Below are 57,671 nucleotides of genomic sequence, written 5' to 3'. Positions count from 1 at the left end.
TTATAGTGGAACGCGAGAAAGAAATAAAAGATTTCATACCGCAGGACTATTGGCTCATAACAGTGATTTTTAAAAAAGAAGACGGGCAGAAAGAAGAATTTGAGGGATTTTTGGTGAAGATAGACGAGAAAGCCGTTCCCAAGCCGGGATTTTTGGACGGAGACGAAGTTGACGGAATAATAGACGCGCTTAAAAATCGCGAATTCAAAATAACGGACATAGAAAAAAAATCCGTTGAAAGAACTCCTCGGCCTCCTTTTACCACAAGCACCTTGCAGCAAGCGGCATGGCAACGGCTGAAATTTTCCGCCAAAAGGACAATGATGCTCGCCCAACAGCTTTATGAAGGAATAGACTTAAAAAAAGAAGGAGGGCATGTCGGCCTCATAACCTACATGAGAACGGATTCTTTAAATATCGCCGAAAGCGCGCTGGTTCAGGCAAGCGACTTCATCAAAAATAGTTTCGGAGAAAAATACGGAGTGGAAAAATATCGCCGGTTCAAAACAAAATCAAAAGGCGCGCAGGAAGCTCACGAAGCTATAAGGCCGACTCACCCGCACCTTTCCCCCGATTCCATAAAAAACGACCTTAATCCGTCTCAGCACAAACTTTACAGTTTAATATGGCAGAGGTTTATCGCCTGCCAAATGGCAAACGCCGTTTTTGAAGACACAAACATAAAGATAGAAGCAAACGGCGAAGACGGGAAAAATTATCTTTTTCAATCAAAAGGTTCAATACTCAAATTTGACGGATTCTTGAAAGTTTATCCGGTAAAAGCAGAAGAAAAAATTCTTCCCGAAATTTCAAAAACTGACAAAATCTCGGCAAAAGAAATAATTCCGGACAAGCACCAAACTCAGCCGCCGGCGCGATTTAACGACGCTTCTATCGTCAAAGAGCTTGAAAAAAACGGCATCGGCCGGCCTTCAACTTACGCCCAAATAATTTCAACGATTGAAACAAGAAACTACGTGGAACGCGACGAGCAAAAAAGGTTCGTGCCCACGGAAATAGGAGAAAAAGTAAACGGAATTTTGGTTGAACATTTTCCTAAAATTGTTGACATAAATTTTACCGCCAAGATGGAAAGCGATTTGGACGATATTGCCGAAGGCAAAACGGAATATCCGCCGATTGTAAAAGAATTTTACGAACCTTTCGAAAAAAATCTTTTGGAAAAATACGAAAGCGTGGAAAAAGAAGATCTTACTGAACCGACAGATGAAGTCTGCAAAGAATGCGGAAAGCCAATGGTCATAAAACACGGCCGTTTCGGACGCTTCCTTGCCTGCTCCGGTTTTCCTGACTGCAAGAACACAAAACCCCTGCCGCCGAAATCCCTTAATATGAAATGCCCCTTGTGCAAAGAAGGCGATGTCGTGGAAAGAAAAACAAGGCGCGGAAAAATATTTTACGGATGTTCACTCTGGCCAAATTGCAAATTCGCCACCTGGCAAAAACCGACGGGAGAACTCTGCCCCGAATGCAAGTCGCCCCTTGTCGAGCTCAAGAGCGGAATCAAGTGCTCGAATAAAGAATGCGGATATAAAAAATAATAAAAGGCCGGTCATAGAGACCGGCCTTTTATAAAAAGGATCAGATCGTGTATTCTCTGAGAAGGTGCGGGGGAAAAAGACCGCAATGCCCGGCAACTCTCGAGCAAACTTGCCGTTTTGATATTTCTTTGCCGCTTTTTTGTTTTATCGTTTTCACGAAAGAAGACAGCACTTCATCGGCAACTTCGATGATTTTTTTGTGTTCTTCTCCCTCCAAAGGCAATCCTTCCGACACCTTGCTCGCCAATTTTTCAGGGAAAAAGAGAATACCTAAAAGTCGCAGCCCGCGGATAAATTTAGCAACAGAGACCATCGGCATATTTTTCTCCAAAAAACCGCCGTATTTCCACCGCTCCAAAGTTCTCTCGATTTCTTTACCGCTTATCAAAAAACCGTTCATCCCCTTTTCTCCTTTCTCAAAAGATATTTTTCAAACACCAAATTTTCTATCACTTTACCCGCAGGCGTATATTATGTCAATATTAAAAAATAATGGATTTTGAAGAATACAAACAAAAACTTCCGGTAAACTATTCCGAAGAAGACCTAAAAATCATAAAAAAAGCTTTTGAAATCGCGAGCGAAATACATAAATCGGAAAAACGCATTACCGGCGAACCGTATATAATCCATCCGATAGAAGTCTCTCTAAAAGCGGCGGAATTGAAAATGGATGCCGGCGCCATAAGCGCCGCGCTTCTTCACGATACGGAAGAAACAAAAAACGGCACGCTAAAAAAAATTCGCAGAGAATTGGGAGAAGAAATAGCTTTTTTGGTAAAAAGCGTAACAAAAGCCAGCGAAGTAAGATATCACGGAGCCGAACGGAGCGCGGAATCAGCCAGAAAAATGTTCATGGCGATGGCGCAGGATATCAGAGTTATCATAGTAAAACTCCTTGACCGTTTGCATAATCTTGAAACGCTAAGCGTTCATCCTTCCGAAAAGCAGAAGCGAATTGCCAACGAAACTCTTGAATTATACGCGGCGGTCGCCGACAGGCTCGGTATGGGAGACCTAAAAGTAAAATTAGAAGATGCGGCGTTCAAATATGCTTTTCCGAAAGAATATTTGAAAATAACAAAAGAAGTAAGCGAAAAAATTTCCGAACGGGAACGTTTTCTTTCAAGAAAAATAACCCCCCGCCTTAAACAGGTTCTCGCCGAAGAAAAAATTTCCGTTAAAGAAATTTCCCATCGGGCAAAACATTATTACAGTTTATGGAAAAAACTCGAAAGATTTAACAATGACTGGCAGATGATATACGATCTCTCCGCGGTAAGAATAATAGTCGATTCTCTTGAAAAATGTTACCTGGTATTGGGAATAATACACAAACTCTGGAAACCGATTCCCGGAAAGATAAAAGATTACATCGCCCTCCCTAAGCAAAACGGGTATCAAAGTTTGCATACAACAGTCTTTTGCGAAGGAGGCAAAGTGACGGAATTCCAGATAAGAACCCAAGAAATGCACGATGAAGCCGAACAAGGAATCGCCGCTCATTGGGCGTATAAAATATCGCAAAAACCCGATCACTCCAAAGAAAAACCCCGCAAAAAATTCAACTGGATAAAGCAGCTGCGCGAGTGGCACGATAAATTTTACAATGGAGAGAACGGAGAAGATTTCTTGGAGGCGCTTAAAATAGATTTTTTCAAAGACCGGGTATTTATATTGACCCCGAAAGGCGACATCATAGACCTTCCCGATGGCGCCACTCCGGTTGATTTTGCTTACAAAATCCACACGGATCTTGGAAATTCAATGGTATCGGTAAAAATAAACGGACGAATAGTTCCTTTTTCATATCGTCTTGCTTCGGGCGACATGGTTGAAATAATCACGCAAAAAAACAAAAAAGCCAGCGAGAAAATGCTGGGCTTCGCGAAAACAACGCAGGCGAAAGAGCATATAAGGGAAGCTATAAGGAAAAAAGAATAATCAGATTGTAAACCTCTTAAACCAACCGCCGGCATCGGGCGTTTTTTCTTCATGAACGATCTCAGTGTCGTCAAAAACAGGCCTGACATTTTCTTCAAGCGGAATTTCACCGATTATATTAACAAGATCGTCTCCCGTAATCCCCCTTTCGGAAAATATCTCTTCTGTTTCAGGGAGAAAAATTCTTGTCTCTTCGGCGGGCGAATCAACAGGAAAATTCTGCGGTTCCGCATCATTCACAATTTCCATCGCATCCGCGGAAAAATTTTCACCGGATATTTCTCTTTCCTGACCTTCCAAAACCGACGCACCGACGGCGCCGACTCCCATTTTTGAAAGAAAATTGCCAAATTCTTCTTCGGAGAAAAATTCTATGGAAATTCTTTTGCCGGGACCGCGAGGTTCAACGAAAACTCTTGTGCCAAAAGCGTCCGAAAGACGATTCTCCCAAAGAACTATCTCCGTGTCGCGCGAAATCGCTTTTCCCTTTCTGAGCCCTCTGGCTTTCACTATCTGCCGCGACGCGGCCTCCGCTTCCCTTACATTCATTTTTCTGTAAATAATTTCTTTGTAAAGGCTTGTTTGTTCTTCGTCAAAACCGGACAAGCTCAAAAGCGGCCTGGTATGCCCTTCATTGATTAATCCTCGTTTCAAACCTTCCTGTATTTCCTCAGGCAAGCTTAGAAGCCGTATGGAATTTGAGACAAATTCCCTGCTTTTGCCAACTTTTGTGCCGACTTCGTGATGTCTCATTTTAAAATCATCAACAAGCTGCTTGAAAGCTATCGCGCGTTCCAGGGGATTTAAATCTTCTCTTTGTATGTTTTCTATAAGCGCGATTTCCAGTTTAACTTTTTCTGACGGCTCTTCGCGGATAATGACCGGCACTTGAGTAAGCCCGGCAAGCTGCGACGCGCGCCATCTTCTCTCTCCGGCGATTATTTCATATTCAACGGAGGTGCCATGAGGAAGCTCCGTTTCCTGCCTGATAACCACAAGCGGCTGAAGAACGCCGTATTGCCTTATGGATTCCGCAAGTTCATGAAGTTTTTCTTCGTCAAAAAAACGGCGGGGCTGCATTGAGTTGGGTTTTATCTTATGGACTTCAACCAAAAAAACTCCGCTTTCTTTTCTTATTCGAGGTGGAAAAAATGGATTCGGCATGATGATAAAATTATGATTAATAAAATTATACAAAAATAAAATCGGCTAATCAAGAAAAAAGGTTGAAAAAGCGGCAAAAAAATACTATATTTGTGCACAGAGGGCATGTGGCGGAATTGGCATACGCGTACGACTCAAAATCGTATGGTCTTACGGCCGTGTGGGTTCAACTCCCACCATGCCCACCATCAAAAAAACTTTTATGGGCATTTTTTGCCTGACAAGCTTCTGCTACCATATTTTAAATGAAATATTTTATCGCAACCTACGGATGCCAAGCGAATATAGCCGATTCGGAAAGAATAGAAACTCGTTTAAAAAACAGGGGCTATAAAAAAACTTTAGACGAAAAAGAAGCGAATATCCTGGTGGTAAACGCATGCTCCGTGCGGCAATCGGCAATGGACCGCGTTTACGGAAAAATAAATAAATTCTCTAAAAAAGGCGGAAAGATAATTCTTACGGGCTGCGTTCTTGAAGCGGATAAAAAAAAGCTCAAGAATAAAGTTTCGGAAATATGGAATCCGGAAGAATATTTTGACGAGGTTCCGGTTCACAACAACGGAATAACCGCTCAAATTCCGATAATGTCCGGCTGCGATAATTTTTGCACATACTGCGCGGTGCCTTTCACTCGCGGACGGGAAAAATCGCGCCCGGATAAAGAAATAATCTCCGAAGTCCGGGGTCTTGTTCAAAAAAGACATAAAGAGATCTGGCTTCTCGGACAGGCGGTCAACAAATATAAATTCAGAAAAACAGATTTTCCAAAACTTCTTAGGAAACTGGATAAAATTCCGGGCAAATTTTGGCTGCGGTTCACTTCCCCGCATCCCCACGATTTTTCAGACGAACTTATAAAAACTCTTGCCTCATTAAAACATTTTCCGCGCTACATAAACCTGCCCCTACAGTCCGGAGATAATGAAATCCTAAAAAAGATGAACAGAAACTACACGGCCGAAGAATATTTTCTCCTTGACTCTAAAATCAAAAAAACAATGCCGGATATCGCTATCTCAACAGACGCCATTGTCGGATTCCCGGGCGAGACGCGAAAACAATTCAAAAATACTCTAGACCTTTTTAAAAGACTGAAGTTTGACATGGCTTTTCTTTCGGAATACTCCAGCCGATCGGGCACGGCGGCTGCAATGACAATGAAAGACGATATTTCAAAAAAAGAAAAGGGACGGCGGAAAAACGAGCTTAACAAAATTCTTATAAAAACGGCATCGTTAAACAATAAAAAATTTCTCGGAAAAACCATTGAAGTTTTAACGGAAAAAACAAAAGACGGCAGAATTTTTGGCCGCTCGGAAGGAAATAAAGTCGTTGAAATAAAAAACACGGCTGGTGCAAAAATCGGCGAATTCGCCAAGGTAAAAATCGCAAAGACCGGCCCGTGGAAACTTGAAGGAGAAATTGCCAAGCCAAAAATAATCTGCGTTATCGGACCGACAGCGTCAGGCAAAAGCAGTTTGGCTGTTGAGCTAGCCTGTAAATTCAATGGCGAAGTTATTTCGGCGGATTCACGGCAGATTTATATAGGAATGGATATTGGAAGCGGAAAAATCACGAAAAAGGAGATGAAAGGAATTCCCCACCATCTTCTTGATGTTTGTGTTCCAAAAAAAGAATTCAACGCTTCCGATTTCAAACGGCTTGCGGAAAAAACGATTAAAGAAATTGTATCGCGCGGAAAAATTCCGATAATCTGCGGAGGGACAGGTTTTTACATTCAAACGCTTTTGGGACCGGAGATTCCGGAAATTGTGCCTGATAAAAACCTGCGTAAAAAACTTGAGAAAAAATCCGTGGCTGAACTTTTTGAAATTCTTAAAAAACTGGACCCGGAACGGGCTGAAAAAGTAGACAAAAACAATCCGCGCCGGCTTGTGCGCGCAATTGAAATAGCCGAAAAACTCGGCAAAGTGCCCGCGCTTGAAACGAACAGCAAAAAATACGATATTTTATGGCTGGGAATAAAGAAAGATAAAAAACAGCTTGAAAAAGCGGTATGCGACAGGGTAGATGCAATGATAAAAAAGGGTCTTGAAAAAGAAGTTGAAAAACTTGTCAAAAAATACGGCTGGACAAAAATTTTAAAAAACACGATTGGATATAAAGAATGGTTAGACAAAAACCCAATAGAAAAAATTAAAACACACACTTTGCAATATGCTAAACGCCAGATAACGTGGTTTAAGAAATTCGCTCCGGAAACGAAGTGGCTTGCCCTGAGCGAAGTCGAAGGGAATAAAAATAGAAACGAAGCAATAAAATTGGTAGAAGGGTTTCTCTGAATTCACGGTAACGAATTAGCGCGATTGTTATACGGAATTAACAATATTATCAAACACTCAGTAATCAACAAAAGAATAATTAATCCCACTCCATTCCCCCGTAGGAATTGGCTGATGCCTTTCAAGCTTAAACTTTGGTATGTAGTATTCTTTTTCGTATTTTTTCAATCCCACTGCGACTACACGAAAAACATTCCTGATAATATCAAGTTTTTTATCAAAAGCGCCGAAATTAAAACCGAATTGCGCATGAAACATCACAATCACTGATCCTACCGATTTTATAGCATTTTCTAAAGTAGCATACTTAAGATTTTTCTCTCTATCGTGTTTTGTATAATTATATGCATCATACCAAGATAACGATTTTGTCGGTTGATCAGAATTCCAGTTTTCAAAAGGATTAAAGGAAGAAAAATTTAAATACGATTGCAACGATAACTCATAGCTATCTAAAAGCATCGGTCTGGCAAGAAAAACATAATCATTAGTTGTAAAATAACCTTTTTTTGATAAGTATTGGTTTTCTTTCAAAATCGCTGACCAAGATGATTCTACCTCCGTGCACGCAAGAAGAATAATTTCTCTTATTTTATATCCGTAAACTTTTTTATTTTCTTCTGTTGGTTCCACGGTTTCAAACAACTCTTCTAGCCTATCAAGTAATATTTTCAAAGACACAAAGGATTCATTTAGCCTTTCTTGGGAAATAGCTTTATAAAAATTCCCCCCAGAAACAACAGGCCTCCAAATTCTTTTATAAAAAGTACCAGGTACATAGTCTGATTCGACAGGACAAGTATCGCCAAAACATTTTTCAACCCAATCTTTAAGAGTTTTGCCGGTAGAATCATCACACATTATCAGATCTCTATCAAGTGCAGATGCTACAAAAATTCCTTCAACCTCAAAAGCTACCCCTTTTTCACTGTTGAAGCTTGAATCTTTAGGAAATTTTTTATTTTGGAAAAAATAAACAGACATATTATATCGACAAACACAAATAAGCGAAAATCATGGTGCGATATTGGAAATATAGCCGATCAAACCTTCATCTTTATGTTTAGTATAGATTTTTGCCTCTTTTTATCAATGCCTCTATAAAATCTCTTGTCTAAAACCCCGCCTCCCCCTCGACAAGCTCGGGGTCCGGCCTTCGATTCCCCCCATGCTCTTGTATTACGAAACAAAAGAGAGAGGCATTAAGCCGCTCTCTTTTGTTTCGTGCACGGGCTGAGGGAATCGAACCCCCGTTAACGGTTTTGGAGACCGTTGTAATACCATTATACCAAGCCCGCAGAAAGGAAAATTATTTCTTCCCTTCTTTGTGCGGTGTATGCACCTTGCACCATTTGCAATATTTTTTGAGCTCTATTTTACGCTCAACTTTTTTCTTGTTTTTTCGCGTCCAATAGTTGGTTCTTTTGCACTTGGAACAAACGAGTTTTATAAGTTTTTCTTGAGTCATATCAACTTAATATATCAAATTATTAGAAAATTTCAATGTGTTTTTATAACAGAGCAAAAGGGCCGCAAAACGGCCCTTTTTATTTTAGCCCACAAAAGTGAGCGTATTTTTCAGCAAGGGTTTGGTTTTACAGACAAAGGTCATCGCAATTTCGCTGAAGGCGCGGTCTCCATTAGTGGAAATATTACTCGTAGTCTCGCGCACAAAACCAAAAAAATATCGGCTACGGGAACATAAAAAGGAGAAGGAGACTAGCCTAACAGGAAAAGCCCGTTCGGACTTTCCTCACCCATTACTTGAGTAATGGATGTTTTTTAAACTTCAAGAAGCTGTACCTTGTCCGGTTGCCTCCAAACCCTGCCTTATGAAGACAATTTCATTTAACAACTTCTTCATGCTTTTTTCAACCTTGGTTATCCCTTTTTTCCTCCCTCTGTATTTTGAAGAAAAAACCAAAAAATTCTCTATTGTTTTTATTTCCAATTGATTCAACCATCGGCCATTAACGGGAATAGTGCTCCAAAAAGCCGACATCAGCCCTTTAACAAGAATCACAGGATCCGGCTCTCTGTGTTTTTTTGGTACAAAGCGGAAACAAAGCTGAATTTGGAGGCAACCCCCTTTTTCTATCAAATGTATCAGGCCATTGATTCTCTTCAAAAATCCTCTTCTTACAAAAAGCCTTCCTCCCTCTGCGATTCCGATTCCCGTGATTGTTATCGGAGTTTTTTTCGTGTCCGCAATCACTATCTTCCGATGATTTATTTTAAAACCAGATTTTTCAATCACTCTTCTTATGGCTTCCCTTTTTTGTTTTCCTAAGCGCCTTTTGGACGAAAAAATCAGATCGTCAAGATAACGAGAATATGTCATGCCGTATTTTAAGCAAAGTTTCCCCATTTCTTCATCGACTAAGCGCACCAAAACCAAATTTGCCAAATCAGGCGAAGCCGCTCCTCCAATACGGAGAGAGCCATCTTCGGAATAAAAACAATACTTCAGTAAAAATTCTCTTAATTTATTTTCTTCGGCAAAAGAAGGAACAACCTCACGCAGGATGCGAACGACTTGTTCCACATTGGTGTTAGGATAAAAATCCTTAATGTCCAGAAGATAAAAATATCTGTTTCTTTTCCTCGCGTGCCGTAAAACATTTTTTAAAGGATTGTTTCCAGGAAACACGGCTGCGGCAAAGGGAAATTTTATTTCTTCGTGCGCCAGCCGAAGTCTTAATAGCCCGTAAAAATTCCGGCCCAAAGTTAGCATTGTTTTGTTAGGCGCAGAGATTTTTCTGCGTTTTGCCGAACCCGCCAGCAGATTTTTGTCTTTTATGTAAAAAACATCATACCGTGGCTCAGGGTCGCCTCTGCCAACCGCTCTTTCTATTTTTCTTTCTAATGCTCCAAGAATGTCAAAGACCATGCCGCAACCTCCTTTCTTAATATATTGTTTATATTTCTGGCGCCAATTTAGCACAGACAGGCTGAAAAAAGCAACCGAAAAAGCTTTCCGGGTCGCATTGACAAAGTATTGCATTTTTAGCCCAAATATGCTTTACTTACCATATCCCCTATACGGGGCTTTTTTGTTGAAAATAACCTTAAATATATGCCCTATAATGCACGTTCTTCCAAACGTACAGATACGGGGCATAAAAAAGTCGGCTATTTTTAACAAATCTTTACCATTAAGTTAAAAGGTCAAAAAACGAAGAAAACGGAACAATGCAGAGGCAAAAACAGCCAAGCATTTCTGAAAAAGAATACAAACGACTTTTTAACGCGATAGCAGATACGGTGTATGATTAGATTCGGAAAGATAACCAACGTGGCAAAAGGCATGGCGCTCGCAGGATTTATATTTACTTCCGCGGCTCCGGCCCAGGCTTTCTCCATAAAAGATATAGTATCGCCCGAACACAGAGAACCGGTAATGATGGCTTTAGCCAGCATCAAAGCAATAATCTTTACGGCCAACGCCGAAGAGAACAAAACCAATGAGAAGACGCCAGAGGCGATACCGGAGCCTCCGGCTCCCAAAATAATAGAAACAAGAGAAATTGTCGTTACCGCTTATTCCAGCACTCCTGACCAGACCGATGACACGCCGTTTGAAACGGCGATGGGAACGGAAACAAGGGACGGAATAGTGGCGGCTAATTTTCTGGAATTCGGCACAAAAGTGCGTCTTCCGGAAGTATTCGGCGACAAGGTCTTCGTTGTTGAAGACAGAATGGCAAGAAAAAACAGTCATAAAGTCGATGTCTGGATGCCCACAAGGCAGGACGCGATGTGCTTCGGGGTGAAAAATCTGACCATGGAGATAGTGGAAGTTGCTGAGTAAAAACTAAAAAAGAAATTGTTTTATATCACCAAAAAGTTCCGCCTAAACAGCGGAACTTTTTGGTACCCGAAAATTCAATACAAAATGGCCGCCGAGCGAAGCAAGGCGAAGCCCTCTTGCTTGCAATTTCCTCAATGGTGCGGAGAGGAGGATTCGAACCTCCGTAGCCAGTTAAGGCGATGGTTTTACAGACCATTGCAATTGACCGCTCTGCCATCTCCGCTTGAACCGCCGTTTAATTTTAGACGACGGATTTTTGTTCTTTTCTGACCCGCCCCGAAGAAGAAACTTTTCTTTTGGGAGACACCGTGTCTATTTTCAGCTCTCCCTTTTCCGCACGGACGGAAACAATGCCTCCTGAAGAAATTCTAGCGGAAATTATGAATTCAGCAACCGGATTCAAAATTTTAGTCTGTATAAGACGTCTTAGAGGACGCGCTCCGTATTCGGGATTAAACCCTTCTTTCGCGAGAATATCCAGAGCCTCGGGAGAAATATCAAATCCTATTTCCTTGTCTTTAAGCCTCTTCACCACATCCTGAATCTGAATTTTCACAATCTCTCTTAAATGCTCCCTTGAAAGAGAATTGAAAATAATTATTTCATCCAGACGATTCAAAAACTCCGGCCTGAAACGCGACTCAAGCGCCTGGTTGATTTTATCTTTAAGATTTTCCTCTTCTCCGGCCCTTCCGTCGCCCGAACTGAAACCGATGCGCGCCATCTGCTTTACGAATTCGGAACCGACATTGGAAGTCATCACGAGAATCGTGTTTTTAAAATTCACATGTCTGCCTTTTGAATCAGTAAGCCTTCCGTTATCAAGCACTTGAAGCATTATGTTAAAAACTTCCGGGTGCGCTTTCTCAATTTCGTCAAAAAGAACGACGGCATAAGGTCTGTGCCTTACGAGTTCGGTTAATTGTCCTCCTTCTTCATAGCCCACGTATCCCGGAGGCGAACCTATTATCTTGGAAACCGTATGTTTTTCCATAAATTCCGACATGTCAACGCGAATAAGCGCCTTCTCGTCATTAAACATAAATTCAGCAAGCGCGCGCGCAAGTTCAGTTTTTCCCACTCCTGTCGGGCCCAAAAACATAAAAGAACCTATCGGCCGTTCCATGTCAGCGATTCCGGCGCGCGATCTTCTTATGGCGCTGGATATTTTTGAAACCGCCTCGTCCTGGCCCACCACGCGTTTTTTCAAATCATCTTCCATTTTGAGAAGTTTCTGTGCTTCGGTTTCAAGCATTTTAACAACGGGAATTCCCGTCCACCGGGAGACGACGTCGGCAATCTCCTCCTCCGTTATTTCTTCTTTGAGCACTTTGCGCGAAGTCTGAAGTTTTTTAAGGCGCGACTCTTCTTTTTTTAATTCTTTTTCCGACTGCGGGAGCAAGCCGTATCGAATTTCCGCAACCTTGTTTAAATTCCCTTTTCTCTCTTCCGAATCCGCTTCGAGCCGCAAAGATTCCAAGCGCGATTTTAATTTTCTTATCGAAGAAATTGTTTCTTTTTCGTTTTTCCACTTAAGCTCAAGAGAAGAAGTGCGCTCTTTTTGGTCGCTGATTTCTTTTTCTATATTTTTAATTTTCTGCTTTGCTTTCGCCGTCTCGGCTTTGGTCCTAATCCTGGATTCTCCTTCGGCTTCATTTTTCAGCGCTTCTCTTTCTATTTCAAGCCGCCTGATTTCTTTCTGAACTTTTTCCAAATCTTTAGGCATGCTATCCAATTCAAGGCGCAATGCCGAAGCCGATTCGTCCAAAAGGTCGATAGCTTTATCGGGCAAAAATCTATCGGTGATATATCTGCTTGAAAGATGAACCGCCGCCTGTATCGCCGCGTCGGTAATGCGGACTCCGTGATGAAGTTCGTATTTTTCTTTTATTCCGCGCAAAATAGATACGGTATCTTCTTGCGTCGGTTCATCAACATAGACCGGCTGAAACCTGCGAGTTAACGCCGCGTCTTTTTCTATGTATTTTTGATATTCCTTGAGAGTAGTCGCCCCAACGGCGCGAAGTTCGCCTTTCGCCAAAGCCGGCTTCATAAGGTTTGAAGCGTCGATGGCTCCTTCGGCGCCTCCGGCGCCGACAAGCGTGTGAAGTTCGTCCACAAAAAGGATGACCTTGCCCTTGGCGCGTTCTATTTCTTTCATCACCGCTTTCAGCCTGTCTTCAAATTCTCCGCGATATTTGGTTCCCGCGACAAGCGAACCCAGATCAAGAGAAATTACTTCTTTGTCTTTAAGAGATTCCGGAACGTCGCCTTGCGCGATTTTTTGGCTTAAACCTTCCACAACGGCGGTTTTGCCGACTCCGGCTTCTCCTATAAGCACCGGATTATTTTTCGTTCTGCGCGAAAGTATCTGCATTATGCGCCTTATTTCCTCCTCTCTGCCGATGACAGGATCTAATTTGTCCTGACGCGCCAGGTCGGTGAGATTTCTTGAATATTTTTCCAAAACTCTGAATTTTTTTCCTTCGTTCACGTCATGAACGCGGCTCTCGCCGCCTACGGTTTTTAAAACGTTTAGCGCCAGTTCTTTATCAACACGATTTTTATTCAATATTTCTTTGGCGCGGGAAGGAATATCCAAAAGACCGAGAAAAAGGTGCTCGGTTGAAACATAATTTTGACCAAGCGTCTGCGAAGCTTTATACGCCGATTCAAAAACCCGTCCCAAATCGGGAGTAAGATAAACCTGAAATGATTGCGTAAATGTTCCACCTCTATTGAGCTCTTCAAGCTCTTCAAGGATGGAATCCGTAAGATAACCGACATCCGCCTCAAGTTTTTCAAGAACGGAAAGAATAACTCCGTCGTCCTGGAGTATAAGCGCCGCCAAAAGATGCAGCGTGTCTATTTGGCTTTGCCCGCGCTCCATGGCCAGTTCGTGCGCTTTGCGTATCGCCTCCTGCGCTTTTTGAGTAAAATTTGAAAATGGAAGCATAAATCAATTTAAAATTATCGATTTTTCAATTAGATAAAAACCAATGACCGAATTACTTTACAAATTTTTAGGCCTTTCGTCAAGGGTTATCTCAACGTCAAGGGTATCTTTACCTCTTAATATCTTCAGCATAATTTTATCGCCGACTCTTAATCCGGAAAGCAGTTCGTTAAGCGTGATGTTTTTGTTGATTTTTGTTCCGTTAAATTCAAGAATAATATCTCCTTCTTTAAGACCCGCTTTATCCGCCGGACTGCCTTTCATAACAGCCTCGGAACCATCCGTTCCTCTCGCGATGAGAAGCCCGCTGTCAACGCTCAAATTTTTTTCTTTCTTTATGGCATCGCTTACCGGAACATATCTTATTCCCAAAAACGGATAGCGAATTTCGCCGAACTCTTTCGCGTCGGTAATTCCTTTCTTTGCAAAATTTATCGGAAGCGCGAACCCCACGCTTTGCGCGTCTTGCGCCAATGCCGTATTTATCCCTATTGCCCTTCCATTCAAATCAAGAAGAGGGCCTCCGGAATTTCCCGGATTAATTGCCGCGTCGGTCTGTATGACATTTTGAAGCGTTTCGGTTTGTCCGGAAGAATCATTCGCGCTGACTGTTCTGTTAAGCCCGGAAACCACGCCGACGGAAACTGTATTTTGAAACTCGCCCAAAGTATTGCCTATCGCCACAACCGTCTGCCCGACTTCAAGAGATGAAGAATTCCCGAGTTCCACAAACGGAAACCCTTCGCCTTCAACTTTCAAGATGGCAACATCCTGCAAAGGGTCTCTCGCTAAAATTTTCGCGTCGTATTTTTTACCGTCATTGGTAACCACGGTGTAAGAAGCGGCCGCGTCAGAAACAACATGTTTATTGGTCAAAATTGTTCCATCAGAAGACACAAAAAATCCTGAACCGGAGGAAACTTGTTTTTGCTCCGTTCCATTCTGCCTGTATTGGGGAACGCCATATCCTTCCGGAAAAATTTGTTGGAAAAACGGGTCGTTTCCGAACGGATTAACGAAATACTCTTCAATCACGGGAATATCCTTTGTGGCAATAACGCTCACAACCGCAGGAGAAACGTTCTTGACCAATTTAATAATCAGCTCTTCCTGAGTTATAACATTCACGACTTCTTTTTCCGGTATCGCTTCCCCCAAAGAAGGAGAAACGGTCTGAATTGTTTTTTCTATAACCCTTCCCACTGTCTGCGTTATGGGAGAAGGCGCCTGGTTTACCAATGTTGCGGTAACAATGCCCGTGGCAAGAGAAGTTACGAAGCTCACAAGGAGAACCAAAAGTATAAACTGAGAATGAGTTAAATTCTGCATATTTTAATTCTAATTGTTTTTTATTATTGATTAATTGGCTCTTTAAAACGCCTCAATCTTCCAGCCGAAACTGAAAGCTTGTTATTAATATATAATACGTAATTTTAGCAAAAAAAGTTGCGGTTTAGAAGTCCGACAGAAAAAACGCAAAAAGCGAAGACAACCAAAATGGCTATAGTCCGAGTGGATTAAAAAATCAGCCGATATTCTCCACTTTCTTTACCTCCGAAAATTTTTCCTTAAGAACTTTTTCCGCTATTTCTGTCAGGGTAGATGAAGCATAAGGACAAGAAGCGCACGCGCCGCCGAGTTTTACCTTTACTATTCCTTTTTCTTCGTCAAACCCGGCGAACTCTATAAATCCGCCGTGCTGTTCCAAAACAGGAGAAACTTCTTTTTTAATCGTCTCTTTTATTTTATTTTCCATGTTTTTCCTTGTAATTTTTTATCGCTTCTTTAAACGCCTGGTCTGCCAAAACCGAACAGTGTATTTTTCTGTCAGGCACTCCTCCCAATTTTTTTACAATATCGTCCGGTTTTATTTTAAGCGCTTCTTCTATTTTAAGCCCGCCATTTTCCGTAATCATTTCTGAAAAAACAGAAGTGGAAGCGATAGCCGTGGCGCATCCGAAAGTACGCCATTTCAATTTTTTGATTTTTTCGGTTTTTTTGTCAATTTTAACCCACATTCTCATCACATCTCCGCACACAGGAGCGCCGATAACAGCCTCTGCGTCGTATTCGCCGGGCTTCGGGTCTTTAAGCAAGACATTTTTAGGATGGAAAAAATGGTTTTTTACCGCTTCAGAATATTGCCAGCCAGTTTTCCCTTTTTTTGCCACGTCAATTTTTTTTGTTTTGACTTTTTTAATCATACTCTATCTTCTGATTTTATAAGCTCTCGTGTCCAAAGCTGAAATGCTTCTTAAACGTTCGACTATTTCCGGCAAAACTTTTAAAACGTAATCCATATCTTTTTTCTGTGTTGCTTTCCCCATACTGAAACGAAGCGAACCATGAGCGTATTCATCGGGTACGCCGAGCGCCTTAATGACATGCGACGGTTCAAGGCTGTCAGAACTGCACGCCGAACCGGTTGAACAGGAAACGCCCTTATCATCAAGATAAAGCACCGCGGATTCTCCTTCAACACCCATAACCGAGATATTCACGTTGTTGGGCAATCTTTTTTCCAAAGAACCGTTTATTATAATTTCTGGAATTTTTTCAGTTATTTTTTTGATAAAGTAATCGCGCAAAACAGAAAGCCGAACTGCTTCTTTTCCCCTGCCTTCAGCCGCCAGCTCTAAAGAACGGCTAAAACCGATTATTCCTGCCACGCTTTCAGTTCCCGGCCTTATTTTCATTTCCTGACCGCCACCGTAAATTATCGGCTCTATTTTTACTCCTCTTCTTACATATAGCGCCCCGCTCCCTTTCGGTCCGTATATCTTTGAGCCGTTTAATGTCATAAGATCCACCCCGAGCTTCTGGACATTTAAATCAAGGTAAAGCGGAACTTGCACCGCGTCCGTGTGAAAAAGCGGCAAAACCGCTCCCAAACTGCCCGGAACCAAAGACTGGCCGATAGTTTTTTTCTTTCTGAAATTGCCGATTATTCTCGCAATTTCCGGTATCGGCTGAATCGTTCCTATTTCATTATTCGCATACATGATTGAAACCAAAATCGTTTCCGGTTTTAAAGCCGCTTCAACGTCTTTAGGATTTATGACTCCGTCTTTTCCCGGTTTGATAAAAGTGATTTCAAAACCTTCTTTTTTTAACGCTTCACAAGAATTTAAAACAGCTTCGTGTTCAACTGCCGACACAACAACATGATTACCTGCCTGCCGGTAGGTATGGCCTTGTTTTTTATAATGTCTTGCAACACCCAAAACAGCCATGTTATCGCCTTCGGTTCCGCCTCCCGTAAAAATTATTTCATCGGGCCGGCAACCCAAAATTCTCGCGACCCTCTCTCGCGCCTGAGAAACCGCGGCTTTAGCCTCTCTCCCTTCGGTGTAAACAGAAGAAGGATTACCGAAAGTTATTGACCAAAACGGCTTCATCGCGGATTCAACACGTTTGTCCATATAAGTTGCCGCCGCATGGTCAAGATAAATTCTTTTTTGTATTTTCATAAAGTGATTACCGACAAAATCTAAAAATAATTCGCTTACCACATCAATACTAAAGTTTATTATACGCTTTGAGCCAGTCAATAGCGTAGAAAAACGACACCGTTTTCCAAAAATACAGAAAAAAACCCGCAAGATGGAAAAATTTTGACAAAAAACCTTTCAACACAAAAGGTCCTATCATAAAACTTGAAAATTTTCTGCCAAGGTCAACCACATATAAACTCTTTGCCGCCATGTAAAGTTTTACCGAATTTCCTTTTTCCAAAGATAAAATTTCTTCCGCTATGTGTTTTCCCTGCGCTATCGCGTCCTGCGCGCTTTTCGCTTCTATGGAAAAAACGTTTTTCGCGCCTTTTACAAGCAAGTCAGGCCCGATTTCATATTCTCCTAAACGCAAAGGGGTTCCGCCTCCGGCCCAGATAACGATATCCGGTTTTTCGTCTTTCAAAAATTCATCGTCCGCCTTGCGGTTCAAAATAAATTCAACTCCGTTTTTTTCCAAAAATTCCCGCGCCGAATTTTGTTGTCGCGAAGGCAAAAAACCCAGAATGCCGCCTGACGCTTCTACTATCAATATTCTGGCCATCTGTTTTGGATGCCCGTACATTTTTGACATTTTTTCGCAAAAATCTTTCAAAAAACCGGCTAATTCGCACCCAGTGAGTCCGGCCCCCAATATGGCTATTTTAACTTTCTCTCTTTTCGCTTTAGCTTTAAAAATCGCTTCTATTTCGCTTCTTATCCTCATCGCCGAATCAAAACTTAAAAGAGCCAGGCCAGAAACGCGAGGAGCGGAACCTGGCGCCACAACCAAATAATCATAGGTAATTTTTTTCCTCACGGAACCTTTTTCCTTGGCAAGAATATAATTTCCCTCGAAAGAAATAGAATCCGCTTCTTGCGGTATTATTTCCAAATTCTGATTTTTAAAAATGTCCGCCAGCTTCACGGCGCAGACGGAAAAAATCTTTGTGGGCGACTCGGAAGAAGACACCGCTTTAAAAAGCGACGGGAAAAACAGCTGGTAATCTTTTTTTTCCACAAGGATTACGTCAAAAATTCGTCGCGTCTTTTTTGAAGCAAAAATTTTCTTCGCCGCGGCTATTCCGCCAAAACCTCCGCCGATTATGACAATTCTTTTTTTGATCGGATTCATTTCAGCTTTTTTAAAAAACTCCTCCTGTGGAGAGGAGAGATTCCGTATTTTTTGAGCATTTTATAATGCAATTTCGTGCCGTATCCTTTATGGACATCAAAATGATATTGCGGATATTCTTTGTGAAGCCGGACCATTTTTCTGTCCCTTCGCACTTTCGCGATAATGGACGCGGCGGAAATAAGCGGGATTTTTTCGTCCCCTTTTATAATAGTTTTCTGATTGTAAATTTTGGGCGCAAAAAGTGAACCGTCAAGAAGAACAATGTCGGGTTTTTTATTGAAACGGTTCAATATCCTGCCGACGGCGAGCTTTGTCGCGCGGCTAATGCCGATTTTATCTATGGTCTTTTGGCCGACCATCGCGGCTTGATATTCAAAATTCTTTTTAATTTTTTTCAGCCATTCCTCGCGCTGTTTCTCGCTGAGTTTTTTGGAATCTTTGATTCCTTTCAATAATTTCGCATTTCTCGCTTTAAACTTTTCGTTTTGGTTCGCGGCTACCGCCGCGACACTGATCGGACCGGCCAATGGCCCTCTTCCCGCTTCATCTATGGCAATAACTATATGTTTTTTCACTAAAACCATTTATTTATTTTACCTTTCTTCGCGAAACGAAAAAAGCCCCCTTTAGGGGTTTTTATAGTCATAAAAACAGGCCCCGCGCATAAAACGCAGGGCCTTGCCCCCCTTCACAGACTGATGCGCCCTATAGGCAATTTCCCCTTGAAAAACGTTTAAATACATTCATAGCAACCCTCCATTTTTCATCCAAAGGTTTGTCATTGGGATAATAACCCCTTGTTTCGGAATCCCGAGGCGATAGGCAAAAAAGAACATTGCCTAATTAAAGGCTAACAAACCGGTAAAAAACTTCAATTCCAAGCCTGTGGACAATTTCAGCCTTTCCAAAATATATTTCGCATAAGACTTTCAAAAGGGTCAATAATGCGGGAAGAATGAAAATCGGATAAAATAAATTAATGCCGGAAAAATTCGTACACCTTCACACCCACAGCCACTATTCTCTTTTAGACGGCCTGGCTAAAATTGACGATCTTGTAAACGAAGCTGTCCAAAACGCCATGCCCGCCTTGGCTCTTACAGACCACGGCAACATGCACGGCGCGATTGAATTTTACAAAAAAGCCCAAAAGGCCGGGATAAAACCCGTGCTAGGAGTTGAAATGTATGTAGCCCCGCGTTCACTTTCACAAAAAGAAGCCAGCATAGACACAAAACCGTATCATCTTCTTCTTTTGGCAAAAAACGAAGAAGGATACAAAAATCTGCTGAAACTTGTAAGTATTTCCCATCTGGAGGGTTTTTATTACAAACCCAGAATAGACAAGGACACTCTTTCAAAACATTCAAAAGGGATAATCGGCGCGTCAGCGTGTCTGGCCGGAGAATTACCGCGCCTTATGTTAAGCGAAAATTACGGGAAAGCGAAAGAAGCGGCCGCCGGGTACGCCGATATTTTCGGTAAAGATTCTTTTTTTATAGAAATAAGCCATCACCCCGGAGTTCCAAACCACAATCTCGCAATGAGCCGGCTTGTGGAACTTTCAAAACAAACCGGAATTCCCCTTGTCGCCACTCAAGACATTCATTATCTAAAAAAAGAAGACGCTTTGGCACAAGACGCGCTGGTTGCCATACAAACAAACACAACACTCGGAGACAAAGACCGGCTAAGCATGAGCAATGACGATTATTCTTTCAGGAGCACAAGAGAGATGCTCGACCTTTTCAGAGATTTGCCCGAAGCGACAAAAAACACGGTTGAAATCGCGGAAATGACAGACACAAAATTAAAGCTCGGCGAATGGATTTTCCCTAAATTTGAAATTCCTTCCGGAAAAACCGCCGACGAACACCTGAGAGGAAAAGCCCTTGAAGGACTGAAAAAGAAATTTCCCGACGGAGCCGGCGATGAAATTACAAAACGGATGGATTACGAGCTGGAAGTAATATCCAAAAAGGGCTATTCTCCGTATTTTCTCATTGTTTCCGATTTCGTAAATCATGCCCGCGAAACAGAAATTATCACCAACACAAGAGGTTCGGCTGCCGGATCTTTTGTGTCATTTCTTGTCGGGATAAGCAACGTCAGTCCGATAAGATACGGGCTGCCCTTTGAAAGATTTTTAAATCCCTACAGACCTTCGCCTCCCGACATAGACATGGACTTTGCCGACGACAGGCGGGACGAAATAATAGAATACGCCAAACAAAGATACGGATACGACAAAGTAGCCCAGATCGGCACGTTCGGAACAATGATGGCGCGCGCCGCGGCGCGCGACATAACCAGAGCGTTGAATCACGACTACGCAACGGGTGATCGCATTGCCAAAATGATTCCCATGGGTTCCCAAGGATTTCCTATGAGTATCAGGAAAGCGATGACCATAAACACCGAATTAAAAAAGGCTTACGAGTCCGAAAAGGAAACGAAAGAAATTCTTGATTTGGCGCAAAAAATAGAAGGAGGGGCGCGGCACGTATCCGTGCATGCCGCCGGAGTTGTCATCAGTCCGGAACCTCTTCAGGAATATCTGCCGCTTCAATACGAACCGAAGGGAGAAAAAATCATCACGCAATACGACATGCACGCGGTTGAAGATATCGGTCTTCTCAAAATGGATTTTCTCGGAATAAGAAACCTGTCCATACTCGGACTCGCGAAAAAACTTATAGAAAAAATACGCGGCGGAAAATTGGACCTCGAAAAAATTCCGCTTGACGACGAAAAAACTTTTGAACTTTTAAGAAGAGGAGAAACCGGAGGCCTTTTCCAGCTCGGAGGTTCGGGCATGACCCGTTATCTGAAAGAACTCAAGCCGACAACAATAGAAGAGATAATGGCCATGATTGCGCTTTTCCGTCCCGGCCCCATGGCTAATATTCCGACATATATAAAAAGAAAACATGGCGAAGAACCGATAACATATCTTGACCCGCGCCTTGAGAAAATTCTCGGCGGCACTTATGGCGTTGTTACCTACCAGGAAGACGTGCTTTTTATAGCGATTGAGATGGCAGGATATAACTGGGACAGCGTAGATAAATTCAGAAAAGCAATCGGTAAAAAAATCCCCGAAGTTATGGCGGCGCAGGAAAAAATCTTTATTGAAGGCTGCCAAACGCACGGCGGGCTCTCCAAAAAGAAGGCGGAAGAATTATGGAAACTTTTTGATCCTTTCAAAGGATACGGCTTCAACAAAGCGCACGCGGCAAGTTACGGCATCGTGGCTTACCAGACAGCGTATTTGAAAGCGAATTATCCCGGCGAATATATGACCGCGGTTTTGACTTGTGAATCGGGAGATATGGATAAAATTTCCGAAATGATAGCGGAATGCAAAAAAATGGGCATAAAATTACTGCCGCCGGATATAAATGAAAGTTTCAGCGACTTTACCCTGGTAAAAGAAACAGACCCTTCCGCGCAGACAGAAGAAAAAAACTCCATACGCTTCGGACTCCACGCCATAAAAAACGTGGGCGAAAACGTGGTAAAAACACTGATTGAGGAAAGAAAGCGCGGCGGAATTTTTAAATCGGTTGAAGACCTTTTGGAAAGAATCCCTACCAAAGATATCAATAAAAAATCACTTGAATCGCTTATAAAGGCCGGAGCGCTTGACGGCTTCCGCGAAAGAAACACTCTGCTTTTGAATCTGGAAAAAATGCTCGAATACCACAAGGATGCGGTAAACGGAAATTCTCCAAACCAAGCTTCTCTTTTCGCAATGGCTGGAAACGAACTAAAAGCAAGCGTGCTGAAAATGTCGCCGGCGGAGCCGGCAAGCCTTGAAGAAAAGCTCGTGTGGGAAAAAGAATTTTTGGGAATTTATGTTTCCGGACATCCGATGGACAAATACAGAAACGCAATGAACCGAGCAAAACTGAGAATCGCGTCGGTAAAAAAATTCCGGGGCGAAACGCCGGTAATGATGATAGTCATGGTGTCAGAAATAAAAAAAATTATGACTAAAAAAGGAGAACCTATGGCGTTTTTAAAACTTATGGATTCCACTGGTGAAATTGAAGCCGTGGTTTTTCCCAGAACACTGAATAATTTTGGGAGTCTTCTAAAAACCGACGGATGCGTTATAATAAAGGGAAAGACGAGCTCGCGCAACAACGAGCCGAGTATTATTTTAGAAGAAATAAGAGAAGTGAAAATATAAAAAAGATGGCAAAAGAAAAAAATAAACCAACGGACATAGAAACAAAAAGGCATTCTTTATCGCATATTTTGGCGATGGCGGTTTTAGAAACACAGCCAGGAACCAAATTAGGCATCGGACCGAGTGTTGAAAACGGTTTTTATTACGATTTTCTTTTGCCAAAAAATATTTCATCAGATGATCTACCCGAAATAGAACAAAAGATGCGTAATCTAATATCTCAAAAACTAGACTTCAAAAAGGAATTATTTTCTTTAAAGAAAAGTAAAGATTATGAAAAATTAAGAGAAATTTTTCGAGAACAGAGATTCAAAATTGAACTAATCAAAGAAAAACAAAAAGAACAGCATATTTCCGTGTACCACACGGGAAATAAATTTACGGATCTTTGCGCAGGACCTCACATAAATTCAACGAAAGAAATAAATCCGAAAGCTTTTAAACTGACAAGGATTGCTGGCGCCTATTGGCGAGGGGACGAAAAAAACAAAATGCTCACCCGCATATATGGCGTCGCTTTTGAGACAAAAGAGGAACTAGACAATTATCTTAAACAGGTCAAGGAAGCAGAAGAAAGAAACCATCGCAAATTGGGTAAAGAACTAGACCTTTTTTGTTTTTCAGATTTGGTCGGTCCAGGTCTACCCTTGTATACCCCTAAAGGCGTGGCAATAATTGACGAATTAAAAAAACATATTGAAACCGTATGCCGCAATTACGGATTCAAAAAAGTTTCGGCTCCGTCATTATCAAAAATAGAACTTTTTGAAATATCTGGACACGCTAAAAAATTTGGCGACGAATTATTTCACGTTTCTTCCGAAAAAAAACATAACTTTGTTCTTAAACCGGTCCAATGCCCGCACCAAACACAAATTTACGCATCAAAAACCAGGTCTTACAGAGATTTACCAATCAGATACATGGAATCAGACAAGCAATACCGCGCTGAAAAAACCGGAGAAGTCGGCGGTTTATCAAGAGTATATGCCATAACTGTTGAAGACGGACATTCTTTCTGCAGAGTAGACCAAGTAAAACAAGAAATGATTAATATGGTAAATATTATAAAAGAATTCTATAGCGCGCTTGGTATGTGGGGCAAACATTGGGTATCTTTATCTGTGCGTGACTATGAACATCCAGAAAAATATATTGGTGAACCGAAAGATTGGGACAAATGCGAGAAAATGCTTCAAGAAATATCAGATGAAATGGGCCTAGACGCAAAAAAATGCGAAGGCGAAGCAGCGCTTTACGGCCCCAAACTTGATTTTATGTTTAAGGACGCGCTGGGCAAAGAAATTCAAATCCCGACTGTCCAGCTTGATTTTGCCACGCCAAAAAGATTTAACCTTACTTATATAAACGAAAAAGGAAAGGAAGAAAATCCTGTAATGGTGCATCGCGCCGTTTTAGGTTCTTACGAAAGATTTTTAGTTTTACTCATAGAACATTTTGCCGGCGCATTTCCCTTGTGGCTCGCGCCGGTGCAAGCGGAAATTATTCCTCTAAGCGAAAAATTCAACGAATATGGACGCGATATTTTGAAAGAACTTCTTGAGACTGGAATACGCGCAGAAATTGACGAAAACGACGAAACCTTAAGCAAAAAAATCAGGAACGCGGAACTGCAAAAAATTCCCTACCTTCTTGTTGTCGGAGAAAAAGAAGAAAAAGATAAAAGCGTGGCAGTAAGGCCGCGCAAAGGCGAAAAATCGGTTTTAAAGATTAACGAGTTTTTGGATAAAATAAAAAAGGAGATAGAAGAGAAAAGGTAAAAAACCAAACAAAAAAACACAGATTATGATTTCAGTAAATAAAACAATCAAAATTCTTATCGCGTCAGATTCTTTTTTTGAAATGGCGGCCGGGTTTGTCACGCCGATTTTCGCGATATTTCTTATTGATTCAATAGAAGGAGGAAATATACAGCTTGCCGGAACCGCAGTCGCGATATACTGGATTGTAAAATCCATTTTCCGCGTTCCTTTGGCATATTTTCTGGACAAAAAAAGGGGCGAAAAAGACGATTATTATTCAATGGTTCTCGGTTTTAGCCTTTATGCCATCTGCACATTTCTTTTTCTTTTTGCGAAAACAAACTGGCATATTTATGCCATTCAAACAATGATGGGCATCGGAGGAGCCTTCGCTTACACCCCGTGGTACGGATTTTTTTCAAGACACATAGACAAAAACCAGGAAAACATGGAATGGAGCATCTCGGTCTCGATAACAGGCGCGGTTATAGCGCTTTCCGGATTTTTGGCGGGAGTTCTTGCGGAAAAATTCGGATTCCAGCCGATTTTCGTGATAAGCGGATTTATATATTTAATCGGAATTTTTCTCTTGTTCCTTTTTGACAAAAAAATCCGGAAAGGCCGGGTGATAAAAGCGGCGGAGCTGGAATCATAAAATCCATAACTGAAAAATTAAATTAAAAGAACCGGACAATTCCGGTTCTTTTAATTTAAAATGGAGCGGGCATTGGAAGGAGTCAAACCTCCATTCGCTGATTGGTGTCAGCAAACCCTATCAAGGCGCCCGCCCTTTTGTTCCAAAAAATCAGGACAAAAGGGCGAGGCTCGCCAAGGTCGGCCCGCATAATTTAAATATCAAGATTTTCAACAGTCTTGGCATGCGTCTGAATAAAAAGTTTTCTCGGAGCCACCTCCTCTCCCATCAAGATATCAAAAGTCCTATTCGCATCTTCGGCTTCATCAATAAAAACTTTTTTGAGCACGCGATTTTTCGGGTCCATCGTCGTTTCCCATAGTTGAGGAGGATTCATTTCTCCAAGGCCTTTATAGCGCTGGATAACTATCCCCGAATATCTTTTGTCCATTTCGGTTTCTTCTTCCTCGGCTGTCTCTTCTTTTGATTCTTCTTCCTCTTTTTCTTCCGCCTCGGCCTTTACCTCCGCTTTTTCTTTTCTGGTTTTCGCGATTTCCGCGACGTATTTATCTTTCTCGGCATCATCGTAAGCATATTTTATATTCTTCCCAAATTGAATTTTATAAAGCGGAGGCTGGGCAATATACAAGAATCCGCCTTCAATGATAGGCTTGAAATACCTGAAAAAAAGAGTCAAAAGAAGCGTCCTTATATGACTGCCGTCAACATCGGCATCTGTGGCAATTATTATTTTGTTATAGCGCAATTTCGCGATATTAAAATCATCGGCAATGGCAGTGCCCAAAGCGATGACAAGCGCTTTGACTTCTTTTGACGAAAGCATTTTGTCAAAACGCGCTCGCTCCACATTCATAATTTTACCGCGGAGAGGAAGTATCGCCTGAAATCTTCTGTCTCTTCCCTGTTTACACGAACCTCCGGCGGAATCTCCTTCAACAATAAACAGTTCGCTGTCTTCCGGGTCTTTTGAGGAACAATCGGCCAGTTTTCCGGGAAGCGTCAGTCCTTCAAGAGCGCCTTTTCTTAAAACGCTTTCTTTTGCCGCTTTTGCCGCTTTGCGGGCGCGCAAAGCCAAAAGAACTTTTTCAATCATCTGCCTTGCATCCTGAGGATTTTCTTCCAAAAATTCGGCGAAGGTTTCTCCAAAAACGCTCTCCGTGGAAGTGCGGGCCTCGGGATTTCCAAGTTTGGCTTTTGTCTGGCCTTCAAACTGCGGTTCTCTGATTTTTACCGAAAGGACAACCGTAAGCCCTTCGCGGACGTCATCTCCCAAAAAATTTCCGTCGGCGTCTTTTATGAATCCGTTTTTCCTGCCGTAATCGTTAAGCGTACGGGTCAGCGCGGTGCGAAATCCCGTAAGGTGCATTCCTCCCTCAGCCGTGTATATATTGTTGGCAAAACTCATTTCTCTGGGCTGAAGGTCATCGGTATACTGAAGAGCCATCTCAACTACCATTTCGTTTTCGGGAACGTCCCTGTGCGCGTAAAAAACAGAAGAATGCACCGGCTTCAAATCCCTGTTCAAATAAGACACGTATGATTTTATTCCTCCGTCAAAATAAAAAGAATATTCCTTAAAAAGATGAGAATCTTTTTCGCGCTGATCTTTAACCGTTAGCTTGAGACCTTTGACAAGATACGCTTGCTGCCGAAGATGGCTTAAAATATGTTTCCAATCGTAATCCGGCATATCGCCGGCTTTGTCTCCGAAAATTTCCGGGTCAGGTTCAAAAGTGACTGATGTTCCGGAACCTTCGCATTTGCCGGTTTTTTTAACTTTGTAAGAAGGTTTGCCTTTTTTATATTCCTGAACCCACAAATATCCGTCGCGGCAAACTTCCACTCTCAAATTTTTCGATAAAGCGTTTACCACGGAAACGCCGACTCCGTGAAGCCCGCCGGAAATCTTATACGATTCTCCCCCGAATTTTCCGCCGGCATGCAAAGTAGTAAGAACTGTTTCCAGAGCCGAAGTTTTTGTTTGTTTATGAATGTCCACAGGAATGCCTCTGCCATCGTCAACCACTCTTACCTGATGCCCGGGAAGCAAAACTACTTCTATATTTTTTGCGTATCCGCCCATCGCTTCATCGATGGAATTATCGGCGACTTCCCATATCAAATGGTGCAAGCCGTCTATGCCAGTCGAACCGATATACATTCCCGGCCTCTTTCTTACCGGCTCAAGCCCTTCAAGAACATAAATATCTTTCGCGGTATAATTGTTATTGCTGTTATTGTTATTTGCCATATTTTATTCTGTAGTTCCGACTTGACGTCGGACTTCCCAATTTTCATTCGACTCTAGCGCTTTAATTATTTTTTCCATTATTGCGTTCACTTCCTCATCTTTTAAAGTTTTATCAAAACTTTGAAATACCAAGCGAAAAGCCAGGCTTTTTTTGTCTTCGCCCGGCGGCGCATATTCATCGAACAAATCGGTGTCCATCAATAGTTCTCCTCCGGTATTTTCTATTTTATCCGCCACTTCTTCAATGTGAGCGTCTGACGGAACAAAAAGAGAAACGTCCCTTACGATAGCCGGATATCTGGAAAACGGTTTGTATTCAAAACCTTCTGTTTCAAATCCGGGATGTTTTTCAGGATTAATTCCTCTTTCTTTAGCGGCATCAATAATTAGTTTCAAATCAATCTCAAAAACCTGCTTCGCTTGGCGCGAGTCAAAACGGACATTTTCTTCCATGTAAATCTCCGCGTTATCGATAAATAATTTTTCGGCAATGCCTTTTAATTCAGCCTTGATGTCTATTTTCCCTTTTTTATCCGCTATCGCGATTGCGACATGCGTATCTTCACGGGGAGAAAAAACTTTGCCGATTTCAAATAATCTTACCGTTTCAAAATTTTTGAAATTTTCTTCAATATTCATCACTAACCTTGGGCGCAAAAATGTTTTTAAGTATTTTGTATATGGCGATTTGGGATTTTCAACTTCTATTTTGCCCTCTTTCCAAAACGAATAATTATAAACTTCGGAAAAACCGGCATCAGCCAAAATTCCCCGTATCCAATTTGAATAAGCATACTCTTCGTTTATCTCCGGTTTGATTTTTATTTCTTCGGGCAATTTAGCGGTAATATTTTCATAACCGTAAATTCTTCCGATCTCTTCAATCAAATCTTCTTTTATATTCATATCGGTTCTTTCGTTTGGCGGATAAACCGCAAGCACTCCTTCACCGGCTTCTTCAACTTTAAAACCTAATTTTTCCAAAATCGCGGACATCTTTTTTATTTCTATCTCAATGCCTAAAATTTTTGAAGTGTCTTTTTCATTTAAAATAATCCTTGTCTTTTCTGGCTTAACAGGACAAAAATCAATTGTGTTTGCGGCAACTTCGCCGCCGGCTATTTCCTGCACCAACCGCGCTATTTTATCCATAATCATTTCCGGCAAAAACAAAGAAAGTCCGTGCTCAAACCTGAGAGACGCGTCTGTCTTTAAATTTATCCGACGTGAAGTTTTTCTTATCGCCACAGGATTAAAAGTGGCCGCTTCTATGATTATATCTTTAGTGTCTTCTGTTATCTCCGCTTTTTTACCGCCCTTTATCCCGGCTATGGCAAGCGCTTCACCATCGCCATCGGCAATAACCAAATCCGCAAGGCTAACTTCAACCAGTTTACCGTCCAAAGTCATAATTTTTTCTTTTTCTTTGGCAGCTCTTACGACAATTTTTCTTTTGCCGATTTTCGCAAGATCAAAAGCATGCAATGGCTGCCCCGTTTCAAGCATAATATAATTAGCCGCGTCAACTATATTGTTTATGGATTTCTGGCCGGCGGATGATAACCTTTCTTGAAGCCATTCCGGAGACTGGCCGACTTTTACTCCCTTAACAAGTAAAGCGATATAGCGTGGACACAAGTCCGGTTTTTCAACTTCAAGAGCAACATAATCATTCGTATTAAGCTGTGAATTTGTTTTTGGCTTGCTTCCGGCAGCGCTTAAAGCAGTCTCGGTAAAAACGGATATTTCCCGGGCAATACCCAAGTGTGAAGCGCAGTCAGCAACACGATTCGGCAAAATACTTATGTCTAAAATGCAATCGCTTCCTTTCGCGGTCTGACGAGTTTCCACCCCCTCAACTTCAAAACTATGAAAAGTCAAAAGCTCAACCAGTTTTTCCGGCTCGGGTAGCGGTTTGTCAAAATAAGATTGTAGCCAATTATAAGAAAACTCCATGATCTAAAATTGCTTAAGAAACCTCATATCGCTACCATAAAACAATCTGATATCGTCAATTTTATATTTTATCATCGCGACACGGTCTATGCCGACGCCAAAAGCAAAACCCTGCCATTCATTTGGGTCAATTCCTACATTTTTCAATACTTGCGGATGTACCATCCCAGCGCCGGCAATTTCCAGCCACTTATTATCCAATTTCATATCAACTTCAACACTGGGCTCGGTAAAAGGGAAATAACTGGGACGAAAGCGAATATCAATTTCTTTTTTGTTAAACAATTTTTTAAAAAACTCTTCCAAAACTCCCTTTAGATTTGCCAAATTTATATCCTTGCCGATCATTAATCCTTCTAGCTGATAAAATTGTATTTCGTGGGTAGCGTCGGTCGCTTCATAACGATAAACTCTGCCGGGTACAACAATCTGAAAAGGCGGCTGATGTTTTTCCATATACCGGATTTGCATTGGCGAAGTATGGGTTCTCAAAAGCTGGCCATTCTTTAGCCAAAAAGTATCCCACATATCGCGCGCAGGGTGATCTTTGGGCACGTTAAGCGCGTCAAAATTATAATGTTCAGTTTCCACATCCGGACCCAAAACAACTTCAAAACCCAATGACTGAAAAATATCAGTCATCTGTCTCATAATAATAGATAAAGGGTGCAAATGCCCCTTATTTATAGCCCTTTTTCCTTTATTCATATCCGACAAATCCAATCTAAAAGATATCTAAATTTTACCGCAAAAAACAGACGGAAACAAGTGGATTATTCGCTAATTTTTGGCATAATTTGATTGATTTCCGCAAAAAAAGGCGGTCATTTTCAGACCGCCCCCACTGTTCAATTTCAAAAAAGTTTCTATAGAATTTCACGCCAGCAAACGTCTAGAACCTTGGGACTTAAAAAGTCTCATTCTGTGCGGGTAGGGAGAATCGAACTCCCGCCTGCTGCTTGGGAAGCAGCCATCCTGCCACTAAACTATACCCGCATTAAAATATCTTGAAAAAATCCAAAAAAACACTCCAAAAACTTTTCTCTTCGCTAACCTCTCCGTTTTCCTCCATTTGAATTCCCTGCTGATTATTGCCGTCAATAATTACGACATATTCCTCTTCGGGCTTTTTTACTTGAAATTTTTCCCTTAGTTCTTCTTCTATGCCAACGCCGCTTTCCATCCTGTTTATCGCCGCACTCATATTTTCCTTCTTTTTTTGAAGTTCTTCTATCTCACGGGATATCTCATCATTTCTCAACGAGGCATTTTGGCTTCTTTTATACATTTGAAAAACGGAAAAAGACAAAAAACCCAAAAGGCAAAAAAACACCGCGAAAGACACCCGGGAGAAAACAATATTCCTAAAATGCCGTCTTTGCTGAAACTCTCTCATCGTGTTATTCTTCTTTTAACGGCACCCCGTCAAATTTTAGGTCTTGGATTTTTAACAGGGCACATATCTTCATCATACAATAAAATATACCATGTTATTTTCAAAGAAAAACCAAAAAATCAGCAGAGCGATTTGGATGGTCATAAGCGTCGTTGCGGTACTCGCCATGGTGGCTTATCTATTTGTGCCGTTTCTGGCATAAAGGGACAAAACCAAATTCAAATGTCTAGCCATAATCATTTTGGCTGACGCCGCGCGACTCCGGCGGCCGCTTGCTCGTCCTCAACGCCTTCCTTGTCAAGAGTTCTGCTCATTGACAAGCCCAAGCTCGGCGTCTCCGGACGCAGCCAAACTGACCATGGCTAGATTTTTAAAAAACTAATTCTCGTTTTTAATCATCTTCAAAAAAACTTCGTGAGGCACGGAAACTTTGCCGAATTCTTTAAGCCGCTTCTTTCCTTTTTTTTGTTTCTGCCACAATTTCATTTTTCTTGTCCTGTCTCCTCCGTACAGATGAGCCGTAACATTCTTTTTTAAGGCCGTAATCGATTCAGCCGCTAAAATTCTGCCAAGCGCCCTTGCCTGAATTTTTATGACAAAAAGCTGGCGCGGCAAAACTTCTTTCAATTTTTTGGCAATTTTTTGCGCTTCCGACTGAACCCGGCTCCGTTTTACTATTCTTGAAAAAGCCGGAATTATTTCATCGTTTAGCAAAACATCCATTCGCACAACGTCCGCTTCTTTTTCGGAAACTACTTCATAACCGAAAGAAGCGTAGCCCGATGTGGCGCTTTTCATTTCTTCAAAAAAATTATCCATCATCTCGCGAAGAGGCATCTCCGCTTTAACCAAAAGTCTGGAACTGCCGAAATCTTCGGTGTATCCGATTACAGCATCTCTTCTGTTTAAAATCTGCATTACTTCATTTAGAAATTCATTCGGAGTTATGATGCTTATCGCCGCCCACGGCTCAAAAATTTTTATTATTTCATGGTGTTCGGGAAAAAGAGCCGGAGAATAAATTTCAACTGTTCCTCCTTTTTTCGTTTCAACTCTATAAACAACGCTCGGAGACGCGGTGACAAGCTGCTGGCCAAAATCGCGCCTAAGGCGCTCAACGACAATCTCAAGATGAAGAAGCCCCAAGAAACCGCAGCGAAAACCCCTGCCCAAAAGTCCGCTTTCTTCTTCACTAAAAGCAAAAGCGCTGTCTGAAAGTTTCAGCCGGGAAAGAGCCTGTTTCAACGATTCAAAACTATCCTGCGATTCGGGAAAAACACTTGCCCACACAACGGGAAAAGGCTGTTTGTACCCTTCCAGTGCCGGAAGCGAACCGAATTTTGAAAGCAAGGTATCGCCAACCCTGCCGATATTCGCTTCTTTTATATTGGTAACCACATACCCTATTTCTCCGTTTTTTAAACGCTCAACCGGTTTTTTTTCGGGCATAAAAATTCCCGTTTCCGCAACCTGAAAATTCACTCCCGCCTGCCTTAAAAAAACGGAATCTCCTTTTTTTATTTCTCCGTCAGTGGCGCGGATATACAAAATAACACCGCGATGCAAAGAATAATCAAAATCAAAAACAAGAGCGCGAAATGATTCTTCGCTCGCTGGAGGCGATGGAATTCTTTTAATTATTTCTTCCAAAAGCGCACTGACGCCCTCTCCGGTTTTCGCGGATATCTCTAAAATTTCTTTTTCATCGCAGTGTAAAACTTCAATTATTTCTTTTCTTGTTTCGGAAACCCTGGCATTAATACTGTCTATTTTGTTTATCACTGGAATAATGACGAGCCCTAAAGCTTTGGCCATTTCCAAATTGGTGACTGTCTGCGCTTGAACGCCCTGCGTGGCGTCCACCAAAAGCACGGCGCCCTCAACCGCTTTAAGCGAGCGGGAAACTTCGTAAGAAAAATCGACATGCCCCGGAGTGTCAATCAAGTTCATCTGATAATTGACGGCGGATACTTGATAATTCATTCGCACCGGTTGCATTTTTATGGTAATTCCTCTCTCCCTTTCAAGATCCATCTGGTCTAAAAATTGCTCGCGCATCTTTCTTTTTTCAATAGTGGCGGTCAATTCCAAAAAACGATCGGCTAAAGTGGACTTGCCGTGGTCTATGTGAGCGATTATGCAAAAATTTCTGATATTTTTTTGGTTTTCAGCCATTCATCTATTAGAGCAGAAAAACCGCCTTTTTTAAAGGCGGTTTTTCAAAAATAACAAATTCTAATAAAAGGGTCCTACATAGCGCGGTTCAAAATTGCCGGCCGGACCTATGCAATAATAATTTAAACTTTTGTCGCAAGCCGTATCTCCTGTCGCGAAAAAAGGAAATAAGAAATAACCTTCCAAGCTGTTATCGAAATACGCGCTGTCTTGATTTTCCAATTTCGCCCTTAAACGATAGTTATCGCCGTCCGGAGAAACCATATAACCATAACTTTGGGAAGGATATAGCGGGTCTTGAATCTCGGTATTGTAGTCGCCAAAAGGATCGGCCGGAGGAGGCATAGCAGATTCCGCCTTTCTGACCAAAAAACTTATGCCTTTCGGCGCTTGGGCCGATGAAGGATTATCGTAAAAATCCGCCGAGGAAATAAAACCAGCCGCTGCCAAATCATCAAGCATTACTCCCCAATTTAATTCCAGTTCCTGAGAAAAACGATAAGGATAAGTACCGTTTACGTCGTAGAAAAAAGCAAGCGCTTTTGAAACTTCTTTTAAATCCGCCACCCTTTTTGTATCATGAGATGTCCGCCTGGCGCTGCTTATTGAAGACAGCACCAAAGAAGAAATAATCCCCAAGATGGCAATAACGACCATCAATTCAATAAGCGTAAACCCCGTCTTTTTTTTGTGATTAAAAAACATATGATAAAAATCTATTCATGTATTTCTTCGGGTTCCGGCTTGATGACAAATTTTCTAAATACTCTGTTTTTAAAAGAAATGGTCAAATCATTGAGCTCTTTGTTTTTTAAAAGCCTCAAGAGGAAAAACCCGAAGAGAAACGCCAAAAGCCCCGATAAAAATCCCTGAGTAAAAATACCGAAAAAAGTATCAAGGTCAAAAAAATCATCAAAAATATTAAGTCCCAAATAGGCGACGCATGCCATGAAAAAAGCGTTCAAGACGATCTGCCAAATTCCCTCAAGCGCTTCGGAAATAGAGCCTATCTCTTTTTCAAAAGCCCAAAAAAGCAGGAAAAAATTCAAGACGCTTCCCAAAGAATAAGCCAAGGGCAGAGCCAAAAAAGCGGCGCCGGAAACATCTTCGACTCTTAAAACACCCGTCAAAAAAGAACGGAAAAAAACGCAAGAATGAAGCATCCATATAAAAATCGCGGCGAAAAAAATCGTGGCAACCGAAGAAAAAAGGTTCACAAGCAAAGGCACTTTATTTCTTTCAGCGGCATAAAACGCGCGCGAAAAAAGCAAAATAAGCCCTTGGGCGAAAAGCGAAAAAGAAAAAAGCGCCAATGCCGCGGCAGTAAGCCTGGTATCCGTCCAGCTGAAAGCGCCGGCCCCTAAAACAGACCTGACCACCTGCGCTCTCAAAACAATAAGCAAGGCCGAAAAAGGCAAAAGCCAAAAAAGGATATGGCGAAAAGACGCGACAACGGAAGAAAGAAATTTTCCGTTCTGCTTTTCAATAAAATTTCTCGCAAGAGCCGGAAAAGCCGCGACGCTATAACTTAAAGCGATTACCGTAAGCGGAATAGCCTGAAGATTTGAAGCAAGATTGAACATGGAGATGCTTCCGCTCGCCAGAAAAGAAGCGATGGCGGTCAGAACCAAAAGAACAATCTGGTTTAACGTGAGGCTAAGAGTGCGCGGAAAAGAATTCCAGATGACTTTCCAGACTTCGATCCAGCGTATATTAAAAGAAATTTTTGGCACGTAACCCAAGTTCACAAGAGAAGGCACTTGTATCAAAAAATGGAGCGCGGCGCCTATCACTACCCCCCAAACGACGCCGGCCATGCCGAATTTCGGATAGAGAATAATCAAACCTAAAATACTACCCGCGTTATACAAAACACCGCTTAAAGAATAAATGAAAAATCTGTTGAACGATTGGATAACTCCCGAAACAAGATTGGATAATCCAAGAAAAAGCGGAGAGAGAAGAAGAATGCGCGTGAATTGGATAAGCAGACGTTTTGATTCTTCGGAAAATCCCGGAGCGATTAAATCCGTCAAAAACGGAGCGGCAAAAAAACAAACGCCGGCCGAAAAAACCATAAACGCAAGAAAAACGGTAAAAATTTCGTTTATGAAATTATGTCCGCCTTCGGCGGATTTTTTCTTCTTTTCAATAAAAAAAGGAATAAGCGAAGTAAGAGAAACAAAAAACAAAGAGCCTACGTAGATAAAATCGGGAAGACGGAAGGCTGCATAATAAATATCAAGTTCGTTCCCCGCGCCGAAATTAGCGGCCAAGAGCCTGTCGCGAAAAATAGCCAAAACCTTCGCGCCGATAGACGCGAAGGCCAGAAGAAAAGCCGCTTGATGCAAGCCGTTTACTTCTTTATTCAGAAAATTGAAAAGACGCTGCATCATTTGTGTTCATAAACGCAAAAATTCATAAAAAATCTTCCGATTTCAAAACAATAGTTATTCTTCTTTCAAAGGAGGCTTCTCTCTTTCTTCCGGCGCAGGAGCAGGAGGAGAAACTTCCGATAAAGCCGGTTTGCCGGAGCGCAAATTTGATAAAATTGTTTTAACTTCTTCGTTATCGGGATTCAGTTCGCTTATTTTTTTAAATTGGGTTATCGCATCCTGAATTCTATCTGTTTTTTCATAAGACAAGCCCAAAAAGTACATGGCGTTCGCGTAATTAGGGCTAAGAGAAACCACTCTTTCCAAAGAGATGACGGCATTTTCATAATCCTTTTTCTGATACTGCAAAAGCCCCAGCTGGAAAAGAATGCCAACATCGTTCGGAGACGTAAGTAAAGCTGTTTGCGTTTGAGTTATCGCTTCGTCAATATTCCCTTCCTGAGCCGCGACGCGCGCGAGCAGATATAACGCCGGAGTATAATTCGCTTTAAGCCTTAAAGAAGAAGCCAAATATCCCCTTGCGGAACCAAAAGAACCTCCGGAATCAATTTCAACCTGAGCCAAAGCCAGAAACGGCTGAGGATCTGTCGGCGCTTTTTGCGCGGCTTTTTTGTAAGAATCAATGGCAAAATCTTTGGACCCCGGTATTTGAAAAGGCAAAATACTTCCATAAACCCTCCCAAGAGACATCCAGTTGGACGGATTTTCCGAATCTATATCAATGGCGGTTTGCGCGTTTTGTATCGCGGAAGCCAGGTTATTCTGAAACTGAATTCGCCCTTCTTCCGGTGTAAGCGCCTGATTGATAATCACGCCAAGTCTCGCAAGATTTATCTCGCTTAACGTTCTGTAATATCTGTCTTGGCTGTCAAACCTAGTGGCAACGGCAATCAACCTCTGCGCTTCATCCAAATCTCCGCTGGAATTAAAAACATTAACTCCTTTCCCGTAAGAGTAGATTGACCAATATTTCTGGTACAGAAGATAAAAAGAAGCGACGCCGGCGATAAGAAAAAGAACGACAAGCATGGCCGAAACAAAAGCGATGCTGCCGCCGTCGGCAAAAACGAATTTTTTCAAAACATTCTCCGAATTTCTGGCGAACATCGCCAAAAATAATCCCGTCACCAAAAAAGTCATCATTAAAATAACGGGTCCGGGAATATAGGTCAAACAAAAAACCCACAGATAGGCGGCGGCAAGAAAACAAATAAAAACGATCCTGCTGCCGCTGTCACCCATGGAATAATTCACAGACTTCAAGCCGTAATAAATAAACAAAACAAGAAAAACCGCCCAAGACAATATGCCCAAAATTCCTCCGGCTGCGGCAAAAGTAGGAATAAAACCGGTTGAATTTTGAAAGTTCAAATTCCAAAACATGGTCTGGTTGACATCAAGCGGCTTGAATTTTAACCAGTCGTAAGAAAAAGTGTTCGGACCCGAACCTAATATCAAATTTTTAACGCCGGACGACATGACGTCTTCGGAGACTTTCAGTGTCGCCGACCACGAAGGCCTTATTTCAATGTAAGAAAGGCCTACTTTGCTGACCACATCGCTCACAAGAGTAGTTCTGGCCAAAATGAGGAACAAACAAACTAAAAACAAAATTATCGGCAATGCCGCGAATCCTTTTTTCTGACGGAAAGATATCGAAAAAAGATAAACAAAAAGCGTCAAAAGAAAAACCGCCAAAACCACCCATGTCTGCCCGAAATTGACAAAGAAAAGAGAGATAAAAGAAAAGCCCAAAATCGCGTAAAGAAAACAAAACCATACCTTGCCGCTATTCATCCGCGCCATTTTGTCTTTAAAAAATTCCAAAAAGAGAACGGCTAAGAGCGCGGCAAAACCGGAGAACACGGAAAATTCGTTCCATGAACCAACAAGAGAGCTTGTTTTATCCGGTAAAACACCGAAAAAATCCATACCGGAAAAAAAACGTACAACTTGCGAAGCAAATACGATTACCGATGAAAAGACGAAAAGAAAAAGAAAGATTAAAGCGTCTTTTTCGGTCTTAAAAATAGAAGAGACCAAGAAAAGCGCCACTGAAGCGGCAAGGAGAAAAGAAAAAGTATTTATCTCTCCGCCGTATCCGAAAAAAGAGACGGAAAAAATTCCGGAAAAAAAAGATGACACAAGCGTTGCCGCGAGGACCCCGCAAAGCGCCAAAAAAAGAATATTTTTAGGGTAAATTATGGATCCCTCCTGTAAAACATGAATAAGATAAAAAACCGCCGAAACCAAAACCAAAGAGAAAATCAGGAGCGATTTTGATACGGACAAAGTAAAAACACCTGCGGATGAAAACCAAAAAGGCAGAAGAAACGCCAACGCCATAAGGGCGTACTTTGACACCGACTCCCATTTTACGGAAGTGAAAGAAAAAAAACTTTTTTCTTCCACGGAAACCGACGGCTCTGTATTAATTTGAGAAACAGCCGTGTCTTCTTGAGAAAGCACGCTGGTTTCTTCTTCATTTATTATTTTCTTTCTCATTTTTGCAATTTTTAGATATTAAAAGTTAAAGAATCGCCTTTAATTCCCTATTATTTCTAATAATATGCGAAAAAAAGAGGAAATCAAAATTAAACCAGGGGATAAATACTTAATTATCCTGCATTTACATAATCAAATAATCATGATAGAATAATAATGGTTCCGTGGCCGGATGACTGCCCCGACGTTACGTTGGGGAGGAAAGTCCGAACACTATCGAGTCCTTTGGACAGATAAAAAGGTACAGGCTAACCGCCTGCCGTGGCAACACGAGAGGTGCGAACAGAAACGTCCCGATTCGAAAGAATCGCGGAAAGCCCAATCACAAGCTAGTCGGCTTAATTCCGCCATAGTGATAAAAAAGCGGAAATGAAACGGCTAAATCCTTACCAGAGTGCAAGGCCGTATCTTTCGATAAACTCAAGATTAATCCTGAGCATGGTCGAAGGAAGTGCCGCTTGAGCCGCATAGTAATATGCGCGCCAGATAAATAGTCATACATCGCCGCAAGGCGAGGACAGAATTCGGCTTATAGGCCGCGGAACCATCAAAAAATTCGAGGATATTTCCCCGAATTTTTTGTGTTTAAGAAAAACTATCAAATATATAACTGTACGCGGTCGCTTACATCAATATATTTGTATCTACACAGAAGATAAAATTTCAAAATTTTCATCTTTTACCCAAACCGCCTGATTATCGTTCAGCATCAAAATTGGATTTTTGTTATCCGGCAAATGCTTAATCATATTTTCCGTACTTGGCAAAAATTCATGATTTTGGCAGTGCGGGATAATATAAAAATTAACCAAATCCAAACCAGAATAGTCCGAGGTTTCGAAAACGAATTTTTGCTCCTCTTCATCGTATTTTGAAAGCGATAAGTCTGAAGCCGCAATCATTGAACCGGCGCTGGTGCCGGTATAAATCATCTTCCCGTTTCTTATAAAATCGCGGATAATTTCAACTAGTTCCCTTTGCCGAAGCAAATTCAAAAGATACAACACGCTGCCGCCGCAAACATGAAAAATATCGGCGTTATTTAAAAATTTTTTAAGCTCTTCCTTGTCTAACTTTCTCAAATCAATCGGCTCAACATGGAAACCGGCTTTTTCAAAGGCCTTTTTGTCTAATTCAACCCAAAATTTATCGTCGTAAGTGTCAGCGGCATTCGCAACAAAAAGCACTTTTAACCCTCCCGGGTTTTTCCCCAGCTTTTTAAGAAAAATCTCCACTGTCTTGTCAAACGATGACGCAAGAAATAATTTCATAAATTTATTTTGCTAATTTCTCATATCCGAAATCAAATCCCTCCTAATTCTTTTGACAACTTCTGGAACTCCTCCATTTTGGAAGACAGGTTCGCCGTGTCGCCGCAGTTTTCGTAGCTGCAAACTTCTTCGGCTAACGCCTCAAGCCGCGTTTTTACCGATTCTTTTTTAAAGTCTTTTACGAGCTCCGTTATTTCATCGTCCAATTTATCCGAACCGGAATAATAAAGTTCCGCTTCAATCGCGATTCTGTTTTTAGAATTTTTATCAAACGATTCAAGCATTTTTTCCGCTTCTTTCATTACCTCTTCCGGGAAAAGCGTTTTGTCCTTTTTCCATAAAATAATTCCGCCAACTCTTTCCGCCAAAAGTTCCAGGCGCTTTTTTATCGGCTGAACCGGAAAATTTAGAGAAGTATCCTGCGAAGAACCCAGCCTTTTTTCAAGCCGTATTTTTTTGAAATCCTCATAAACCGAATCTTCGCGCGCTCCGATTCTTTTCGCGATTTCCGTAATCCAATGACTTTTTTCAACTTCGCTTTGCATGGAAACAACATAGGGCAAAATATTTTTTGCGGCTTCTATTTTATACTCCCGCCCGTCTCCGTATTTTTCTTTTAAAACATCGAGATAAAAATTTATAATGTGCGTGGACTCGCCAACCGCTTTAACCCAATTTTCCGGGTTTTCCAAAACCATGTCAGCAGGGTCCTTGCCTCCCGTTATCGCCACTGCCCTTACCTCAAATCCAGCAGACAAAGCCATATCAACGCTTCTTTTTGACGCTTTTATTCCGGCCTCGTCGCTGTCAAAAGCCATTACAAGTTTTTTCGTAAGACGGCCTAATGTCAAAAGATGATTTTCAGTCAATGCCGTCCCCGAAACGGCAACGGTATTTAAAACTCCGGCTTGCTGGGACATAATCACGTCCATCTGGCCTTCCACAAGAACGCAAAAATCTTTTTTCCCTATTTCGAGTTTGGCGCTGTCAAATCCGTATAAAATTTTTGACTTGTCGTATAAAATCGTCTGCGGAGTATTTATGTATTTAGCTTTTTCCGTCCCCTCCTTCGCCAAGGATACGGAGGGCGAAGCAAAAATTCTGCCAGAAAATCCGACAACTCTGCCGGAAAAATCTTTTAACGGAAACATAATCCGACCGCGAAAACGGTCATAATAATCGCTTACCGTTTTCTTGACAGCCATTCCGGTTTTTTCCATTTCAGAAACCGAATACCCTTTTTCTTTTAGAAAATTTAAAAGATGCCTCCAGCCGGTTTCTTCCGCCGGAGCGAATCCGATATTGAAATTTTTTATCGTCTCTTCCGAGAGCCCGCGTTTTCTAAGATAATTAAAAACATCCGGGTTCTGCAGTAGGCACCTTTTATAAAAATCACCCGCGTCGGACATAAGTTCCAAAAGCCGAGTTCTTTCGTTTCTTGCTTCCGGATTTTCGCGCGCCAAAACCACTCCCGCCCTGTCCGCCAAAATTTTAAGCGCCTCCACAAATTCAACGCCTTCTATTTGTTTTACAAATTCAAAAATATCGCCGCCCTTGTTGCATCCGAAACAATGCCATGTATCGCGCGACGGCGATACGAAAAAAGACGGGCTTTTTTCCGAATGAAACGGGCAAACGGCTTTGTAATTGGCTCCGGCTTTTATGAGCTTTACGTACGATCCGACGACATCCACCACGTTAAGCCGCTGTTTTATTTGTTCAACTGACGAACTCATTGGCTTCAGTTTATCCCCGCAAGCCGTAAAAAGCAAAACCCCCCGTTCCGCTTTAGCGGAATGGGGGGGGTTATTTTTTTAATATTCTTCTTCTCTTGATTCTGCCGGCGGCATATTGTTAAAACGTTCCAAACATTTTAAATCTTTTCTGATACCGGTTCCGGCAGGAATAAGATGGCCTATGATGACGTTCTCCTTCAAACCGCGCAATTTATCGCGGCCTCCTTCGGTTGATGTTTTTATGAGCACACGAGCGGTGTCTTGGAAAGACGCGGCTGACAGAAAACTTGAAGTGGAAAGCGAAACTTTGCTAACGCCCATAAGTGTTATTGAAGCGCCCGCTTCTTCCCCTCCTTTTTCTCTCGCTTTTTTATTTTCCTCGAGGAGTATGGTTCTTTCGACAAGCTGTCCTTTGTTAAGGGGCGTGTCTCCCGAACTTTTTACTTTATATCTTGAAAACATCTGTCTTACGATAATTTCCAAATGCTTATCGTGTATGGAAACTCCCTGAATATCATAAACTTTGCCGACTTGCTTCAAAATATAATTTTCAGCGGCTTCCTTGCCCGCGATTTTGAAAAGGACCTTGATATCGATAGGACCGTCGGTAAGAGGGTCCCCGGCTTTAACCTTGGCTCCTTTCTTCACTATGATTCTTTTTCCAAAAGGAATAACATATTCTTCAACTTCGGTTTTTTCCGGCTTTTCTGATTTTGCCTTTTTCGCTTTTATCTCGGAAGCTTCCGGTAAAACAACGACAGTTTTTTCTCCGGAAGAGCTGTCCGCTTCTTTGATTTCCAAAACATCTCCGCTGTATTCGGTGATAACCGCAGGATTAGACGGAGTTCTGGCTTCAAAAAGTTCTTCAACACGGGGAAGACCCAAAGTGATATCTCCGCCTTTTTTGGCTACGCCTCCCTCATGGAAGGTCCTCATTGTAAGCTGGGTTCCAGGTTCGCCAACCGCCTGCGCCGCGATGATTCCGGCAGCTTCGCCGATTTTTATAAGTTCGTTTCTTCCAAGATCAAGCCCATAACATTTTCTGCAAATGCCCCATTGCGTTTCGCAAGAAAGAGGCGACCTCACGCGCACTTCGCTAACTCCGGCTTTATCAATCTGTTCGGCGTCTCTTGAAGAAAGCATGTCGCCGGCTTTAAAAATTTTCTTTCCTTTTCCTTCTTTATCTTCAATAGAAATATCTTTCAATAAAATTCTGCCTTTTATTCTTGACGCGATTTCTTCCTCAAAAGAACCGTCAGTGGCGATATCGCGTTTTATGGTCAATCCTTTTTTATCGCCGCAATCCTCTTCGGTGATAATAACGTCCTGCGCCACATCAACAAGACGGCGGGTAAGATAGCCTGCTTTCGCGGTTTTCAAAGCCGTGTCAGCGGTTCCTTTTCTCGCGCCGTGCGTTGAAATAAAATATTCCAAAACATTCAACCCCTTCTTGTAAGAAGAAATTATCGGAAAATCTATAATTTTTCCTGACGGGTTCGCTACAAGACCTTTCATTCCCGCCATCTGGTTTATCTGCCCCCAAGAACCTCTGGCGGCCGAAGAAACCATGCTATAGACAGGACCGAACTGGTCAAGGCCGGAAGGAACCAAATCGTCAACTTTATTTTTCGCCTCCTGCCAAATGCCGATAGATTTAATGTATCTCTCGTCTTCCGTCAAAAGCCCGTTATTGAAATGTTCATAAATTTCCTGGTGTTTGATTTCGGCTTCTTCTATAATTTCGTGTTTTTTCTCCGGCTCTTTCACATCATCCATGCCCCATGAAATTCCGGACTTGGTAGAATATGTATAGCCGAATTCTTTTATCTTGTCCAAAATAGGAGGCGTAGCGTCCACTCCGTAAAACCTGATAATTTCATCAACAATTTTAGCTAGGCGTTTTTTACCGAATTCATCATTTATAAAAGAAAGTTCACTCGGCAAAAAGCTGTTAAAAAGCAGCCTGCCTACCGTAGTGTCTATCATTTCTCCTTTGAAAATTTCGTATTTTTTTGTGGAGGTAGGCAAAACTTTTACAAGCGCCTGAAGCTCCACTTCTCCGAAATCGTAAGCCAAAATAGCCTCGTTCGGGCTTGAAAAATATTTTCCTTCACCCTTGGCGCCTTTTCTTATTCTTGTCATAAAAAAGCAGCCGAGCACTATGTCCTGGGAAGGATTAACGACAGGATCTCCCGTTCTCGGGATTAAAAGATTTTTTGTGGAAGCCATTATTTCCCTCGCTTCTTCCTGCGCTTCTTCGCTTAAAGGAACATGAACCGCCATCTGGTCGCCGTCGAAGTCCGCGTTAAAAGCCGAACATACCAGCGGATGTATTTGTATAGCTTCTCCATCTATCAGAATAGGTTTGAAAGCCTGGATTCCAAGACGATGCAAAGTCGGAGCGCGGTTAAGCAAGACATATTTGTCTTTAATCACATTTTCCAAAATCTCCCACACTTCATCGGTTTTTTCGTCTATGAGCCTGTTCGCGCCACGAATATTGTAGGCAAGCTCTCGTTTTATAAGCTGAGAAATGACGAAGGGTCTGAAAAGTTCAAGCGCCATCTGCTTCGGCATTCCGCACTGGTCCATCTTAAGATTAGGACCGACAACAATAACCGAGCGTCCCGAATAATCAACGCGCTTACCCAAAAGATTTTGTCTGAACCTGCCCTGCTTCCCGCGGAGCATGTCCGAAAGAGACCTAAGGGGCCTTTTTTGCGCCTGGCTCAAAGCGGCTGTTTGTTGACCTCTTCTTATGGAATTATCTATAAGAGAATCCACCGCTTCCTGCAGCATTCTTTTTTCGTTTTTTACGATAACGTCCGGAGCGTTTATTTCCAAAAGCCGTTTTAGACGATTGTTCCTGTTTAACACCCTTCTGTATAAATCATTTACATCGGAGGTCGCGTGTCTTCCTCCGTCGAGCTGGACCATCGGCCTTAAAGCCGGAGGTATCACCGGAAGAACAGTCATAAACATCCACTCGGGTCTTATCTTGGATGCTATCATTGAATTTATGAAACCGACTTGCCTTGCTACTTTTTTCTTGTTTTGAGGAGTGGCATTTTCATACGCGAGTTCGTATTTTTTCGCCAAATCTTCAAGATTCAAATTTTTGCAGACGGAATAAAAAGTTTCAGCACCCGAACCTGCTTCAAAAAGTTCTCCATATTTCAAGCTCAAGCGTCTGTAATCCAATTCGTCAATTACGCGAAGAGGAGCAATGCTTTCTATTTCTTTTTTCGCGGCCGAAAGGGCGTCTTTCAATTTTTTCTTTTCTTCGGGGGTCGCGATTTTTTTACTTTTTATCTTAAATTCTTTTTCTATCGCTTCAAAAACTTCTTTCTTTGCTTCTTCATTTACCTTAGTTATTATGTATCCGGCAAAATAAATGACTTTTTCAAGTTCGGAAACCGAAATATCCAGCATAAGGCCTATTCTTGAAGGGATTCCTCTTAAAAACCAAATGTGCGCGACAGGAGCGGCAAGCGCAATATGCCCCATTCTTTCCCTTCTCACTATAGAACGTGTCACTTCAACTCCGCATTTTTCACAAATAACTCCTTTGTATCTGACTCTCCTGTATTTTCCGCAATAACATTCATAATCTTTTTCCGGACCGAAAATGCGTTCGTCAAAAAGACCGTCGCGTTCCGGACGCTGGGTGCGATAATTTATAGTTTCTCCTTTCGTCACTTCGCCGAAAGACCATGACAAAATGTCCTCGGGAGAAGCGAGTTTCAAAAAGATGGATTTAAAATCGGTGGTTTTGGTATTCATATGTTTACTTTTATTCCACTCCGTCGTTCTTTTCCAGAATCACGTTAAGCCCCAGACCTTTAAGTTCGTTTACCAAAACGTGGAAAGAAGCCGGAATATTCGGATGCCTGAAACTCTCTCCTCTCACTATGGCGTCAAAAACTCCGGTGCGGCCAAGCACATCGTCGGATTTTATGGTTATCATTTCCTGCAAAGTATAAGCCGCCCCGTATCCTTCAAGGGCCCATACTTCCATTTCGCCAAACCTCTGGCCTCCTCCTTGCGCTTTGCCTCCAAGCGGCTGCTGAGTGATAAGAGAGTACGGTCCGACGGATCTCATGTGCATTTTATCTTCAACCATGTGGCTCAGCTTAAGCATGTATATCATCCCCACAGTGACTTTCTGTTCGAATGTTTCTCCCGTTCTTCCGTCAAAAAGCTCAACTTTGCCGTTTTCCGGAAGTCCGGCGGCTTTAAGTTCGGCTTTTATTTCTTCTTCGGTAACCCCGGCAAAAGGAGGGGTTATTGCCTGATAGCCAAGTTTTTCGGCAGCCCAGCCAAGATGAGTTTCCAAAATCTGTCCGATGTTCATACGAGAAGCAACACCGAGCGGATTTAATATAATATCAACCGGAGTTCCGTCTTCAAGATACGGCATGTCTTCAACGGGAAGAACTTTGGAAATGACTCCTTTGTTCCCGTGTCTGCCTGCCAGCTTATCACCAACAGATACTTTTCTAAGCTGCGCCACCTCAACTCTCACTTCTTTTATAACTCCTGTTTCCAATTTATCGCCTTTGTCGCGCGAGAAAACTTTTACGCCGATAATTCTGCCGCGTTTCCCGTGTTCAAGACGCAAAGAAGTATCTTTGACTTCCCTTGCTTTCTCTCCGAAAATCGCCCTCAAAAGCCGTTCTTCCGGAGTAAGTTCAACTTCGCCTTTTGGAGAAATTTTACCGACAAGTATGTCTCCGGCTCTCACTTCCGCTCCTATACGCACGATTCCTTCTTCGTCCAAATCTTTTAGCTTATCTTCACCAACGTTCGGAATATCGTAAGTGGTTATTTCCGGGCCAAGCTTGGTGTCGCGGACTTTTACGGAAAATTCTTCTATATGTATGGAAGAGAAAATATCTTCCATAACGAGTTTTTCGGAGATGATGATAGCATCTTCAAAGTTCGCTCCGCCCCATGAGAGAAAAGCGACCAAAAGATTTTTACCCAACGCCAGCTGTCCGTTTTGGGTTGAGCTCGTGTCAGCAAGAACCTGCCCTGCCTTAACCTCCTGCCCCACATCAACAATCGGCCTCTGGTCTATCGCCGTGAAATCGTTTGAACGCAAAAAATTTACCATCTTGTAAGTTTTTTCTCCTCCTGCTTTTTCTTTTATTACTATTTTTTCAGCGTCAACATTTTTAACGGTACCGGCTGAAGACGCGAAAATAAGCCGTCCGCTGTCATGCGCCGCGGTTTCCTCCCAACCTGTTCCAACAAGCGGAGCTTCGGGATTTATGCAAGGAACTCCCTGTCTTTGCATGTTCGAACCCATAAGCGCGCGGTTTGCATCGTCATGTTCAAGAAAAGGAATGAGCGAAGTCGCAACGCTAAAACCCTGCTGATGGGAAACGTCTATAAAATGTATATCCTCGCTCGGCACAAGCCCAGGCTCAAGCTTCGCTCTCGCTTCAACTTGTTTATCGGTAAGCCGTCCGTTTTCGTCATAAGAAACTCCGGCATGCGCTATGTTGTATTTGCTTTCTTCAAAGGCGTCCAGATAAACTATTTCTTCCGTTATCTTTCCGTTCTTTACGCGGCGGTAAGGAGATTCCAAAATTCCGTATTCATTTAAACGCGCGTAAGAAGCAAGATGAACGACAAGACCGATGTTCGGACCTTCGGGAGTTTCTATCGGGCAAATTTTTCCATAATGGGAAGCATGCACGTCGCGGACTTCAAAGCCGGCGCGTTCGCGAGTAAGACCGCCGGGGCCCAAAGCCGAAAGCCGGCGCAAATGTTCAAGTTCATCCAAAACATTTTTCTGACCCATGAACTGCGAAAGCTGGTTTGTGGCAAAAAATTCTTTTACAACGGCGGAAAAAGGCCTCGCGTTTACAATTTGAACAGGAGTAACGGTTTCCGCTTCGACTGTAGACATTCTATCCTGAATAGCTTTTTTCATTCTGGTCATTCCGACTCTTAATCTTTCAAGAAGCATTTCACCGACAGTTCTTATCCGCCTGTTACCTAAATGGTCAATATCGTCCGGTTCTGCCGAAGGATCTTCGTTCATTCTTATTATTTCGGTAATAATTCTTACCAAATCTTCTTTGGTTAAAACTTTTTTCTCGTTTTTGACGTTATCTAAAGGAAGACCGAGACGCTGGTTTAATTTAAACCGGCCCACAATGGAAAGGTCGTATCTGGCTTCGTTAAACATGGAATCTATAAGGTCTTTGGCATTTGAAGCGGTAGCCAATTCGCCGGGCCTGATACGTTTAAAAAGTTCCACATATGCTTCATCGGCGCTATGGGATTCGTCTTTTTCCAAAGTTGATTTTATATAATCAATCTCGGACGGCTTTATATGTTTAAAAGCATTTTTTATGTCCTGGTCCGTTTCAATGCCAAAGGCCCTTAAAAGCGCAGTGGCGGCAATTTTTCTTTTTCTGTCAATTCTGGCGTAAATGGCATTATCGGATTCGGTCTCCATTTCAATCCATCCGCCTCTGTTCGGGATAACCTTGGCGCCGAAAAGTTTTCTTCCGCGAAAAACATTCATAGTGAAATAAGCGCCGAAAGAACGCGCAAGCTGAGAGACTATAACGCGTTCCACCCCATTGATTACGAAAGTGCCGTGCCCGGTCATAATCGGCAAATCGGCGAGAAAAATTTCCTGTTCTTTCGTTTCTTTTATAACTTTATTCTTCAGGCGGAGTTGTACCTTAAGAGGAGCCTCGTAAGACATGTTATTCGCCTTGGCGTAATATTCATCGTAAACAGGTTCGCCGATTGAAAAATCGACAAACTCCAAATCAAATTCTTTTTCGGTATAATCTTTTATCGGAGAAAATTCTTTGAATAAATGTTTAAGCCCTTCTTTTACAAAAAGGTCGAAAGAATTCATCTGGAGCTCGGTGAGGTGCGGCGGTTCTGCAAATGGTTTCTTGTATTTAGAAAAATATTTTTTAGGTAAAGTTCTCTGCATACACAAATAAAAACGGCAACAAAAAACGCCCCTCGCGTCAATTCGTTTAAAGGGTTATTGTTTTTTGTGTTGCTTTGTTATGAAATCGGGTGCGAAAACACCTTAAGTCTTATTTTATATTTATTAAGGCATGCCTCGCAAGAACACAATCTGTGGATATCCCGAGGTCTGGATATTAATTACGATTAAATCAACTTAGCACGAAGAGCTTGCACGCGTCAAGGATAATGCCGAAATGAAAAAGCCGCGAAATTTGTCTTACAAATTCGCGGCTTTTCAAAAAGATCTGTTTTTAAAAATGCCCCTGAATCGGTAGCGGTCGGAATTTTTCCACCAATCGTTAAAATCTTTCCAGTTTCCGACAGAAGACGCTCCAAATTCTCTTATGAAATCGGCCGTGAAATCACGGAGAGAAAAATTGAAACCGGCGTCCACGAGTTTTTGTGGAAAAACTGAAAGCGTGCCCTGCGCTCCCGTATTGTCAACATCCAGTCCCAAGCCGATATTTTTTCCGCTTCTAACCAGTTCTTCAATAATAAACCTGTTATCAACTCCTATAACGGCAACAGTGCTTTCAATCCCCATTTCAATAAGAGTAAGAGCGCAAATAACCGCTTCAACCGCGACAACTTCTTTAAACCCGCTATTCAAAACCTGACTGTTGAACATTCCGTGAAAGACGGAACACCCGTTGACGCGCACCGACAATTTTCTGTGAGCGAAACTTTTGGAACCGTTTAATTCCGTGTTTCTGCCGTAAAAATTGTTGATTATGCCCGAAGCTGTCTTTAAAGGAAAAGTTAAATACCCTTTCATTGACAAGTAAGGACGCAGAATTCCCGTTTGACCTTTGCCGGCATCAAAACTTTGGAGTATTCTGTCGTTGCTCATACCCCTCTTTGCCAACAGATCAAAAAGATCGTTTCTTTTGTTTAATCTTATGGACTGACCGATAAATCCGGCATCCACAAGTTCCCGAAATGAGTAGCCCGAATCAAGAAGGCCTGTTATGACTTTTTCAGTACAAAAACCCGCTCCGCGAGAAAACGCCAAATCAGGATTAATATGCCGCTCTTTCCAGATGTACTTCTCTCCAAGACTCCCCCAGAAATCTTCCTGAAAAATTTCTTGGGCAAGATTCATCATTCTGCGTAATCCTTCAGGAATCTCCATTTTTGTGGTCGCCTTAAACTGATTTCTGAAAGCGCCCCAGGATTGGCTGTCGCCTTTAATGTAAGAAAGAGGCTCGGGAAGATTAGAAAAATCCAAAATTCCCCCTTTTTTACAACCAAAACAATAAAATCCTGATTTTCTGCCCGAACCAGGCAAAGCCACGTGCAAAGAAGGCTCATTCTCTTCATGTAGAACGCAGCAAATAGCTCCGCCACGAAACCAATTAAAGCTCTTCCCTGCCGCCACCGCGCCATTTTCAATCAACTCAAAAAGCGAACGCACACTCAGCGAAAGAAGCGGGCTGCCGTCTTTTCTTTTTTTCCCGGTATCGGCAATCAAGCCGAATCTGTCAACGACCATTCGTTTTTGAATAAACGGCAAAAATTGCTCCGCAACATCTTTCACCGTGGAGACTTTTTTCGGTCTCATTTGAAATTGTTTTCTTCCCTTTTTGGCGCCTAAAAAAAGACCATTGTCATTTCCGGAATTTTGGACTGCTGTTTTTATCCCCTGAACCAAGTGTTTGGCAAAGAAACGCTCCCGAGCGGAATTTTCCGCTTCATTCCAAGCGGCCGCTACTTTTTCCTTAAATATTTCTTCCTGCTTTTTCAAAGAAACAGAAATATTATAAACAACAGGAAAAACATTCGGAAAAAAATAAACAAGAACGCCCTTTCTCACACCCAGCCCGTTTCTCCAAACTTCGGAAATTTTTTTGCGGGAACCGCCAAAATTCATTGAACAAAGATGCCAATCAAGGGTTGCCATGGTGATATAAAATTCAACCTGTTCCCTGTGTTTCGACAAAGGCAGAGAATCCCGGTAATCTAAAACCGGAGACATCGGGTCAACACCGTCTCCAACCGCGAATTTGAAATCTTTAATAATGAATCTTTTGCAGGCATCCGAGCCATACACTCTTGAAAGCGCAAAAAGCAGCTTGCCGACGGAAACAGAGCCATTTTTTCTTTTTCTTTGAAAAAACTTCACAATTTCCGAAAACGCCGACGAACTAAAAACGCAACGCCCTTCACTGTCCAGAAAAGGTGAAAATTCCAAAGCGTCAATTCTTTGACGTAAAAATTTGTGCTCCGAATTAATGACTGGAATTTCCGAGAAAAACGGATTAAACGAATTGCCCTTGGATACATAGACTAAAACAGAAGCCCATGTCATAAGGGTTAGAATCGAGAAATAAAAAGAATACGCGCTGGAACGGTCAATAACGCCAAGAGTTTCTTTTCCAAAAAAAGGATAAAGAAACTCCGTCATTTTTTCGGCGTAAGGAAACAGCGCGATATACTGTTTAAGCCAAGACCCGTCGTAAAAATTGAAAATCACAACCATCTCTTCCCAAAGTTTTTCAACATCAGAAACAGACGGGTTTCGCCCTGTTTTTCGCGTTTTAAAAATTTCCAACTGGGAATGGCCGTTAAAAAGCGATAATTGTTTTCTCTTCCCGTTTGAAGCGAAACAAATTTCCGGCCAGAATTCTTCTCCCTTTAAAAAAGGAGGGATAATTCTATGCCCTATTGTTCCGAACTTCGCAAAGGAAATAGATCCCGGTTTCCACTCTTTTTTATCCGCTACCGTTTCAAAACCCAAAACTTCCGTAAGTGTCTTCTCTTTTGCCCTGCCGTTTTTGAAATCATCGGCATTCAAATCAACCGATTCTTTACGAAAATCTTCAAACATTTCCACAATGGCTTTAACGGCGCTTTCCGAATCAGAAGCAAGACCATGAGCCATGAACCAGGAAAGAACCCGCGGTAATTCGCCGCTATCGATTTTAGAGAAAATCCAATCCTTCGCAAAAGCAGAAATCTGCGCCCCCAAAAGCAGCTTTTTAAGCTTGGTGTTATCACCCGAGGGAAACAAAAACATGATCCTCACCTCCTTTCATTTAGGTGTTATTCTGATTTCAAAGAATAAATAGCTTTTTTAAAGATATACCGACGCGATATAAACGTCAAAACACCGGAATAAACCGATGGAAAAATGTCAAACGCGAAGTAAATTTTTATTCAAGAAGAGCTTTTCGGAAACATTCCGGAGTTCTAAAGAAAAAATCGGGTTTTGTTTCTTCTTTTTCAAAATCGCTTTCTTTGCCAAGCCCCCATTCCCAGACAACAGCCGCGGTTTTTATTCCAGCCGCTTTACCGGCCAAAATATCCGCGGGAGTATCACCGATTAAAAGCACCTGAGATTTTTCGGTTTGCTTTATCTTCAACTTTTCCAAAGCAAGATCAACCGCTTCAGGGTTCGGTTTAAGATTTTTAATATCTTCCGATCCTATCACTACGGAAAACAGAGAAAATATATCACCCAGCAAGTCGGGAAGTATTTGCCGCTGTCCGTTTGTAACGATTCCCAGTAAATATCTTTCGCGCGCAATTGATAAAAAATCATCAACCCACTGAAGTTTGTTTGCAGAGGGCCTGTAAATTTCATAAGATATTTTCCACGCACTTTTCATGTCCTTTAAACCCAGCCGCACTCTGTTTTTTTCTATATCAGAACTCCACCATATTTTAAATTCTTCGACATCTTTAAACAAATCTTCCCACTTCAAAGTCGTACATTCTCTTACTATGGCTTTATAAACATTGAAAAGCGCCTTCCACTCGGCGCTTACCAAAACCCCATCACAGTCAAAAAGGATGCATTTAAACATATCCTAAGAAAAATTTTATCAAAAAATATCGGAAATAAAAGGATTATTCTTTTTTTCTTCTCCGATAGTACTTTCCAGGCCGTGTCCCGGATAAATTTTAAAATCATCGGGGTATTCCGTAAGCCGTAAAAGCGATTTTTTCATTTCGTCAAAATTTCCTCCCTTAAAATCGGTACGGCCGATACTTCCGTTAAAAAGGGTGTCCCCCGTAACTATGAATCTGTCGCCGACAAAACAGACGCTGTCCGGAGTATGCCCCGGCGTCTCAATAACTTCAATTTCTTCATTTCCTATTTTAACTTTATCTCCCTCTTTCAAATCCAAAGCGCCGATTTTATACTTCTTTTTTGTTTCCTCAAGCGCGCCAATATGGTCGATATGACGATGCGTTAAAATTATCGCCTTTGGAATTAACGAATTTTTTTCAATAAAATCAAAAATCTTTTCGGCCTCGTCTCCCGGGTCAATGATAATTGTTTCATTCGTTTTTTCAGCCGTAAGAAAATAACAATTGGTTCCATACGAACTTACTATGATTTTTTTTATAAACATAAAAAACAAACAAAACCGCCGGCGTGCGGCGCGGCGGCTTTTTTATAAACTTCTATTTTTTGGGTCCGGCGGTTTTCGAAGACTAGCAATTATCTCCTCTCTCTCTTTTTCTTTCTTAGAAAGAAGGCTTTCCCATTCTTCTCTCTCTGACGGAATTTCCTTTATATTCTTCTTCATCCTTTCGATTGCCGAATCAATTGCGCTTAATTTTTGATGCAAGGATACCTTTTCTTGATTTTCCTTTCCAATAACACGCTGAGTTACAGAATCAAAAACTTTTTTTCCTCCTTTTTCTTCCCATTCGCTTGTTCTCTTCCCTCTAAGCAGGTCTTCTTTATTTTTTTGAACCTGCGCTGACTCAATGATTTGTTCAATCATTTTTTTATTTCCTCCCTCTTTAGAAATAGGCATCTTCTCGATGTTAGACATCAAAATAATATTAGCATTTGCGCAAAAAAACAAAAAGAACTTTTTATCTGCCTTTCTTCCGGCTAAGGCTGAAATTATGCCAGCTTACCAAGATAGGACTTGCCACAAAAATGGACGAATAGGCGCCGAAAAACATACCCATTATAAGGGTAAGAGCGAAATATTTTGTCGAATCGGCTCCGAATACAAAAAGAGAAAGAACTACCAAAAAAATCGCGAGAGAAGTCTTAAGAGAACGCACAACTACCTGCCTCAAGCTCAGTTCAGCCGTTTCTTCAAAAGAAGAACCCACGCCTTTTTTAAGATTTTCTCTTATTCTGTCAAAAACAACGATGGTATCATGGACGGAAAAACCGAGAATTGTAAGAAGCGCGGTGACAAAAAGTATGTCTATTTCAATTCCATAAAAATGTCCGAGGTAAGAAAAAACTCCCACCGGAATTATCACGTCATGAGCCAATGCGATTATTGCCGCAACTCCATATTTCCAAGAAGCCACGGGCCTGGAAACTTTTCTGAAAGACCAGGCGATGAAAATAACTATCATCAAAAGGACCAGTATTATTGAAGTTATGGCTTTTTCCGTAAGCTCTTTTCCTATGACAGGACCGATAGAATCAAATCTTTTTTGCTCGGCCCCGCTTAAATTAACCGCTTCAAGAATCGCCTGATGTTCGTTTTCGTTTAGGTCTTTTGTCCTTAGAATAACTCCCCTGTCTCCCGTCGGCTGGACGGAAACATTGTTAAAACCGAAATTATCAAGCGCTTGTTTTATTTCTAAAACTTCGGGTCTTGCGTCTTTGTACTCTATCTCAAGAATAGAGCCGCCGGTAAAATCAATCGCCGGCTTTAATCCCCAAATAAAAAATGAAGTTAAACTTAAGACAACAAGCGTTATTGAAATCGAAAACCAAATTTTTCTGCGTTTTATCATAAAAATATTTATCTTTATTTCCCCGCGCTCGGAATTCCCAAAAAGATTTTTGCCAGTTTGTTTTCTCCCCTAAAATTAATCGCCGACAAAAAGATTCTCACGACCGTAAAAGACGTAAACAAACCTGAGAACACTCCAATTCCCAATGTTAAGGCAAAACCTTTTACAACGCTCGTTCCGAACCAGAAAAGTATTATCGCGGTGATAAGAGTGGAAGTATTTGAATCCCGTATGGAAGTCCACGCGAATTTGAATCCTTCGGGAACAGCCGAGGAAAAATTTTTTCCCTTCTTTAGCTCTTCCCTTATTCTTTCAAAAATCAAAATGTTTCCGTCAACGGCCATGCCTATAGAAAGGATAAAACCGGCAATGCCCGCCGCTGTCATGGTAACCGGAAAAAGTTTGTATATGCTCAAAACAACCGCGATATAAATTCCCAAAGCGAAAACCGCGGCAAAACCCAAAAATCGATAAGATAAAAGCAAAAGCAAAGCCACAGCCAAAACGCCGACAAGACCGGCAATAACACTGTCTTTAAGAACTTCTCCTCCCAGCGTCGCTCCTACCTGTTGCTGAGAAATAAGCTTTATGGCGACAGGCAAAGCTCCGGAATTAAGCCTTCTTACCAAAGTTTTTGCCTCGTCTGAAGTAAATTGTCCCGTTATCTGCGCCTTACCCCCTGTAATTTCTTCGTTTACGTTCGGAATACTTATGGCGGCGCCGTCAAGATAAATAGCAAGAGGCTTGCCGACATTTTCTCTCGTTATCTGAGCGAAAAGATCAGCTCCTTCCGGAGTAAACTCAAGCGAAACTTGAGGCTCGTAAGTTGTCTGGTTAAAATCCAAATTGGCTCTTTTCAAAAATCTGCCGTTCAGTTCGGTAGGAATAAAATACGGGTCTTCGGTCAATTGCTGCCCGTTTTTTTGCGTTTCCAAAATCGCGTCGGTTTCCGCCTGCGGACGCTGAGTTTTAAATTCAAGAAAAGGAGTTTCGCCGATAAGCGCTATAGCATCGTTAATATTCGTAATTCCGGGAAGTTCCACTATAAGCCTGCTGCCCGCCTGGGACTGTTCAACCTGGACAATCGGTTCCGCCACTCCGAAAAAATTCACGCGCCGCTCAATGACGTCGCGAAGACCGGACATGGCCTCGGACACTTCGCCGCCCGCGAGAGAAGAAGTATCGGCTTGATAAACGAGATGCACTCCGCCCTGTAAATCAAGCCCCAAACGGAAAGGAACCTCGGGAATATATCCCTTGTATTTCTCGGGCAAAAAAGTAGCGGACGCGAAATACGCCGCAACAATCCCGAAAAGCAATATAAAAATGGCGATTAATCTCGTTTTTGCCATTGATTATAGTTTAATCAAAAAAAACAGAATGTCCATATTAATAAAAAAGGACGCCGTTTCAAGGGCGCCCCGGCTTTTTTTATTAAATTTTCTCAAGTTGTTTCTTCCGGCTGGAAGACGCAAGATAATGCACGCGCCAAAAAATAAAAACAACGACAACGCCATTAAGCACGGCAACCAGCAAGAAAGTCAGCCAAAAAATAATGCCGCTTTCGGATTTAATCAAAGCAAAAACAGCGGCTATCCAAGTTCCAAATTGAAAAGAAATCAAATTTGCTATTATTTCATCTTTTGGCAAAATCTTTCCCTCCTTTCCCTGAAATCTGATACTCAAAAAACAATATCACAAAAAGGCGAAAAAAACAAGCCCTATTTAATCTATCCCAAAAACTCCACGCCAGCGTCTTCCTGAGGAAGACGCTGGGAGTATTTCCGCATTCCCATCAAAATTCCAAGTCCGGCAAAAACGGTTACCATTTGAGACCCTCCATAGCTTATAAACGGCATGCCAAGACCGGTTATGGGCAAGACGCCTATGTTCATCCCCACGTGAAAAACAAAATGAATAAACAGAAAAATTGAAAGTCCCGCGCCAAAGAGACGTTCAAAATTTGTCGGGCCAAAAGAAGCATTTCTCAAAATTCTCCATATCAAAATCCCAAAACACAAAAAAATTATAAACACGCCGACAAAACCCCATTCCTCGGAAAAAGCCGCGAAAATAAAGTCAGTGCGATATTCCGGCAAAAATTCCAAACGGCTCTGAGTGCCGAATCCAAGCCCCTTGCCCAAAATCTGTCCCGAACCAACCGCTATCATAGATTGCAACGCGTTATATCCCGAGCCTTGCGGGTCGCGCAAAGGGTCTAAAAAAGTAGATATTCTTTCTTTTTGATACGGTTTCAGTACAAAAATCCAGCTCACAAGAAAAACCAAGACGACCGCCGAAAAAACCAGAAGAAGGTGTTTCTTGCTTAAGCCCGAAACAACGGACATGCCGAACCAGATGAAAAAAAATACGGCGGCGGAACCGAAATCAGGCTGGAGAAAAACCAAAAACGCCAAAATTCCGGCATACAAACCGGATACGGCGATATGTTTGAAATTGGCTATTTCAATATGCCGCCGGCTGAAATATTTTGCGAGAAGAAGAATTAAAAATAATTTTATTGGCTCTGCCGGCTCAACGGAGAAAAAAAACAAATCAAACCAGCTTGAAGCGCCTCTTACCAGCTTGCCAACGGCAAGCAAAAACAGAAGCACGGCGGCGGAAATTCCGAAAAGCAAAAGCAGGACTCCGCTTGTTTTCAAAAATCTCCAATCGACACGGCTGAACGCGAAAAATAAAACAACGCCTATAAAAATCCAGATGACTTGCCTCGTAAAAAAATAAGAACCTTCGCCTCCGGTAAAAGGCCTCATAGTAACAAGCCCCGCCAGAAGGAGCGGGACTATCGCCGAAAAAAGAATCCAATCCACATTAAATTTAATCAGCCGTCCCGGCATGGCAGTCGCTTATTTTTATTTTTTAGAAAAATTAACGCGCGTAAATATTTCGCTGGAAGAAGGGTCTTTGGCAAAAAGAGCGGGCCATGTAAAAACCGCATTGCGATATTCTTCTCCCGGGATAGAATCAACTTTCGTGTAGCTTACGGCCATTACATTTCCTCTTTCATCATAAAGAACGGCGGCCGCATCCACGTCTTTTACGGAAAAAACCGATTCATTGAAAAGTTTTACGGAAAGCGAAGGAAAAGGAATTCCAGAAAAATTTTTTGAAGAAACAACAAGGGAATTTTTTTCCGCGCCGGCATATTTCCATTCCGAAATATACTCAGTTTCCATAAAAGCCCGAACGGGTTTCCTGTTGCCTACTTCTATATCGGCGGAAAATATAACGAATTTTTCTCCCGGATTGACGTAAGTTTCGCCTTCTTTCACCGCCACCAGAATATTATTGTCATCATACAGTCTAAAAGCGTATTTCAGGCGGTAAAGACCGTAAAATAAATTCGTATTTTCAACAAGCGACGCGGCCTCGTAAATTCCCGGCTGGCCCGTCTCCAAAGCGCGAGTCCATAAGATGGTCAGGTCTTTGGGATTCTCAACACACGGATTACAACCGCCGCCGCAATCAATTTTTTCCTCGTCCTGATTTTGTCTTCCGTCAGAGCAAGTAGGTTCGTTTTTTATAAAATAAAAAATCAGAAAACCGAAAACGGCGATCACCGCGCTGGCTATCAAAAAAAGTGTTATTTTTTTACGGGTGCGCCATTCAAAAATAGCCATATAACATTAATCATAATATGTTTATCGGCATAAAAAAAGAGCCGCAATTTTGCGGTTCTTTTTTTATCAATCGAAAGCATTATCCTGGCGACTAGCTACTCTCCCCTTGCGAGTACCATCGCCCCTAGAGAGCTTAACTTCTGTGTTCGAAATGGGAACAGGTGTTGCCTCTCCGGCAAATCACCAGGATAATGCTTTCGATTTTTTCTCCGGTATTTCAACCAAAGAATTGCGCATAAGTGAGAGGATAACGTGGGTCTATTAGTATTCCTCGGCTAAACACATTGCTGTGCTTACACCTAGAACCTATCAACGTGGTAATCTTCCACGGACCCATGATTCCTAATCTCGAAGCGGGCTTCCCGCTTAGATGCTTTCAGCGGTTATCCTTACCCGACATAGCTACCCAACGATGCTCCTGGCGGAACAGCTGGTACACCAGAGGTCGAGTCTTTCCGGTCCTCTCGTACTAGGAAAGAATCTTCTCAAGAATCAACGCCTGTAGTAGATAGGAGACCAACCTGTCTCACGACGGTTTGAACCCAGCTCGCGTGCCCTTTTAATTGGCGAACAGCCAAACCCTTGGGACCTTCTTCAGCCCCAGGATAGGACGAGCCGACATCGAGGTGC

Annotated in this window: 41 protein-coding genes, 4 tRNA genes, 2 rRNA genes and 1 other RNA gene (1 of these 48 running past the window's edge); 10 read left to right on the top strand and 38 right to left on the bottom strand. The window is 42.0% G+C overall.

What is annotated here, in order from left to right; genetic code table 11:
* A protein-coding gene (topA, locus tag PHC85_00240; GenBank protein ID MDD5032537.1) for a type I DNA topoisomerase crosses the window boundary here: on the top strand, positions 1-1,562 show its 3' portion. It extends 562 nt beyond the left edge of the window; only the last 1,562 of its 2,124 coding nucleotides appear in the window; the start codon falls outside the window, past its left edge; the stop codon is at positions 1,560-1,562.
* A 40-nt stretch (positions 1,563-1,602) separates the two neighbouring features.
* Here topA and PHC85_00235 read toward each other — a convergent pair whose 3' ends face one another.
* Positions 1,603-1,962 carry a hypothetical protein gene (locus tag PHC85_00235; GenBank protein ID MDD5032536.1) on the bottom strand — a complete coding sequence of 120 codons (360 nt, stop codon included), beginning with the start codon at positions 1,960-1,962 and terminating at the stop codon, positions 1,603-1,605.
* A 92-nt stretch (positions 1,963-2,054) separates the two neighbouring features.
* On the opposite strand from PHC85_00235, the gene PHC85_00230 reads away from it, so the two are divergent.
* Positions 2,055-3,506: a RelA/SpoT family protein gene (locus tag PHC85_00230; GenBank protein ID MDD5032535.1), complete on the top strand. Its 1,452-nt coding sequence runs from the start codon at positions 2,055-2,057 to the stop codon at positions 3,504-3,506.
* Here PHC85_00230 and PHC85_00225 read toward each other — a convergent pair whose 3' ends face one another.
* Entirely contained in the window at positions 3,507-4,670 is a 1,164-nt protein-coding gene (locus tag PHC85_00225) for a ParB/RepB/Spo0J family partition protein (protein ID MDD5032534.1), read from the bottom strand.
* A gap of 101 nt (positions 4,671-4,771) precedes the next feature.
* Between PHC85_00225 and PHC85_00220 the strand changes: the two genes are divergently transcribed.
* Positions 4,772-4,858, top strand: a tRNA-Leu gene (locus tag PHC85_00220).
* Between the two features lie 57 nt (positions 4,859-4,915).
* On the top strand, positions 4,916-6,976 hold the full coding sequence (gene miaA, locus PHC85_00215; GenBank protein ID MDD5032533.1) for a tRNA (adenosine(37)-N6)-dimethylallyltransferase MiaA: 2,061 nt from the start codon (positions 4,916-4,918) through the stop codon (positions 6,974-6,976).
* Between the two features lie 57 nt (positions 6,977-7,033).
* Here miaA and PHC85_00210 read toward each other — a convergent pair whose 3' ends face one another.
* The 4 genes from PHC85_00210 to PHC85_00195 form a co-directional block, all read right to left on the bottom strand.
* A complete protein-coding gene (locus PHC85_00210) occupies positions 7,034-7,960 on the bottom strand; it encodes a hypothetical protein (GenBank protein ID MDD5032532.1) in 927 nt (308 codons plus the stop codon).
* 243 nt (positions 7,961-8,203) lie between these two features.
* A tRNA-Trp gene (locus tag PHC85_00205) sits at positions 8,204-8,274 on the bottom strand.
* 11 nt (positions 8,275-8,285) lie between these two features.
* Positions 8,286-8,444: a 50S ribosomal protein L33 gene (rpmG, locus tag PHC85_00200; GenBank protein ID MDD5032531.1), complete on the bottom strand. Its 159-nt coding sequence runs from the start codon at positions 8,442-8,444 to the stop codon at positions 8,286-8,288.
* 321 nt (positions 8,445-8,765) lie between these two features.
* Positions 8,766-9,866 (bottom strand): reverse transcriptase domain-containing protein, encoded by a 1,101-nt coding sequence (locus PHC85_00195; GenBank protein MDD5032530.1) that lies wholly within the window; start codon positions 9,864-9,866, stop codon positions 8,766-8,768.
* A 378-nt stretch (positions 9,867-10,244) separates the two neighbouring features.
* On the opposite strand from PHC85_00195, the gene PHC85_00190 reads away from it, so the two are divergent.
* Complete coding sequence (locus tag PHC85_00190) at positions 10,245-10,787, top strand: hypothetical protein (GenBank protein MDD5032529.1); 543 nt, start codon at positions 10,245-10,247, stop codon at positions 10,785-10,787.
* 135 nt (positions 10,788-10,922) lie between these two features.
* Here the strand turns inward: PHC85_00190 and PHC85_00185 are convergent.
* The 8 genes from PHC85_00185 to PHC85_00150 all read right to left on the bottom strand — a co-directional run bounded on the left by PHC85_00185 (position 10,923) and on the right by PHC85_00150 (position 18,956).
* A tRNA-Tyr gene (locus tag PHC85_00185) sits at positions 10,923-11,010 on the bottom strand.
* Positions 11,011-11,028: 18 nt separating this feature from the next.
* Positions 11,029-13,743 carry an AAA family ATPase gene (locus tag PHC85_00180; protein ID MDD5032528.1) on the bottom strand — a complete coding sequence of 905 codons (2,715 nt, stop codon included), beginning with the start codon at positions 13,741-13,743 and terminating at the stop codon, positions 11,029-11,031.
* A 57-nt stretch (positions 13,744-13,800) separates the two neighbouring features.
* Positions 13,801-15,072, bottom strand: a complete 1,272-nt coding sequence (locus tag PHC85_00175) for a trypsin-like peptidase domain-containing protein (GenBank protein ID MDD5032527.1) — start codon at positions 15,070-15,072, stop codon at positions 13,801-13,803.
* Between the two features lie 196 nt (positions 15,073-15,268).
* Entirely contained in the window at positions 15,269-15,499 is a 231-nt protein-coding gene (locus PHC85_00170; protein MDD5032526.1) for a NifU family protein, read from the bottom strand.
* Positions 15,489-15,947 (bottom strand): iron-sulfur cluster assembly scaffold protein, encoded by a 459-nt coding sequence (locus PHC85_00165; protein MDD5032525.1) that lies wholly within the window; start codon positions 15,945-15,947, stop codon positions 15,489-15,491. The genes PHC85_00170 and PHC85_00165 overlap by 11 nt, the downstream gene beginning before the upstream one ends.
* A gap of 3 nt (positions 15,948-15,950) precedes the next feature.
* Positions 15,951-17,213 carry a cysteine desulfurase family protein gene (locus PHC85_00160; protein MDD5032524.1) on the bottom strand — a complete coding sequence of 421 codons (1,263 nt, stop codon included), beginning with the start codon at positions 17,211-17,213 and terminating at the stop codon, positions 15,951-15,953.
* 49 nt (positions 17,214-17,262) lie between these two features.
* Positions 17,263-18,369, bottom strand: a complete 1,107-nt coding sequence (locus PHC85_00155; protein MDD5032523.1) for an FAD-dependent oxidoreductase — start codon at positions 18,367-18,369, stop codon at positions 17,263-17,265.
* Positions 18,366-18,956 (bottom strand): ribonuclease HII, encoded by a 591-nt coding sequence (locus PHC85_00150; GenBank protein ID MDD5032522.1) that lies wholly within the window; start codon positions 18,954-18,956, stop codon positions 18,366-18,368. The genes PHC85_00155 and PHC85_00150 overlap by 4 nt, the downstream gene beginning before the upstream one ends.
* 395 nt (positions 18,957-19,351) lie before the next feature.
* On the opposite strand from PHC85_00150, the gene PHC85_00145 reads away from it, so the two are divergent.
* The 3 genes from PHC85_00145 to PHC85_00135 are packed head-to-tail and all read left to right on the top strand — an operon-like array spanning position 19,352 to position 24,985.
* Positions 19,352-22,567, top strand: a complete 3,216-nt coding sequence (locus PHC85_00145; protein ID MDD5032521.1) for a DNA polymerase III subunit alpha — start codon at positions 19,352-19,354, stop codon at positions 22,565-22,567.
* A 5-nt stretch (positions 22,568-22,572) separates the two neighbouring features.
* Positions 22,573-24,348 (top strand): threonine--tRNA ligase, encoded by a 1,776-nt coding sequence (gene thrS, locus PHC85_00140; protein ID MDD5032520.1) that lies wholly within the window; start codon positions 22,573-22,575, stop codon positions 24,346-24,348.
* A 25-nt stretch (positions 24,349-24,373) separates the two neighbouring features.
* The gene (locus tag PHC85_00135; protein ID MDD5032519.1) at positions 24,374-24,985 is read left to right on the top strand and encodes an MFS transporter; all 612 of its coding nucleotides are present in this window, start codon (positions 24,374-24,376) and stop codon (positions 24,983-24,985) included.
* A gap of 193 nt (positions 24,986-25,178) precedes the next feature.
* Here PHC85_00135 and gyrB read toward each other — a convergent pair whose 3' ends face one another.
* From gyrB to PHC85_00110, 5 genes are all read right to left on the bottom strand, one after another.
* Positions 25,179-27,236, bottom strand: a complete 2,058-nt coding sequence (gyrB, locus tag PHC85_00130) for a DNA topoisomerase (ATP-hydrolyzing) subunit B (protein MDD5032518.1) — start codon at positions 27,234-27,236, stop codon at positions 25,179-25,181.
* Between the two features lie 3 nt (positions 27,237-27,239).
* On the bottom strand, positions 27,240-29,192 hold the full coding sequence (gene pheT / locus PHC85_00125) for a phenylalanine--tRNA ligase subunit beta (protein MDD5032517.1): 1,953 nt from the start codon (positions 29,190-29,192) through the stop codon (positions 27,240-27,242).
* 3 nt (positions 29,193-29,195) lie between these two features.
* The gene (gene pheS, locus PHC85_00120; protein ID MDD5032516.1) at positions 29,196-29,900 is read right to left on the bottom strand and encodes a phenylalanine--tRNA ligase subunit alpha; all 705 of its coding nucleotides are present in this window, start codon (positions 29,898-29,900) and stop codon (positions 29,196-29,198) included.
* Positions 29,901-30,117: 217 nt separating this feature from the next.
* A tRNA-Gly gene (locus PHC85_00115) sits at positions 30,118-30,188 on the bottom strand.
* A gap of 1 nt (position 30,189) precedes the next feature.
* Complete coding sequence (locus tag PHC85_00110) at positions 30,190-30,480, bottom strand: hypothetical protein (protein MDD5032515.1); 291 nt, start codon at positions 30,478-30,480, stop codon at positions 30,190-30,192.
* On the opposite strand from PHC85_00110, the gene PHC85_00105 reads away from it, so the two are divergent.
* Positions 30,481-30,837 (top strand): hypothetical protein, encoded by a 357-nt coding sequence (locus PHC85_00105; protein MDD5032514.1) that lies wholly within the window; start codon positions 30,481-30,483, stop codon positions 30,835-30,837.
* A 129-nt stretch (positions 30,838-30,966) separates the two neighbouring features.
* Here PHC85_00105 and lepA read toward each other — a convergent pair whose 3' ends face one another.
* Genes lepA through PHC85_00085 form a run of 4 tightly spaced genes read right to left on the bottom strand, consistent with a single transcriptional unit; the run spans position 30,967 to position 37,664 of the window.
* Complete coding sequence (gene lepA / locus PHC85_00100; protein ID MDD5032513.1) at positions 30,967-32,763, bottom strand: translation elongation factor 4; 1,797 nt, start codon at positions 32,761-32,763, stop codon at positions 30,967-30,969.
* 60 nt (positions 32,764-32,823) lie between these two features.
* Positions 32,824-33,468 (bottom strand): prepilin-type N-terminal cleavage/methylation domain-containing protein, encoded by a 645-nt coding sequence (locus PHC85_00095; GenBank protein MDD5032512.1) that lies wholly within the window; start codon positions 33,466-33,468, stop codon positions 32,824-32,826.
* A gap of 11 nt (positions 33,469-33,479) precedes the next feature.
* Positions 33,480-35,159 carry a lipid II flippase MurJ gene (locus PHC85_00090; GenBank protein MDD5032511.1) on the bottom strand — a complete coding sequence of 560 codons (1,680 nt, stop codon included), beginning with the start codon at positions 35,157-35,159 and terminating at the stop codon, positions 33,480-33,482.
* Positions 35,160-35,213: 54 nt separating this feature from the next.
* On the bottom strand, positions 35,214-37,664 hold the full coding sequence (locus PHC85_00085) for a tetratricopeptide repeat protein (GenBank protein ID MDD5032510.1): 2,451 nt from the start codon (positions 37,662-37,664) through the stop codon (positions 35,214-35,216).
* A gap of 160 nt (positions 37,665-37,824) precedes the next feature.
* Between PHC85_00085 and rnpB the strand changes: the two genes are divergently transcribed.
* Positions 37,825-38,212, top strand: an RNA gene (gene rnpB / locus PHC85_00080) — RNase P RNA component class A.
* Between the two features lie 96 nt (positions 38,213-38,308).
* On the opposite strand, the gene PHC85_00075 is transcribed toward rnpB, so the two are convergent.
* From PHC85_00075 to PHC85_00005, 15 genes are all read right to left on the bottom strand, one after another.
* Positions 38,309-38,935 carry a Type 1 glutamine amidotransferase-like domain-containing protein gene (locus PHC85_00075; protein ID MDD5032509.1) on the bottom strand — a complete coding sequence of 209 codons (627 nt, stop codon included), beginning with the start codon at positions 38,933-38,935 and terminating at the stop codon, positions 38,309-38,311.
* Between the two features lie 32 nt (positions 38,936-38,967).
* A complete protein-coding gene (gene dnaG, locus PHC85_00070; GenBank protein ID MDD5032508.1) occupies positions 38,968-40,671 on the bottom strand; it encodes a DNA primase in 1,704 nt (567 codons plus the stop codon).
* A gap of 78 nt (positions 40,672-40,749) precedes the next feature.
* Entirely contained in the window at positions 40,750-44,454 is a 3,705-nt protein-coding gene (gene rpoC, locus PHC85_00065) for a DNA-directed RNA polymerase subunit beta' (GenBank protein MDD5032507.1), read from the bottom strand.
* 10 nt (positions 44,455-44,464) lie between these two features.
* Complete coding sequence (locus tag PHC85_00060; GenBank protein MDD5032506.1) at positions 44,465-47,638, bottom strand: DNA-directed RNA polymerase subunit beta; 3,174 nt, start codon at positions 47,636-47,638, stop codon at positions 44,465-44,467.
* Positions 47,639-47,914: 276 nt separating this feature from the next.
* Positions 47,915-50,695: a hypothetical protein gene (locus PHC85_00055; protein ID MDD5032505.1), complete on the bottom strand. Its 2,781-nt coding sequence runs from the start codon at positions 50,693-50,695 to the stop codon at positions 47,915-47,917.
* A 136-nt stretch (positions 50,696-50,831) separates the two neighbouring features.
* Positions 50,832-51,485, bottom strand: coding sequence for an HAD family hydrolase (locus PHC85_00050; protein MDD5032504.1), 654 nt, complete (start codon positions 51,483-51,485; stop codon positions 50,832-50,834).
* 18 nt (positions 51,486-51,503) lie between these two features.
* Entirely contained in the window at positions 51,504-52,037 is a 534-nt protein-coding gene (locus PHC85_00045) for an MBL fold metallo-hydrolase (protein ID MDD5032503.1), read from the bottom strand.
* A 42-nt stretch (positions 52,038-52,079) separates the two neighbouring features.
* Positions 52,080-52,466 carry a hypothetical protein gene (locus PHC85_00040; protein MDD5032502.1) on the bottom strand — a complete coding sequence of 129 codons (387 nt, stop codon included), beginning with the start codon at positions 52,464-52,466 and terminating at the stop codon, positions 52,080-52,082.
* A 43-nt stretch (positions 52,467-52,509) separates the two neighbouring features.
* A complete protein-coding gene (gene secF, locus PHC85_00035) occupies positions 52,510-53,400 on the bottom strand; it encodes a protein translocase subunit SecF (protein MDD5032501.1) in 891 nt (296 codons plus the stop codon).
* 14 nt (positions 53,401-53,414) lie between these two features.
* Complete coding sequence (secD, locus tag PHC85_00030) at positions 53,415-54,752, bottom strand: protein translocase subunit SecD (protein ID MDD5032500.1); 1,338 nt, start codon at positions 54,750-54,752, stop codon at positions 53,415-53,417.
* A gap of 82 nt (positions 54,753-54,834) precedes the next feature.
* Positions 54,835-55,086 carry a hypothetical protein gene (locus PHC85_00025; GenBank protein ID MDD5032499.1) on the bottom strand — a complete coding sequence of 84 codons (252 nt, stop codon included), beginning with the start codon at positions 55,084-55,086 and terminating at the stop codon, positions 54,835-54,837.
* Between the two features lie 44 nt (positions 55,087-55,130).
* Positions 55,131-56,258 carry an FtsW/RodA/SpoVE family cell cycle protein gene (locus tag PHC85_00020; protein ID MDD5032498.1) on the bottom strand — a complete coding sequence of 376 codons (1,128 nt, stop codon included), beginning with the start codon at positions 56,256-56,258 and terminating at the stop codon, positions 55,131-55,133.
* A gap of 15 nt (positions 56,259-56,273) precedes the next feature.
* Positions 56,274-57,041 carry a hypothetical protein gene (locus tag PHC85_00015; protein MDD5032497.1) on the bottom strand — a complete coding sequence of 256 codons (768 nt, stop codon included), beginning with the start codon at positions 57,039-57,041 and terminating at the stop codon, positions 56,274-56,276.
* Positions 57,042-57,123: 82 nt separating this feature from the next.
* Positions 57,124-57,229: ribosomal RNA gene (rrf, locus tag PHC85_00010) — 5S ribosomal RNA — on the bottom strand.
* Between the two features lie 53 nt (positions 57,230-57,282).
* Positions 57,283-57,671, bottom strand: a 23S ribosomal RNA gene (locus PHC85_00005); the annotation flags it as partial.

It is taken from the genome of Candidatus Paceibacterota bacterium (genome assembly GCA_028711505.1).
Classification (GTDB): Bacteria; Patescibacteriota; Minisyncoccia; order JAHISW01; family Tagabacteraceae; genus JAQTSC01.
The sequence above is the reverse complement of the archived record's forward strand: the minus strand, read 5'-3'. Positions and strand labels throughout refer to the sequence as shown.

Excerpts from the sequence above, each read along its gene's own strand:
- PHC85_00235 (MDD5032536.1), bottom strand. The coding sequence starts at position 1,962 with ATGAACGGTTTTTTGATAAGCGGTAAAGAAATCGAGAGAACTTTGGAG.
- PHC85_00230 (MDD5032535.1), top strand. The coding sequence starts at position 2,055 with ATGGATTTTGAAGAATACAAACAAAAACTTCCGGTAAACTATTCCGAA.
- PHC85_00225 (MDD5032534.1), bottom strand. The coding sequence starts at position 4,670 with ATGCCGAATCCATTTTTTCCACCTCGAATAAGAAAAGAAAGCGGAGTT.
- miaA (MDD5032533.1), top strand. The coding sequence starts at position 4,916 with ATGAAATATTTTATCGCAACCTACGGATGCCAAGCGAATATAGCCGAT.
- PHC85_00210 (MDD5032532.1), bottom strand. The coding sequence starts at position 7,960 with ATGTCTGTTTATTTTTTCCAAAATAAAAAATTTCCTAAAGATTCAAGC.
- rpmG (MDD5032531.1), bottom strand. The coding sequence starts at position 8,444 with ATGACTCAAGAAAAACTTATAAAACTCGTTTGTTCCAAGTGCAAAAGA.
- PHC85_00195 (MDD5032530.1), bottom strand. The coding sequence starts at position 9,866 with ATGGTCTTTGACATTCTTGGAGCATTAGAAAGAAAAATAGAAAGAGCG.
- PHC85_00190 (MDD5032529.1), top strand. The coding sequence starts at position 10,245 with ATGATTAGATTCGGAAAGATAACCAACGTGGCAAAAGGCATGGCGCTC.
- PHC85_00180 (MDD5032528.1), bottom strand. The coding sequence starts at position 13,743 with ATGCTTCCATTTTCAAATTTTACTCAAAAAGCGCAGGAGGCGATACGC.
- PHC85_00175 (MDD5032527.1), bottom strand. The coding sequence starts at position 15,072 with ATGCAGAATTTAACTCATTCTCAGTTTATACTTTTGGTTCTCCTTGTG.
- PHC85_00170 (MDD5032526.1), bottom strand. The coding sequence starts at position 15,499 with ATGGAAAATAAAATAAAAGAGACGATTAAAAAAGAAGTTTCTCCTGTT.
- PHC85_00165 (MDD5032525.1), bottom strand. The coding sequence starts at position 15,947 with ATGATTAAAAAAGTCAAAACAAAAAAAATTGACGTGGCAAAAAAAGGG.
- PHC85_00160 (MDD5032524.1), bottom strand. The coding sequence starts at position 17,213 with ATGAAAATACAAAAAAGAATTTATCTTGACCATGCGGCGGCAACTTAT.
- PHC85_00155 (MDD5032523.1), bottom strand. The coding sequence starts at position 18,369 with ATGAATCCGATCAAAAAAAGAATTGTCATAATCGGCGGAGGTTTTGGC.
- PHC85_00150 (MDD5032522.1), bottom strand. The coding sequence starts at position 18,956 with ATGGTTTTAGTGAAAAAACATATAGTTATTGCCATAGATGAAGCGGGA.
- PHC85_00145 (MDD5032521.1), top strand. The coding sequence starts at position 19,352 with ATGCCGGAAAAATTCGTACACCTTCACACCCACAGCCACTATTCTCTT.
- thrS (MDD5032520.1), top strand. The coding sequence starts at position 22,573 with ATGGCAAAAGAAAAAAATAAACCAACGGACATAGAAACAAAAAGGCAT.
- PHC85_00135 (MDD5032519.1), top strand. The coding sequence starts at position 24,374 with ATGATTTCAGTAAATAAAACAATCAAAATTCTTATCGCGTCAGATTCT.
- gyrB (MDD5032518.1), bottom strand. The coding sequence starts at position 27,236 with ATGGCAAATAACAATAACAGCAATAACAATTATACCGCGAAAGATATT.
- pheT (MDD5032517.1), bottom strand. The coding sequence starts at position 29,192 with ATGGAGTTTTCTTATAATTGGCTACAATCTTATTTTGACAAACCGCTA.
- pheS (MDD5032516.1), bottom strand. The coding sequence starts at position 29,900 with ATGAATAAAGGAAAAAGGGCTATAAATAAGGGGCATTTGCACCCTTTA.
- PHC85_00110 (MDD5032515.1), bottom strand. The coding sequence starts at position 30,480 with ATGTATAAAAGAAGCCAAAATGCCTCGTTGAGAAATGATGAGATATCC.
- lepA (MDD5032513.1), bottom strand. The coding sequence starts at position 32,763 with ATGGCTGAAAACCAAAAAAATATCAGAAATTTTTGCATAATCGCTCAC.
- PHC85_00095 (MDD5032512.1), bottom strand. The coding sequence starts at position 33,468 with ATGTTTTTTAATCACAAAAAAAAGACGGGGTTTACGCTTATTGAATTG.
- PHC85_00090 (MDD5032511.1), bottom strand. The coding sequence starts at position 35,159 with ATGATGCAGCGTCTTTTCAATTTTCTGAATAAAGAAGTAAACGGCTTG.
- PHC85_00085 (MDD5032510.1), bottom strand. The coding sequence starts at position 37,664 with ATGAGAAAGAAAATAATAAATGAAGAAGAAACCAGCGTGCTTTCTCAA.
- PHC85_00075 (MDD5032509.1), bottom strand. The coding sequence starts at position 38,935 with ATGAAATTATTTCTTGCGTCATCGTTTGACAAGACAGTGGAGATTTTT.
- dnaG (MDD5032508.1), bottom strand. The coding sequence starts at position 40,671 with ATGAGTTCGTCAGTTGAACAAATAAAACAGCGGCTTAACGTGGTGGAT.
- rpoC (MDD5032507.1), bottom strand. The coding sequence starts at position 44,454 with ATGAATACCAAAACCACCGATTTTAAATCCATCTTTTTGAAACTCGCT.
- PHC85_00060 (MDD5032506.1), bottom strand. The coding sequence starts at position 47,638 with ATGCAGAGAACTTTACCTAAAAAATATTTTTCTAAATACAAGAAACCA.
- PHC85_00055 (MDD5032505.1), bottom strand. The coding sequence starts at position 50,695 with ATGTTTTTGTTTCCCTCGGGTGATAACACCAAGCTTAAAAAGCTGCTT.
- PHC85_00050 (MDD5032504.1), bottom strand. The coding sequence starts at position 51,485 with ATGTTTAAATGCATCCTTTTTGACTGTGATGGGGTTTTGGTAAGCGCC.
- PHC85_00045 (MDD5032503.1), bottom strand. The coding sequence starts at position 52,037 with ATGTTTATAAAAAAAATCATAGTAAGTTCGTATGGAACCAATTGTTAT.
- PHC85_00040 (MDD5032502.1), bottom strand. The coding sequence starts at position 52,466 with ATGTCTAACATCGAGAAGATGCCTATTTCTAAAGAGGGAGGAAATAAA.
- secF (MDD5032501.1), bottom strand. The coding sequence starts at position 53,400 with ATGATAAAACGCAGAAAAATTTGGTTTTCGATTTCAATAACGCTTGTT.
- secD (MDD5032500.1), bottom strand. The coding sequence starts at position 54,752 with ATGGCAAAAACGAGATTAATCGCCATTTTTATATTGCTTTTCGGGATT.
- PHC85_00020 (MDD5032498.1), bottom strand. The coding sequence starts at position 56,258 with ATGCCGGGACGGCTGATTAAATTTAATGTGGATTGGATTCTTTTTTCG.
- PHC85_00015 (MDD5032497.1), bottom strand. The coding sequence starts at position 57,041 with ATGGCTATTTTTGAATGGCGCACCCGTAAAAAAATAACACTTTTTTTG.